This window comes from Halobaculum halobium (assembly GCF_030127145.1).
Classification (GTDB): Archaea; Halobacteriota; Halobacteria; order Halobacteriales; family Haloferacaceae; genus Halobaculum; species Halobaculum halobium.
The window spans coordinates 2,608,860-2,661,597 of sequence record NZ_CP126158.1 but is presented as its reverse complement, the minus strand read 5'-3'; the positions used below and the strand labels follow the sequence as shown (position 1 = coordinate 2,661,597).

The window sequence follows — 52,738 nt, the reverse complement described above, 5'->3', positions numbered from 1 at the left end:
GAGGGGACCGGCTTCGGGCCGATGCTCACGACGACCGGGCTCATCTTCGTCTCCTACCTCGGATTCGTCCAGATCACCTCCGTCGCAGAGGAGATCAAAGACCCCGGGAGGAACCTCCCGCGAGCCGTCATCGGCTCTGTCGTCATCGTGACCGTCATCTACGCGCTCGTGCTCATCGTGATGAGCGCCGCCGTCGAGCAGGGGTTCATCGCGAACATCCCGGACGGCCAGATCGCGGTCGTCGAGGTAGCGCGGATCGTCCTCGGCCCCGCAGGGGCGATCGCGATGCTAATCGGCGGGCTCCTCGCGACGGCCTCCTCGGCGAACGCCTCGATCCTCGCGTCCTCGCGGATCAACTTCGCGATGGGCCGGGACCGGCTCGTCTCTCCGAACCTCAACGAGATCCACCCCCGATTCGGGACGCCCTACCGCTCGATCGCCATGACGGGCGCGCTCATTCTCCTGTTCATCGTCCTCGCGGACGTGAATACGCTCGCGACGCTCGGGTCGGTGCTCCACCTCATCATCTACGCCCTCCTCAACGTCGCGCTGATCGTGTTCCGCGAGGCAGACGTCGAGGGGTACGAGCCGAGCTACACCGTCCCGCTGTATCCCGTCGTGCCGGTGCTCGGCGCGATCGTCTCGCTCGCGCTCATCGTCTTCATCGAGCCGACGGTCGTACTCATCGGCGGCGCGTTCGTCGCGTTCGCGCTGGTGTGGTACTTCGGATACGCCCGCTCGCGGACGGAAAGTGAGGGCGCGCTCGCGGAGTACGTCCGCTCGAAGTCCGAGGAGATGCCCGACGCCGCCGTCGGTGCGGCGGACGCGGTCGCTCCCGACGGCGGGGAGTACCGCGTGCTGGTGCCGCTGGCGAACCCCGCAACCGAGGGGACGCTCATCGAACTCGCGGCCAACATCGCCCGCGAGCGCGGCGGTACCGTCGAAGCGGTCCACATCGTCTCGGTGCCCGACCAGACCTCCCTGGCGCACGCCGCCGAGCACGTCCCCTCCTTCGACGACACGAACGACGAGATCCTCGAACGCGCCCGCCTCGACGCCGAGGATCTGGGCGTCCCCGTCGAGACCACGACGGTCGTCTCCCACCAGTCGTTCGCGGAAGTGTTCGACGTGGCGGACAGCCACAACGCGGACCTCGTCGTGATGGGCTGGGGGCCGGAGGGCCACGGCGCCCCCGGCCGTGTCGAGGGTCGGATGGACGAGCTCACCCAAAACCTCCCGTGTGACTTCCTCGTGCTCAAGGACCGCGGCTTCGACCCAGAGCGCGTGCTCGTCCCCACCGCTGGCGGCCCGGACTCTGACCTGTCCGCGGAGATCGCCGTCGCCCTGCGGAACTCCTTCGGTTCGGAGATCCGACTGCTTCACGTCGCCGACGACGTTGGCGACGGGAAGGAGTTCCTAGCGGGGTGGGCGAACGATCACGGCCTCGGTGACGCCGAACTCCTGGTCGAGTCGGGCGACGTCGAGGCGGCCATCGAGCACCACGCCGCCGACAGCTCGCTCGTGGTCATCGGCGCCACCGAGCGCGGCATGCTCTCGCGACTGATCAACGGGGCGCTCGCGCTCGATGTCGTCAACGACGTGGACTGCTCGGTCCTCTTGGCCGAGCGACCGACCGGCCGGAGTCTGCGCGACCGGCTGTTCGGTCGATAACGTCCGCGCGGTCACCCCGACACCCGCCACACCGTCTCGACTGTCCGGCGCCTTCGTTCACGCCCGCCGGTCCCGGCAACTCGACCGCCTAACCGCAGGTACTTGCCGCACGGCTTAGAGATCGGACCCATGTCCGAAGACGCGCCGAACGCGCGAGCGCCGCCTCCGGAGACGCCACGCAGACCGGTCGCAGACGAGCTCCACGGCGAGTCGATCACGGATCCGTACCGCTGGCTGGAGGGCGACGACGGCGAGGTCCGGGAGTGGACCGACGCACAGAACCGGTACGCGGCGGCGCTCCTCGACACTCCGCACCGCGAGGCGCTCGCCGAGCGGTTCGAGTCGCTCGGGCGCGTCGACCAGTACGGCGCGGTTACGCCCGCCGGCGATCGCCTGTTCCAAGAGGTGAAGCGCCCCGACGACGAGCAGCCAGTCCTGTACGCCTACGACGACCACGCCGCCGTCGGCACCGACGAGGGGACCGTCCTGGTCGACCCCAACGAGTGGGCCGGCGACGGAACCGTCTCCGTGGACTGGTTCGTTCCCGGCCCCGAGGGGGAGTACGTCGCGTACGGCGTCGCCGAAGGCGGCGACGAGCAGTACGACATCAGGATCGTCGACGCCGCCACCGCAGCCGTCGTCGAGACGGTCGAGGACGCCGGACGCACCCAGGCGGACGGCTTCGCGTGGGTAGCGCAGGTCGCGGACGCGGTCTCCGCTGACGCCGATCCTCGCGGCTTCTACTACGTTACGACGGGCGCCGCTGGCGGCGATGGCGATGCCGGCGGCGACGCCGACGGAGCCGCGATGGACGACGGGGCGGATGGCGACAACGCAGCCGACGGTCAACTCGACAAGACGATCCGGTACCACGAGTTCGGCTCGCACACGGCCCCCGTCGAGGATCACGTCGTCGCGACCGATATCGGCGAGACGACGTGGCCGACGCTCGCCACCGACGGCGACGCGCTCGTGGCCGGCTACGTCGAGGGGTGGGAGCGGTCGGACGTGTACGGCTACCGCGGGGACCCGACGGAGGCCGAACTGCGATCGGTTCTCACAGACTATGACGCCGTATTCGAGCCGACGGTCGACGGCGACCGCGACCGCCTGTTGCTAGCGACCGATCACGACGCCGACTATGCGCGCGTGATCGCGACACCGCTGAGCGACGCGCTCGCGGGAGATGCGGAGACCCCGGAAGCGTACGACGAACTGGTCCCGGAGACGGACGCCGTCCTCCGCGGTATCGAGCGCGCGGGGGGCCGACTGATCGCGCACTACCACCGCGACGCCAGCTCCGAACTCGCGATCCTCGACGCCGACGGCCAGCGAGAGCGGACGGTCGATCTCCCGGCGTTCCCGACGGCCGCGGGGATCCACGGCGCGAGCGACGACGCCGAGGCGTACCTCACGGTGCAGTCGTTCGCCGAGCCGCCCGCCGTCCGCCGCGTCGACCTCGACGACGGGACGACAGCGACGCTGTGCCGGCAGTCCACGGCGGTCGAGTTCGACATCGAGGTGAGCCAAGAGTGGTTCGAGTCGGCCGACGGCACCGACGTGCCGGCGTTCGTCGTCCGTCGGAGCGACGTGGATCCCGACGGCGACAACCCCGCGCTGCTCACCGGCTACGGTGGCTTCCGGGTGAACCGGACGCCGACGTTCGACCGGTTCCGGCTGCCGTTCCTCGCCGCCGGCGGCGTGTTCGTGCTCGCGACGCTCCGCGGGGGGACCGAGTACGGCGAGCCGTGGCACGAGGCCGGGCGTCGGGAGCACAAGCAGCGCGTGTTCGACGACGCGCTCGCGGTCGCCGACGGCATCGCCGAGACCGGCTGGGCCGATCCCGACCGTATCGGCGTTGTCGGCGGCTCCAACGGCGGGCTGCTGGTCGGTGCGCTGCTCACCCAGCGGCCCGAGCGGTGGGCGGTCGCGCTGTGTCACGTGCCGCTGCTCGACATGCTGCGGTTCCACCGCTTCCTGCTCGGGGCGTCGTGGACGACCGAGTACGGCCACCCCGAGGAGGACCCGGAGGCGTTCGCGTACATCCGCGAGTACTCGCCGTACCACAACGCCCCCGAGGCCGACTACCCCGCGACGATGTTCACGACGGCGCTGGGCGACACCCGCGTGCACCCGAGCCACGCGCGCAAGATGACCGCGCTCGTGCAGGAACGGAACACCGGCGGGGAGCCGGTGATCCTCCGCGTCGAGGACGACGCGGGCCACGGCGTCGGCAAGCCAACGTCGATGCAGGTGCGCGAGAACAGCGAGCGGTGGGGGTTCGTGTTCGAGCGGTTGGGGATGGACGTACCGAGATCGAATTAATCCTCGCGGTCGACTGCACCTTCGGTGAGTTCGTGGTCGATCACGTTGAGGCTCCCGTCGACGGTTACGGTCAGTTCGTCGCCCTCGAGTTCATACGTTAATTCTAAGCGCCACGGATCGTCACTCAAAACACGTTCCGTGTACTCGAACGGCTCTCCCCACGGCGGCTCTCTCCACGGGTCGTGTCCGCGGGTAGCGAGGAATGATGAGATGATGGTGTTGAACCGTGCTTTCCCGCCTATTGTCCCGTACATGAACCACGCGCAGTCGTCGCAGGCTACGTGTGAAACGATGTCTTCCTGCTGCATTCCGTTTTCAGCCCAATACCCCTCGGGCATCTCAAACGACCATGTCACGTTTCCGGTGCAGTACGGACAAACGCCGCGCACCATTGAAGACTCGTCGCGTGTTATCCGCCGAGCGGCCGCGGTGACGAGAGTATCCGGGTCCGCTACATCGAAACTTCTCGGCGAAACGGGATAATATTGGATCGACTCGTCACACTCATTGCACTCAGCATGGAACCGCCCGTTCTCGTACCACGCCTCGATGACTCCCCCACAGTGACACTCATCGGCGCTGTGGAGATCGAACGGGGCGACTTCCGTCGACGGTAGCTGTTGTTGAGCCACGATCGCCTGATACGCCCGGATCCCCGCCAGCGTCAGCGCGTACCCGTCCTCCCGGTCCTCGACGAACTCCTCGACGAGCTTCTTCAGGTGGTAGTTGAAGTGGCCGTTGTCCTCGATACCCGTCGCTTCCTGTAACTCCGAGAACGAGAGCGTCGCGTACCCGCCCTCGCCGCTGGCCTCCCCGAGCGCCGAGATGATCCCCAACCGCGTCTCGTTCGCCAACAACTCGAACGTCCGCCGCGACGACTCGTCGACACCCATCGAGCCCTACTGCCACACGGGGACAGATACGTGTTCCGTTCGTCATATCAGATCAAGTGAGTGTATTCCGATTCACCTGTTATCGGCCGCCTCACACGTAGTGAACGGATTTTCACCAAGCGGTTAAGTCGGTGTACGGTGATCGATACATTGCGTTGGGAACGGAGGGACTACAGTGCCTCTGACATGGACTCCCATCCCTCCGCACCCAGCCGTCCCGTTTTGCGACCCCATCGGTTCGCAGTCCCGCCCGGAACCAGTAAGTCGGCCGCGGGTGTAGCCGACGGTATGACCACCGATGAGTCGACGCTCGCGGGCGAACTGCGAGCCGACGGCATCGACGTCGCCGACGTGCGTGTCTCACCGGAGCGCGTCGCCGTGGCCTACACGACGACGCTGCCGGGGGAACGCCCCGCCCACGGCGAGATGGGCCGCGTCTGTAACACGATGATCGACCTCGTCGAGGCGGGCGAGATCGAGCCGCGGCGCGTGGAGGCCACCTCGCTGCGATTCGAGGGGAACGTGCAGGCGACGTGGCACGTCGAGGCGGACTGGCTCGCGGCGGTGACGAGCTACCGGATCTCCGAGGAGGAGTTCTCCGCGCGCGTACTCGACACCGTGGAGACGGATCCCGACCTCGACGCGGACGCCGACGGTCCGCACGCGTTCGCTGACGGCGACGGTACCGACGTCCCCGCCGCCGAGAACACCGACGCCGACGCCGCCGACGATGACGCCCGCAACGCCGACGGGCACGACGAGCAGGCCGAGGCGACGGGCGACGGAGGCGGGCGGTGAGCGCACCGACGGCGACCCCCGACCGGCCGCCGGCGCGGCGCGTGCGCGACGAGCGCCCCTCCCGCGAGCGGTTCGCCACCAGACGGCTCACGTTCTCGGTCGAGGGCGACGACTGCGCCGGGACGCTGTACCGCCCGCGCGACGCGGACGACCCCGAGACGGTCGTGCTCGGGCACGGCTTCGCCGCGGAGGCGGCGTTCGGGCTCGACCGGGTGGCCGAACACCTCGCGGACGCGGGGTACGCGGCGTTCACCTTCGACTACCGCGGCTTCGGCCCCTCCGAGGGCGAGCCACTGGTGCTCCCGAGTCGCCAGATCGCCGACTGGGAGGCCGCGATCGACCGCGTCCGCGGGATCGAGGACCTCGGCGACGGGATCGCGCTGTGGGGCGCCTCGCTGGCGGGCGGTCACGTCGTCAGCGTCGCCGCCGACCGCTACGACGTGGATGCGGTCGTCGCCCGCACGCCGTTCGCCGACGGGCGGTCGCTACTGCGGAGTAAATCCCTGCGGTATCTCCTGCGCGCGACCGCGGCGGGGCTGCGCGACCGCTTCGCTGGGCTCGTCGGCAGACAGCACGAGGTGAAGGTGTACGGCCGCCCGGGTGAGTTCGCGGCGCTGAACGAGCCCGGCGCGCTCGACGGCTACGCGGCGTTGATCCCGCGCGACTCGACGTGGCAAAACGGGACCCGCGCGCGGACGCTGCTGGCGCTCCCCCGCTACCGGCCGGTCGCCGACGCGTCGGCGGTGACGTGTCCGTCGCTCGTCGTCGCCGGGACGAACGACGAGGTGGTGCCGTACGGTATCGCCGAGGGACTCGCGGCCGACCTCCCGGAGTCGTCGCTGGTGGCGCTCCCGATGGGTCACTGGGACCACTACGACGAGCGGTTCGTCGAGGTGTTGGCTCACGAGGTGGCGTTCCTCGACGAGAACCTGCGGTCGCGGGGCCGGTAACGCGCGCGGCCCTATCGTGACGATAGTGCGTATTTAAGTAGTCAGTGCGCGTTATCTGAGTATGGTTAATAGAATACTCGCCCTCGCAGTCGCATCGCTCCTCGTCACGTCCGCCGCGGTCGCACCGGTCGCCGCGCAGTCGGACCGCCCGTCGTGGTCCGGCGAGGTGTTCACACAGTTAGAGACCGGCTTCGCCCTGTACAACGACGCGAGCGGCGAGCTCGACCTTGGTCCGCTCACGAGCCAGGTCGAGAACAAGCGCATCAACCTCTACGTGAGCGACGCCGGAGAAACCGCCGTCTACTCGTTCCGGATCACCGGCGACGGGGAGATCCTCGACCTCCGCGAGTCGTCACACGACGGCGCGACTCTCCGGATGGAGACCGACCGCGCGACGATCGCACACATCGCCGACGCCGACAGCGGCGACCAGGCGCTGGCCCGCTTCGAAACCGCGGCAACGAACGGTGACATCGTTCTCAAAGGCGAGCAGGGGGACGTCGTCGCTCAGGTCACCTGGTTCGTCCTGAACGCACTCAAGGGTCTGCTGTTGTGACCGGGTGATCCGCCGACCGGGCGGTTGACTCCGGCGACCGTTGGTCGCGGCCGATACCGCGCCCACGGGTAGCTTTTCACCGCGGCAGGGTAGAGGGAAGGTATGACCGTCAGCGACGTGGTCGAGCTGGAGGGCCACATCATCGACTCCGGCCTCATGGAGCGCGCGTTCACCGTCGTGATGGACCTCGGCGGCGAGTTCGACATCGAGGAGTTCGAGGTCGGAACGACCAAGACCGCCGAGTCGTACTGCCGGATGCGCGTCATCGCAGACGACGAGGCGACGCTGCACCCCATTCTTCACGAGTTGCACCAGTCGGGCGCGACGCTCGCCTCGCCGACGGACGCGACGCTGACGCCCGCGCCCGCGGACAACGTCGTTCCCGACGGCTTCTACTCGACGACGAACCACCCGACCGACGTGCGGGTCGACGGCGAGTGGGTCGGCGTCGACAACATCGAGATGGACTGCGCGGTCGTCGTGGAGGGCGTCGAGCGCAGTGACGACGGCTCCGTCGGCGTCCCCGACCGCGCCGATGTGACCGCCGAAACAAAGGTGCTTAACGGCATCGACGCGGGCGATCTCGTCGTCACCGGCGACGCCGGTATCCGGGTGAAGCCGCCCGAACGGCCCCGGGACTCCTCGGGACCGTTCGGCTTCATGCAGGGCGGCGTCTCCGCCGAGCGCCCCTCGCGGTCGCTCATTCGCGACATCGCCGAAGCGATCGCCGAGACGAAGGCCCAGGGCGGGCGCGTGCTGTGTGTCGCCGGCCCGGCGGTCATCCACTCGGGCGGCGGTCCCGGCCTCGCGCGACTCGTGCGCGAGGGGTACGTCGACGCCATCTCCGCGGGCAACGGCTTCGCCGTCCACGACATGGAGCGCTCCATGTACGGAACGAGCCTCGGGATGGACGTGGAGACGATGGAACACCCGCGAAAGGGACACAAACACCATATTTACACGATCAGCGAGGTGATCCGCGCGGGCGGCATCGAGGCCGCCGTCGAGGAGGGGCTGATCACCGAGGGCATCATGTACGAGTGCGTCACTAACGACCGCGACTTCGTGCTCGCGGGCTCGATCCGCGACGACGGACCGCTCCCGGACACGATCACCGACGCCGTCGAGGCGCAAAACGCCATCCGCGAGCAGGCGCGGGAGGCCGACCTCGTGCTCATGCTCTCTACGCTGTTGCACTCGGTGGCGGTGGGCAACTGCCTCTCGTCGACGACGCGGACCGTCTGCGTCGATATCAACCCCGCGACGGTCACGCAGTTGCTCGACCGCGGCTCCGCGCAGGCGGTCGGGATGGTCACCGACGTTGGAACGTTCGTGCCGATGCTCGCCGAGGAACTGCTGGAGTAGGCGGCGAGGAACGACCCCTCGAACCCACGCCGTGGGAACCGACAGGGGTGCTAATACATATCCGGACTGACATACGAGTATGCCTGAGGAGCAACTGTTCAAGACCGCGGGATCGCGAACGAGAGCGGAGATCGCCGAGCGACTCGTGGCCGCGGCCGAAGCGATCGAAGCGGGAACCGTTCACCTGGAGGGACCCGAGACGCAACGGGAGGTCACCATTCCAGAGAATCCGGCGTTCGAGGTCGAGCTCGAACGCCTCACGGACTCGGAGACCGGGGAACAGCGGTACGAACTCGAGTACGAGATCAGGTGGACTGTGTAGGGCCGCCGGCGTCGCTGGACCGCTCGTCTTCGAGCAGTCCGAACCGTCTGATATCGACGTATTCGCCATCGACGAACGCCTCCTCGCGGTGGCGGCCTTCCTCGGTGAAGCCGACCTTCTCCAGCACCCGCGCCGACGCGGGGTTCGTCTCGTAGACGTTCGCGTACACCTTGTGGAGCCGGCGCGTCTCGAAGGCGTGCCCGCACAGCTCGCGGGCGGCGTCGGTGGCGTAGCCGTTGCCCCAGCTGTCGGGCGCGAACTGGTAGCCGAGTTCCACGCTGCCGAACGCCTCGTCGGGCGCGTTCAACCCGGCGATGCCGACGGGGTCGCCGTCGACACACGCGAGCAGGTGAACGCCGCCGTCGTCGGCGGTCGACTCGATCCACTCCCGCTCGTCCGCCTCGCTGATCGGCGTCGTCATCGCCGTCCCCGCGCGGACCCGCGGATCGTTGACCAGGCCGGCCAGGAAGTCGGCGTCCTCCTCTTCGACCGTCCGCAACTCGACCGCCTCGCCGCGACGGAACACGGGACCGGGCATACCACGGACGTCCCCGCGGCGGCGCTTCAATCGATCGGCGGTGTGTGAAACGACGCCACGGACGACAAATCGACCCTACACGGTCTCGCGTGGGACCACGCGCAGCGGCCGGTTCGATTCGAGGAGGAGGTCCTGTGCGACGCTGCCGAACACCACTTTCGCGGTCGGGGACCGCTTCCTGATGCCGATGACGAGCTCGTCGGCGTTCACCTCCTCGGCGTACGCGAGCACGTCCGTCCCGGGGTCGTTCCCGCGCACGAACTGGTGTGTCGTCACGGTCGCGTCGGCGACGTCTTCGAACGCGTCCGCCACGGCGTCGAGCGCGCCTTCCCCGTCCCTGATCGCCTCGGAACTCGTCTGGTCGCCGCCGACGTGCGAGTTGATCGCGTGGACCTCGTCGCCGGGTGCGAGTCGGTCGCGGAGGTACTCACACAGCACCTCGCTGGTCCGAGCCGAGTTCGTCGCAAGGACGTACAACATGCGAGATGCGGCGAGCGCACGGGTCATAACCCTATCGACGAGCGCGCCACCCGGCGGGGCGCTCGCTGTGCGACGGCCAGCGAACTCCTCACTCAGCGGCGGCGACCGGGACCACTCGCATCGGCACGTCGGCGTCCGTCAGGAGGTCCTGTGCGACGCTGCCGAAGAGCACCGTCCCGATCGCCGACCGCTTCCGGATGGCGAACACCAACTCGTCGGCCTCGCGGCGGTCCACAAACCGGAGTACGTCGGTCGCCGGGTCGTTGCCGCGCACGAACTGGTGTGTCTCGACGGTCGTGACCGTCGAGAGTCGGTCGTTCACGACCGCGAGCGCGTCGCGTCCGCGGTCCAGTTCCGCACTGGTCGTGTGGTCGCCGCCGCGCTGGGAGTTGAGCGCGTGGAGGACGTCGTCGGCGTCGAGCCGAGGCCTCAGGTAGTCGCACATCGCCGCACTCCGGCCGGTCGAGTTCGTCGCGAGTACGTACAGCATACCGCCGAATTCGCCGTGTGTGGGCATACCTGTGTCCTCGATTCCGACGCGGTGAGGACCCACCAGCGTCGAGCCCTGCCGACGCGGGAGCGTCGAGACGCAGCACAAAGGGTTTACCACGGGATTGTGCAGTGCCGGTTGCATGACACGAGAACGACGGCTGACCGCGGGCGCGGTCGCCGTCCTGCTCGTCGCCCTCCTCGGGGTCGCCGTGGGTCCCGGCGTCCTCGCAGACCCGTCCGCGGACGGCCCCGTCCGTCCGGGACACGTCAGGATCGCCGAGTCGCCGGCGATCGCCCCCGGAGAGGTCGACGGCGCGACGGCGACGCTGACGCTGCACACCCGCATCGGTCACGCGGGCAATCCCACGGACAACGTCTCCGTGCGCTTTCGGGCGTACGACGCCGAGTCCGGACTGTTGACCACTGAACAGACGGTCGAGTTGGACGAACTGACCGGCGACCGGAGCGTCCCGGTGAACGCGACGATCGAGGTGCCCCGCGAGGGCGGCTACGTGATCGAGACGGTCGTCTTCCGCGAGGGACAGGTCGTCGACCGCGACCGGACGCAGGTCTCCGGGCTGGAGGCGCTTGGCACGGAGGTGCGATTCACCGAGAGCGAGGCCGTGCCGCCGCTGTCGGTGTCGGTCGCCTCAGTCGATGAGGCTGCGAACCGCACCACCCTGTCGGTCGCGGCGTCGCTGACGAACGGCGGTTCGGAGGCGAGTGACGACCTGCGCGTCGAGGTCATCGTCCGGCAGGCGGAGTCCAACCTCGTCGCCGGTCGCGAGTCGACGACCGTGGGCGACATCGCGGCCGGCCGCACCGCCGACGCGACGGCCGAGGTGACCGTGCCGAGCGACTACAACTACTACGTCGACGCCGCGGTGTACCGCGACGGCGTCCTCGTCGACACCGCCCGCTCGGTGGCGAACCTCGACCCGACCGAGACCATCTCCGCCAACGAGACCACCCGCGACGTGGAGTTCGAGGTCGGCGACTTCACCGGCGGCGACGGCGGAGCCGACGATAGAGCGACCGAGGCGGCGGCCCGAACGGAGACCTCGACGGCGACGCCCGGGTTCGGCCCGGCGCTCGCGGTCGTGGCACTGCTCGGCGCCGCGCTGTTTGCACGGAGGCGACACCGACGATGACAGAGCATACAGAGCACACCGACGAACCCGACGACGTCGATGACAGCGACCGGATGACGACCGAATCGAGCGGACGCGAGCGACAGCCGACGGCGAGCGGCGCCGCGGCCGAGCAGGCCGGCGGCGCCGCTGACGGGCGTCGCTCTCGCGACATCGTCCGCTACGTGAACTACCTCGTGCTCATCGGGCTCGTCCTGCTCGCGCTCGTCGCGGGTATCCAGTTCTACGGCGCCGTCTCGCGGACGATCAACCAGTGGGTCACCGCGGAGTACCGCTCGCTGTTCCACGGAGCGTTCAACCTCGCCGTGTTGCTGATCGCGGCGGCGGGCATCTCCTGGCAGATCCGGCGCGTCACGTCGTAACCCGGCGCCCCGGTTCGGAGTTCCGTGCCGTTCAGACGATCGCCAGCCAGCCGACGAACACCGCCAAGCCGCCGAGCGCGGTGCTCGCGACCGCGTGGACGCGGAGGCGGTCCAAGAGCGTGTGCGCGTCGCCCTCGTGGCTCAGCGACTCGTGGACCTCGCTGCCGATCTCACACTCAGGCAGGAAGTCCATCGCGACGTGGAGGAACACGCCCGTCGCGAAGCCGAAGGCGACCCCGCGGATCGCCTCCGAGGCGGGCAACGCGAGCAGCGACGAGCCGATCGCGGCGACGCCGACGCCAGACGCAGGCAAGAGGATCGCAACCCAGTCGCCGCCGCGACCGGAGAACCGACGGACCGCGGCGTAGCCGGCGGGCCCCTTGTGCGAGATGATCGACAGCCCGAGGAGGAGGCCGAGATCCGGCATGTTGCCGTAGATGATGCCGATGATGGCGCCCGCGCTCACCGCGTGGGCGGTCAGCTCCGCCAGCGACCGGTCCAGCGGCAGATCCATATGCGAAAGCCGGTGGCCGAGCGTGTGTGCGCCGTAGCCGACGAGTAACCCGAGCGCGACGCCGAATCCGCCGTACGCGGCGTGTTGACCGATCGCCTGCGGGAGGAGGAACACCGCCGCGCTGGTGATCATCGCGCCGGCCGCGAGCCCGTACCCCCAGACGAGCGTCCCGGCGTGGGTGTCGGCCGTCCGCGCGCCGACCCAGCCGGCAAGCGCCATCGCCGCGAACGCGATCCACGCGATGCTGAATAGCTTCGTCCGCCCCGTCGCGAGCGCGTACGCCGTCGCGGCCGCCAGCGCCCCCGTGCTCGCGGCGGCGATCAGGCGGGTTCGGGTCACGCGGCGTCCCCCGACGTCGCCGGCGGTCTCCTCGATCATATTACTAACTCGACTGTTGCCGTTAATAACGACACCGATCGGAGAAAGGGCCCGCGACGACGCGCCTCGAACGCCGGGACAACCGGGACGGAGGACCGATTCGACTCAGGGTCGAACCGTCCGACTGACCCATCCGGAGGCGCCGCTGGGGAACGGGTCGCGCTCGGCCGAAGGCTGGACGGTGCCGTCCGCCTCGATCGCGCGGACGATCACCTCGTGTTCCCCGGTCGCTTGGTACTCGTACCGCCATCCGCGCCAGGCGTCCGCGGCCGCGCCGCCGACGGCGTCGGGGTCCTCGGGGTCGGCGTCGGCGGGCGTCGCGCCCGGAAGGCGGTCGGTGAGGTCCGCCTCGCTCCAGGTGTCGCCGCCGTCGGTCGACACCTCGACCGCCGAGACGCCCCGGGTGCCGGCGTACGCGTGGCCGCCCACGGAAACCCCGCCGTCGTCGGTCTCGACGTGGTGGAGCTTCGCGACCGTCGACACGGGCCCGGTGCCGTGCCAGCCGCGCTCCTCCCAGTAGCCGGTGGCCTCCTCCTCGAGGATCTCGATCTCGGTGATCCACTTCACGTTGATCTCCCCCCAATGTCCCGGGATCAGCGCCCGAACCGGCGCGCCGTGGCCCCTGGGGAGCCGGCGCCCGTTCATCCGGTAGGCGAGGAAGCCGTCCTTTAGCGCCGACAGCGGGAACTCCTGGTAGTAGTCGTCAGCGGCGCGCACCATGACACAGCAGCCGTCCGGCTGGACGCCGGCCTCCTTGAGCAGGTCGGCGACGGGGATCCCCGTCCACACCGCGGTGTCGAGTTTCCGGCCGTTCAGCTTGTCGCCGACGCACCGGAGCGTGACGAAGCGGTGGGCCGCCGGCCGTGACTCGACGGCGTCGAGGTCCACCTCGACCTCCTCGTCGACGGCGCCGGTGAGACGCAGCGACCACGTCTGGGGGTTGACTCGGGGGTCGGCGGCGTTCTTGTCCACCACGTAGAACGACTCCGAGACGAGGGGTTCCGCGCCCGAAAGGTCGAACGAGCGCTCTGTTGCCGTGTCGAGCAGCCGCTCGACGAGCGGGTCCCGTTCGACCGGTTCGCGCTGCTCGCTCCCGGTCGTTCCGCCCCCGATCGCACGCGCGAGCGGTCCCGCCCCCGCCAGCCCCACCGCCGCCGCCGCGACGCCGGCCGAGCGCACCACCCCGCGCCGGACACGGTCCACGTCACCCGGCGGCGGGGGCCCCGCGAGTCCGACGACCGCGGCACCGAACGCGCCTCCGACGACGGCCGCGACCGGCGCGACCGACAGGAGGAACACCGCAAGCCCCTGAAGCGCGCCGGCGAGGAACACGACCTCCGCCCGTTGCCTGTCGCCGACCCGGCCGATCCGGTCGGCGATCGCCGCGAGACCCGCGAACAGCGCCACCGCGAGCCCCGCCGACCCCGCGACGAGCAGCGGCTGGGACGTGCTCCCGAGCCCCTGGATCCCGGCGGCCAACACCGCGTCTGGGAGCGCGAGCAGCACGGTCTGGGCGATCGCGACGACGACCCAGCGAGGGGAGAAGCCGACGACGAGGAACGTGCCCGCCGTGACCGCGACGCCCGAGGCGGTGGCGACTGCGGTCTTCCGAGCGAAACGGGCGCGCGTGGGATGCATTCGTAGATCCCAAGGCTCCCAGCGGTAAATGCGTGCGGCCCAGCGCAAGCCGGGTCGAGCGGCGGCGTCCTCACGAGCGCCTGCGACGCGCGCGAGCACCAGGTCCGAACCGCTTTGTCGCCGGGGCACGACGCCCGGGGTATGAGCGACAGCGCGGAATCGACGAAGCGGACGCGACCGTGTCCCTACTGCGGGGCGTCGATGGTCCACCGTCACTGCGAGTACGTCTGTCCCCAGCACGGCGTCGTCTTCGACTGCGCAGATCCGTTCTACGGGTGAGCGAGTCGCCTGCGGCGGGTCCGCGTGAACGACGATAACCCGCAGACCCGAACGGGCACCAACTGTTATGGTGTCGGCCGCCGTACGGATTTGCACTCAAATGCGAAGACGGGATAGTGCTACCAGCGCGCAGGCCGCGCCGGGGCGACGATGGTAGACGACGACCAGATCGCCCGCAGCAAGCGCATCCAACAGCGCACGGGGAAAACCTTCCACTTCGCGACCCGAGTGCTCCCCGAGCGCGTGCGCGAGCCGACCTACGTGCTGTACGCGTTCTTCCGCGTTGCCGACGAGGTCGTCGACGGCGCAGAGACGGCCCCGCCGGACGAACAACGCCGCGAACTCGACCACCTCCGCGAGGCAGCGCTCGGCCGCGAGGAGACGGACGACCCCGTCCTCTCGGCGTTCGCCGAGCTGTGCGAGGAACACAGCATCGCCGAGGAGGACGTCGAGACGTTCACCGAGGCGATGCGCTCGGACATCGACACCGACCGCTACGAGACGTACGAGGACCTCGAGGCGTACATGGACGGCTCGGCCTCCGCCGTCGGCCGGATGATGACGGCCGTGATGGACCCCGAGAACCCCGACGCGGCGCTCCCGCACGCGACCGCGCTGGGGGACGCGTTCCAGCTGTCGAACTTCCTGCGCGACGTGCGCGAGGACATCCTCGAGTTGGACCGCGTGTACCTCCCGCAGGAGACGCTGCGCGAGTACGACGTTACCGAGGAACAGCTGAAGCGCTTCGAGTTCGACGAGCGCGTCGAGGCGGTGATGCGCCACGAGCTTCGCCGCGCGGAGTCGCTGTACAAGGAGGGGGTCGCGGGGATCAAGTACCTCCCCGAGGACTGCCAGTTCGCCGTGTTGCTGGCGGCCGTGCTGTACGCCGAACACCACGCGCTCATCCGCGAGCGGGGGTTCGACACGCTCACCGAGACGCCGGAGCTGGGCACGCTCCGCAAGCTGAAGCTGTTCGCGAAAACGCGGTGGGCGTGGTTCCGCTGTAAGGACCCCGAGACGGTGTTTCGCCGCGTCTCCTGCGTCCCGTACGGCGACAGCGAGTCGAACCGCTCGGGCGCCGGCCACGCCGACCGCGTCCCCGCACGATAACGGCTCACGGTCGGGGACCCGACACTCGCGCCACGTCCCCGGTCTCGGTCGGCCGCCGACAGACGCTCGTCGTCACCACGCCCGCCTGAGCAGCGACGCGTCGAAGCGGTCCGCGCGCACGAGCCCCAAACCGATGGCCCCCGCGACCGCGGCGGCGACGGGGTTCCAGAACCAGAGGTTCACTCCGCCCCACAGCAGCACGAAACTCACCATGTCGTCCAGGATGAACTCGCAGTCGGCCAGGCGCGCGCGCAGCGCCGCGCGGTCGAATGCGGCGTCGAGCACGACGACGGCGACGGTCGCAGAGACGACCCAGCCGGCGTAGTTCGACGGCGGAACGCCGTAGAAGCCCGCTCCGGAAAGCACGCCGAGTGCGCCCCCGTCGGCGACGCCCTCGTACGCCCAGAAGCCGAGCGCGACGGCGCCGGGATCGAGCACCACGTCCATGACGAGCACGAGCGCGATGACCGCAAGCAGCCGCGCCGCGGTGCGCTCGGCGCGGTCGCCCAACAGGAGCAGACACAGGAGGTACGCGTTCGCCACAAGCGGGAGGAAAAACACCGGCAACCCCAGCGGAACGCCGCTCACCTCCGGCCCGAGCGCGACGAGGTACTCGAACTCGCCGTAGGGCCATCCGGTGGTAACGCCGACGTACTCGATCGCGTACGCGTACGCCGACAGCAGCCCGAGCCCGGCCAGTTCGCGCCGCCCCACCAGCGGCGCGAGCCCGACGACCAACGGCGAGCGCATCACGAGCGTCCCGAGCAGGATCATGCCACCGTTGAACGCCAGCGGGGCCAGCGGCGTGCCCGCGAACGCCCCCTCGGCGCTGGCGACGAGTAGCACCGCCCCCACGACCGGGAACACGACCGAGATGGTGAAGCGGTTCTCGCGGACGAGCGCGTCGAGGCGCGCCTCCGCCTCGCGTCGATCCGCCGGCATCGCCTCCCGCAGGTCAGCCAGAGGGCCCGGGCTGGTCTCCGGGCTCACGGGAGCACCGCCCCCGGCGGAACGATTCGGGTGAGCGCCCCCATCGTGAGCACGGCGCCGACGACCGTATTGATCGCCGGGAACCACCAGTACGCTCGGTCGATGGCGACGCCGGCCCAACTCACTGCCGCGACGAGGGCGGGATACGCGAGCAGCACCGCGCCGATCCGAAGGTCGACCGCCGCGAACGCGCCCGCTGCGGCGAGCCAGCACCCCGCGCAGTACGCGAGCGTCCGCGGCTCCCCGAGCACGGTCGCGGTCGTTCGGATCCCGGCGGCCCGATCCGGATCGATGTCGGGGATCGCGGAGAACGTGTGCATCGCCATCGCCCACAGCCACGCGCCGACCAGCGCTTCGGCCGGTGGCGCGACTCCCGCGACCAGCGCGTACGCGGCAGCGCCCGGGAGGACGTACAGCCCGTTCGAGACGGAGTCCAGCAGCGGCGTCGTCTTGAAGCGCAACGGCGGCGCCGAGTACTGCGCCCCGAGGAGGAAGAAGCCCGCGAGGAACGGCCACGCAGCCCGCGGCGTGATCGCGAACGTCCCCGCGCCCGCGAGGAGCGAGGCGACGACGACGGCGGGGACGAGGCGGTCGCCCCCGTAGCGAACTTCCCGACCGTTCTTCTTCGGGTTGTCCTCGTCGACGTCGCGGTCGAACACGTCGTTCACGCCGTAGAGGAACAGGTTCGCCGGGAGGAGGAAGTAGCCGAACAAGAGGACGTTCTCGGGGGCGAACAGCCTCGGCACGGTCGTCGCGCCGAAGGCGACCCCGACGACGATCGGCCCCGCGAGATACAGCCAGAAGCGCGGCCGTGAGAGCTTCAGGAGGTAGCGGACGCTGGCTGCGGCGCCGGCGCGATCGGTCGCATCGACGGGATCGGCAGCGGTCGGCATCGGGGCGTTCAGGGGGACTCTGCCATCGTCTCGGCCGTGAGCAGGCCGGAGATGAGACACATCGGAACGCCGATGCCGGGCGTCGTCGTCGACCCGGTGAAGTACAGCCCGTCAACCTTCGACGACTCGTGGCCCGGACGGAACGGCGCGGTCTGGCGCAGCGTGTGCGCGAGGCCGAGCGCCGAGCCCTTCATCGAGTTGTACCGCGTCGCGAAGTCGTCGACGCAGAACTCCTCCTCGAGGACGATCCGATCTCGCAGGTCGACGCCGGTGTTCTCGGCGATGTCGTCGAGAATGAGGCTGCGGTAGCGGTTCCGGAGTTCGGGCGTGTCCTCCAAGCCCGCCGCGATCGGGACCAGCACGAACAGGTTCGAGTGCCCCTCGGGCGCGACGGTGTCGTCGGTCTTCGACGGGACACAGAGGTAGTACGCCGGGTCGTCGGGCCACGCGGGATCCTCGAATATCTGCTCGAAGTGCTCGTCCCAGTCCGTCGGGAGCACGAGCGTGTGGTGGGCGAGTTCGTCCACGTCGCCCTCGACGCCCATGTACAGGAGGTACGCGGAGGGGGCGTACGTGCGCGACTCCCAGTAGTCGGCGTCGTACTGGCGCTTGCGCGGCGCGAGCAGCTCCTGCTCGGTGTGGGCGTAGTCCGCGTCGCTGACGACGAGATCCGGGAAGTAGCTCCCGCCGTCCCCCGTCGCGATCGCGACACCGGAGCCGCCGTCGGCGGCCGGCGCCGTGGCTGCGGTGTCGATGCCGTCGGCAGCGCCGTCGCCGACAGCCGTCTCCACCTTGAATCCGCCGCGCTGTCCCTTGATCGCGGTGACCGGCGCGTCCGTCACGTACTCGACGCCCAGCTCTGACCCCAACTCGACGATGCCGTCGACGACGGCGCCAAGGCCGCCGTCGGGGTAGTACACGCCGAGGTTGAAGTCCACGTGGCTCATGAGGTTGTACAGCGCCGGCGTGTTGTGCGGCGAACCGCCGAGGAACACCAGCGTGTACTGCATGATCTGCTGGAGCTTCGGGTTGTCGAAGTAGTCCTCGACGTGGTCCTGCATCGTCCCGATGAGCGACAGCCCCCACGAGTACCGCAGCACGTCGGGGTCGACGAAGTCAGCGAGGTCGTCGCGGTGTTCGTACACGAAGTGCTCCATCCCGATCTCGTAGTTGCGCTCGGACTTGCGGAGGTAGTCGTCGAAGGCGTCGCCCGCGCCCGACTCGTAGGACTCGAACGTCTCGCGGTTCGCCTGCAGGTCCGGGACCAAGTCCACTTCGTCGCCGTCCTTGAAGAAGATCCGGTAGTGCGGGTTGAGCCGCGAGAGCGAGTAGTACTCCGACGGCTCGCGGTCGAAGTGGCCGAAGAACGTCTCGAAGACGTCGGGCATCAGGTACCACGACGGTCCCATGTCGAACCGGAAGCCCTCGGCCTCCAGCACCGAGGCGCGGCCGCCGAGCTGTTCGTTCTTCTCCAAGAGGGTCACGTCGGCGCCGGCGTCCGCCAGGTAGCAGGCCGTCGAGAGCCCGCCGAAGCCGCCGCCGATCACGACCACGTCCTCGCCGGCGAGCGAGGAGCGGTCTCGAGGTGCTCGCATTAATCCGATTACGGCGGGGAGGCGTATAAATATGGGCGCACGCCCACGCCGGACGTGCAGCCCGCGGCACCCGCAGGGACCCAGCGGGCCCCCGTCGTCCGCGGGCGGCCGAGACGGGCGCCACCGCGGCCCGCAACCACTACCTCCCACCAGCCCGTGGCGATGCTATGGACGGAACCACCGCGGTCGTCACCGGCGGAACGCGCGGCGTCGGACGCGCCGTCACCGAGGCGTTTGTCGACGCCGGCGCCCACGTCGTCGTCTGCGCTCGCGACGGCGACGCCGTCGACGAGGCGGTCGGCGCGCTCGCAACCGACGGTGCTGTCTCGGGACTGCGCGCCGACGTGCGCGACGAGTTCGACCTTGAACGGCTCATGGAACGCGCCGACCGCGCCGGCGAGCGCGACGGCGTCGACGTGGTCGTCGCCAACGCCGGCGTCAACCACGGCTCCCCCGGAGCGATGCCGATCGACGACGAGCCGTACGCCCGGTTCGACGACACGCTCCGCACGAACGTCCGGGGCGTGTTCGCGACGGTTCGGGAGGCTACCCCCTATCTGAGCGACGATGCGCGGGTGCTCGTCCCCTCGGGATCGATCGCCCGCGACGCGAAGCCGGGGATGGGCGCGTACGCCGTCTCGAAGGCCGGCGCCGAGGCGGTCGTCCGCCAGGCGCACGCCGACCTCGACGCGACCGCGCTGACGCTGGACCTGGGGCTCGTGGACACCGCGCTCACGGGAAATCAGGGCGGCAGAGAGCCGGCGGACGTGGCGCCGATGTTCGTGTGGGCGGCGACCGACGCCGACCCCGACGAACACGGCGGCGGGGTCGTCGGACTCCGGGAGTGGAAGTCGGCGACGCGGTAACGAGGCGAAGAACCCCGAGGAACTCGAAGGAGTCCGCGAACGGATCGGTCGCGTCGGCTTACGACGTCGACGGCGACATCGAGATGTTGAGCCCCTTCTGGATGATCTGGGTGAACGCCATCGAGCACAGGAAGTACCAGATGATCCAGGTGGGCATGATGAACAGCGTGTCCGTCCAGCCGACCTGTCCCGCGATGGGGAGCACGACCGGCTGGAGGTTCGTCCAGACGCCCTCGGCGCCGCGGAAACCGATCCCCCAGTACATCCACAGGAACGCGGGGATGGTGAGCACCATGATCCACACCATCGGGCGGAACTGCTCTTTGAACATGCCGAGCTGGTCGCCCATCGCCTCCATCTGCTCTTCTTGGATGGCGTCCATCGCCTCGTCGTCGCCGCGCTCTTTCGCCTCCTTGCGGCGCTCCTGGATGTCTTTCATCCGTTGCTGGTAGGCGGCCATGCGGTCCATGTCCATCAGGTTCGCGCGCAGGAGCGTGGAGTACAGACCAGTGAGCGTCGCGATGATCATGATGACCGCGTACAGCGGCAGCACGTCCTGCAGCGGTCCGAACACCAGGTCGATGCTCTCGCCGACGACGTTGCGCACCGGGCCGTAGGAGTAGCCGACGAAGAACAGCAGCGTCACGACGGCCGCGCCCTTATCGTAGATGCTCCAAGAGGCGCCCTCGGAGTCGGGGAGATCGACGCTGCTACCGCCGCTCGCGGCGCCCCCGTCGTCGTCGGGCGACTCGAGTCCGGATTCGATCGCGTCGCGGTCCGCGAGCGCGAACCCCGCCTCACCGTCCGCGAGGAGCCCGCGCTCGATGAGCCGGCCCCACTGCCCGCTGGTGAGGTCCTCGCGCACGTCCACCCACTGGATCTCGCCGCCCTCCGCGCGCTCGAGGACGAGTTCGATCGCCTCGCGCATCTCGGGCTCGGCGGCGAGCTCCCGAGTGCGCTTCTCGATTCGTGCCATTAGCAGCCGCTAGGCGACAGCCACGTAAGAAGGTTGTACTCTCGGCGCGCCCCCGGCGGGGAGCCGTCGCGACCGCCGCCGCGGACGCTCGCTCGTTCAGTTCTCGACCACGTCGCGGAGGTTCTCGAACACGTCGTCGGGCGTGCCCTCGCCGGACACTTCGACGAGGCTCCCCGCCTCGCGGTAGTGCTCGACGACGGGCTCGGTGTTCTCGCGGTAGACCCGCAGGCGCTCGCGGACGGTGTCTTCGGTGTCGTCCTCGCGCTGGATCAACTCGCCGCCGCACTCGTCGCACACGCCCGCCTCCTCCGGCTGGTCGAACTCGACGTGGTAGTTCGTGCCGCAGTCGTCGCACACGCGACGGCCGGTGAGGCGTTCGACGAGCACGTCCTCGGGGACGTTCAGGAAGACGACGTGATCGAGGTCGGTCTCCTCGCTCAGGAACTCCGCCTGGTCGAGGTTGCGAGGATAGCCGTCGAGCACGAAGCCGTCGGCGTTCTCCAGGGCGGCGACGACGATCTCGTTGACCACGGGGTCGGGGACGAGCTCGCCGGCGTCCATGAACTCGCCGGGAGTTCCGTACTCCGTTTCCATGTCCTTGTTCTGGCGGAGCGCGTCGCCGGTCGTGATGTGATCGAGGTCGTACTCGTCGGTGAGTCGCTTCGCCTGCGTTCCCTTCCCGGCCCCGGGCGGACCGAGCAGCAGGATTCGGTGATCAGTCATACCGTCACGGTCCGGGGCCACGGTAAAAGGCGTGCTGAATCCGGCGCGGTTCGCGGGGACAGCGACCGCTCCCTCGCGGTCGAATTCCCGTCGCGACCGGTCCGGCGACGGCGCGGTGGCGGCGTCGGAGCGTCCGGTTTTTACCCCGGTTCGCCGTATTGTCCGACATGACCAGATTCGACGCCGACACGCCGGCGGGACGGCGGAAGCTGTTTGCTGACGCCGTCACCGCCCACCGCGAGCGCGGGAGCGCGTTCCTCACGATCGAGGTGGAGCCGCCGCGCGAGGCGATCCAGTTCGGGGAGTCGGACGGCGGGGGCGACGACGCTGGGGCCGCCGGAGATGGCCCTGGTAGCGACAGCGATGGCGACGACACCGCCGACGGCGCCGATGCCGACGACACCGACGGCGGCGCCGACGCCGAATCACCGCCGCCGTGGATCCAGTTCGCCGAGAAGACGTTCAACCTCGACTGCACCGACGAGGAGCTCGCGCGCCTGCACGACCTGCTCGACGAGTACCCGGAGTTCCGCGTCGACGAGCGGGAGGCGCCCGAGGACGCCGAGGGGACGAACGTCCGCATCTCGGCTCGGTCGGACGCGAATCGGCTCGCGGGCTTCTTGGACCAGGCGTTCGCAGACGTGTACGACCAGCCCGACGACTACCGGGCGTGGGTCGTACAGATCTGAGTCGAAGTCGACACGACTGACGGAAGCGACACGGCCGACGAGCAGGACACGGCGACCGCTCGCCGGCCGGCTCCTCTACTCGCGCTCGATGAGGACGTACAGCAGCAGCACCGCGCCGGCGCCGAACACCGAAACGAACAGGCCGGCGAGCACGGTCGCCAGCGCCCACAGCGTCTCGTCGGTGCCGCGGCGGCCCTTGGCGTCCTGATACACCCAGTACGCCATTCCGACCGGGAGCAACACCGAGAAAATCAGGAGGAAGATGAAAAACACGATCAACAACTCGATGCCGCCCGGGATCGGGCCGAACAGTGGGAGGGGGACCATACATCAGCGTTGCGACGCATCCGACAAAATCCCGTCGGTGCCGCCGGTCGCGAGTCAGTCCCGGATGACGACGAAGTAGTACACCGCGAACGCCAAGAGGAACCCGATGAGGTTCAACAGCAGCGAGGCAAGCGCCATCCCACCGGCCCACAGCTTCGGGGAGTCGGTCTTGCGGGCCTTCGCGTCCTGATACGTGAAGTAGCCCACGACCACGGCCACGATGACGTTGAGCAGGCCGAACAGGCTCGGATCGAGCAGGCCGAACTGAAGCGGACCAGTCGCCGTGGCAGTCGCGATGACGTTGAGCATTCCCCGTACATCTGGCGGCGAGCGGCAAAGCGGTTGCGCCTCAGTACAGCGAGTCGTCGGTGAGGTCGGCCGCGAGCACGAAGTCGGGCTCGTCGGACACTGGCGTGCGCGTCGCGGCCGCGTCCGACACCCATCTCACCCCTTCGGGGATCAGGATCCGCGTCGCGTCGATGCCGCGCTCTGCGGCGTCGCGGGCGATCGCGTCTGTCAGCGCGTCCAGCGCCTCGGCGTCGTCCCAGGCGGCCGCGTGGTAGACGCCCCACGTCTCCTCGACGCCGTCGTCGTTCTCCCGGTCGTACGTGTACGCCAGCGCCGACATCGCGCGGGTGCCGCCGTCGACGACGGCGAACAGGCCGTCGCGGTCGGCGGCGTCTCGGAGGTCCGCGCGTGTCAGCTCCGAACAGGCCCACGACTCCTCGTCGTCCATCGCCAGCCCGCGGAGGTGCTCGCGCGCGTCGCTGCGGCTCCAGTAGGCCCACGCGGCGTCGGGGTCGGCGATCACGTCGAGCGCGGGGTCGGCGTCCGGGTCGGGGTCGGGCTGGAGCCAGCGGAACTCCGTCGCCGGACCGAAGCCGACCGAGCGCGACTGGCCAAGGCCGGCCATGTTCCACGAGAACACCATGTTCCGACAGACGACGGCACCGCGGTCGCGCGCCCACCGGAACGCCGCCCGGGAGAGCTCCGGCGAGAGGTCCCGGCCGCGGTAGTCGGGGTTGACGCGCATCGCCTGCGCCCACGCCTCGGTGTCCGAGAGCGCGACGACCTGCAGGACGCCCGCCACGTCGTCGCCGTCGTCCACGTCGACGACCAGCGTGTGCTGGGTCGGCCCGTCGCTCGCGACCATCTCGTCGAACACGTCCGGAAGATAGTCCCCGTGCCTGTCGCCCCACGTGTCCCGCGTGAAGCGGACGACGTGCGGCACGTCCAACTCGCGGGCTTGCCGGATCGCGAACTCGTGGTCCGGGTCGTCGCGAGCGATCTCCCGCCCGGTCATACCCAGGGCTTGGACTCCTCGGTCAGCTCGCCCGCGAGATCGCGCCCCATCGCCTCGGCGGGGTCGCCGGCGTTCGCGAGCGCCCACATCAGCTTCACCTTCACGGTGCCCGGGAGCGTGTCGCCCGCCTCGACGACGCCGGCGTCGAGCAGGTCGCGCCCGGTGTCGTACACGCGGTCGCAGACGCGCCCCTCCAGACACTGGCTCGTCATCACGACGGTCGCGCCGTCGTCGACGAGTTCCTCGAAGCGCGAGATGAGGTCAGTGTGGACGTGCCCGAGGCCGGTCCCCTCGATCACCACGCCCGACTTCCCGTCGAGGTACTCCAGCGCAGCGGGGTCCATCCCGGGCGTGAACTTCACGAGTTCGACGCCTTCGGTGAGGTCGGGCGCGATAGCGAGGTCGGCGTCGCCGCGGCGGGCGGGCGCCTTCCCGTCGTGGACCCGAACGTCGATGCGGTCGTCGTGTGGGTCGTACTCGACGCGTCCGAGCGGTTCGGCGCCGACGGTCTCGAACGCGTCGCGGCGGGAGGTGTGGTTTTTGCGCACGCGCGTTCCACGGTGGAGCGCGCAGTAGTCGTCGGAGGCGGTGCCGTGCATGCAGACCATCACCTCCGCGCAGTCGGCCTTCGCCGCCTCGACGGCGCAGACGGCGTTCATCACGTTGTCCGAGGAGGGGCGGTCGGCCGACCGCTGGCTGCCGGTGAACACGACCGGAACGGGCGTGTCGAGCATGAACGACAGCGCCGAGGCGGAGTACTGCATCGTGTCCGTGCCGTGCATGACGACGACGCCGTCGGCGCCCGCCTCGATCTCCTCGTGGACCGCCTCGGCGAGGTCGGTCCAGATCTCGGGGCTCATGTTCTCCGAGAGGATGTTGGCGACGACGCGGCCGCGGTAGTTCGCGCGACCGGCGAGGTCGGGGACGGCGCGCAGCACGTCTTCGGCGTCGAACTGGGCGGTGACGGCGCCCGTGCGGTAGTCGACGGTGGAGGCGATGGTGCCGCCGGTGGAGATGAGCGCGACCGTCGGCAGGTCGTCGTCGAACGCGACCTCGGAGGCGTCTCCGCCCTCGTCCGCGTCCTCGCCAACGTCTCTGGCGCCGCCTTCGAGCACCTCGACGGCCGCGTCGGCGCGGTCCACGCCGACGTTGTACCCACCTTCCAGTTTGAGCACGAGGTGCTCCTCGTCGCTCGACGGCATCAACACGCCCTCGTCGGTGACGCCCGCGCGTTCGACGCGGACGCGGTCTCCGGGGCTCGGGGTCATACCCGCAGGTAGCGGCCGGGGCGAACTTGAACCTGCCCGTCCGCGGCTCCGGGGCCGCGCCGTGCCTCGAACTGGCGCGGGCGCTGGCCCGCCGCCGACTAGTTGCGGCCCGGGGAAATCAGCACAAGAGCCATGCCCGAGCGTCGCCCACAGCAACCTATGTCGAAGAGTCTGGAGGAGCTGCAGGAGCTCGCCGAGCGCGACGGCGCCGGCGATCCGTCCACGGACTCGCCAGCGGACTCGCCCGACGAAGACGGCGAGGCCGGCCGCGCCGACCGCGGGACCGACGACGGGAACTCGCGCGCGCTCCTCGGTCGGACGCCGTTCTCCGCGAAGGGGTTTGTCCTCACGGTCGCAGTACTCCTCGCCGGACTGATCGCCGGTTCCGCCGTGCCGCTGGTCGGCGGACTCGCGCGGTACCTGGGGCTGTTTGCGGCCGCGTTCGTCCTCGGGTTGGGTCGCTCGCGGCGGGCCTACCTCGAAACCGCCGTGGCGGGCGCGCTCGCGGCCGGCGGTGCGTTCCTCCTGGGGACGCTCACGACGGGCAGCCTGCTCGTCGGGACGAGCCTCCTCGCGGACTACGGGCTGCCGGTCGCGGGCGTCGGCGTCACCGTCGGCGTCCTCCTGTCCGTCGCAGGGGTGTACTTCGGGCGCGATCTCCGGGCGGGGCTGACCAGAGATATCGAGTGACCGGAAAGAGGCGATTGGGGAGCGGGACGGCAGAACCGCCCAGCGGGAAGTCCGTGACGTGCGGTGCGGCTACCCGGTGAGCCGCCAGCGGTCGGACTCTCTCGCGATCAGGTCCGCGTCCGCGAGCCGGCGCAACCCATCCTCGACGGCCTGCGGATCCGCGTCGACGTCCTCGACGACGGCGCGGTGGGAGCCGTCCGTCGAGGTGACGGCGGCCAATATCTTCGCGTAGAACCGGGAGTCGGCGTCGACGCCGAGGCGGTCGTTCACGCGGTCGAGGAGGTCGCTCATCCGCCCGTGGACCCACCGCTGGGCGAGCGAGAGCTCGTTCTCGAGCTCCTGTAGCTCGTCGAACTCGGCGGCCAACGCGGCCAGGTCCCCGCGGTCGGGCCCGGCGGCGCCACCGGCGGTGGCGTCGCGGTCGCCCGCATCGCCGGCGACGCCCGTATCGTCGCTTCCGGGCTCTGTCGCATCGTCGCTTCCGGGCTCCGTCGCATCGTCGCCGCCGGCGGTTGTGACGCTGCCGTCGGCGTCGCCGCCGGCCGATCGAAGCTCCAGGTCGATGTGCATGTGCGGACACCGCCCCTGGATGTCGAGGCTCGGGTTCGCGGGGTAGGCCGATTTCGTACCGAAGCCGTGGCGAGAGACGTTCACTTCCAAGCGGACGTCGCGGGCGATGTGGAAGTACTTGCGTCGCCGGTCGTCGGTGTGGTTCTCGATGAGCCCGGCGTCCTCGAGCTTCCGCAGGTGATCGATGACGGCCTTCGGCGATACGCCGAGGTACTCGCTGATCTCCGTGACGTAGCACGGCTTGTGCGAGAGCAGCCGGAGGATGCGCCGGCGGTTCTCGTTGCCCAAGAGATCAAGCAGTACCGCGGAGTCCATACACGTGAGGTAACTGCTGTGCGTATTTAAGCACCGCGTCGGCGACGCTCGCCATCGCCGGACGGGAGGACGGCTGCCGCGACCGCGACCGCGGCGGCAGTCGCCGCGAGCGAGCCCAGCGCGAGGATCCAGCCGGGGTCGTACCGAACCGGCGGGTGGTTCGCGAGCGGGAGCCCGATGAGGTAGCCGTAGTCGAAGAGGTCGTTCGCGAGCGCGAGCAGCGCGACTGCGGCCAGCGTGCGCCGCGAGGTGTGACCGACGCGCGCGATCAACAGCGCCTCCGCGAGGAATGCCGCGTGCGTGGCGAGGATCCCCCAGTAGGCCCACAACGAGTCGGCGTCGAAGCCGACGTACAGGTCCGTCGGGAGGTCGGGCCGGACGAACGGGACGTTGAGCGCGACGAACGTCCACAGCCCCGTCTTGACCAGCCAGACGACCGCGAGCGTCGACAGCACCGACAGCAGCGTCGTTCGGGGCACCGAGGACAGGCGGTAGCCGGCGAACGGAACCAGCGCAGCGAGCACGAGCGTCCCGAGCGCGACCGCGGTGGGCGAGTCGCCGTACAGTGGCCACAGGTACGTCGCAACGGCGGGCATCGTCTCGACGTAGTAGCGCACGCCGACGAGAAACGCGAGCGCGTTCACGAGGAGGAGGAGCCCGAGCGTGACCGGTGTGGTGAGATAGAACTCGGCGAGCGCCTCGGGGACGGGATTGCGTGTCGGGCGTTCGTCGGCCACGGCTGTCCCGTCGGTTGACCCGCCGACGGCTTAACGGCGGGTGGTTCGGCCTCCCCGAGAACGGAAGCCGACGGTCGAACCGCCAGTTCGGTGTCGATCATCGCCACGGCTAAGCCGGCGACCCACCACCACACGCCACACCCGAATGAGTCTCCTCGCCGATCTCACGTCCGACGACGGCCTCCCCGATCGCCCGGAGCTCCCGTGGTACGTCGCGCCGCTCCCGCGCGCGGTCGAAAACATCGGCCTCCGACTTGCGACCGTCGTCGTCGCGATAAACCTCGTCGGCACCGCCTTCGGCTTCTGGTACTACGGGGTCCACCCACTGCCGCTGTCGGACCCGCTGATCACCTGGCAGCTCGGCGGGACGCCGCCGAGCATGTGGATCTTCGTCCCGGACTCGCCGGTGGCGACGCTGTTCATCGCGCTCGCGCTCGGCCTGTGGAAACTGGGCCGTTCGAACGAGTACGTGAACGCGCTGGCCTTCTTCGGCTGCTGGAAGCTCGGACTGTGGACGCCGTTCGTCCTGCTGGCGTTCGCCGACGGCTTCACCGCCGCGAACCCGCTTCCGATGTACCTGTTCTTGCTGTTCTCGCACCTGGCGATGACCGTCGAGGGCTTTCTCCTCTACCGAATCGCTGAGTTCCCCGTCCGTGCGGTCGCCGTTGCGCTCGCGTGGTACGGCCTCAACGACGTGGTCGACTACTTCATCCCCGTCGCCGGGACGCCCCATCACACGCTCATGCCGGGACAGGTGCTACTCGACTCCGGAGTCGGCTTCACGCACCCGTCGCCGACCCACGAGATCGCCGCCGCCGGCGCGGTCGTGCTCACGCTCACAGCGACGTTCCTCGTGCTTGCGACGCGCGTAAAGCTGGTCGAAGTCGGGGCGCTCCGCTCGTGACCGGCGTCCGGACTCCGATGCGGACGCGTCCCGGTCGCGGGCAAGGCCTATTTCCACGTGGGGTGACGGATCGCCCGTGAGCACACCCACACTCTACCGCGCGATCGCCGACCTCCCGCTGACGATCGAGTCGGTGGCGCTCCGGCGTCGCTCCCGCGACACCTCCTCCGGATTCGAGCGCGTCAGCACGACGTTCCGGCTGCGCGGCGACGGGGAACTGGGCCGCGGCGAGGACGTGACCTACGACGCACCCGATCACGACGCCCTGTTCGCCGACCCCGAGCGCGACCCGCGGACCACTGTCGACGGCCTCGGCTTCGAGGCGGCGTTCGCCGGCGAGTGGACGTTCCGCGAGTTCTCCGACCGGTTGGACGACGTTGACCTCTTTCCGATGGGCGACCCCGAACGAACGACGGGCCGCCCGTACCGCCGGTGGGCCGTCGAGTCGGCCGCGATGGATCTGGCGCTCCGGCAGTCCGACACCGACCTTGCGAGCATCATGGGCCGCGACCCCACGCCGGTCACCTTCGCGGCGTCGACGCGGCTCGGTGACCCCCCGACGGCGGACCGCGTCACCGCCATCAGCGAGCGCGTCCCCGGGATCGGCTTCAAGCTCGATCCGACCGACGATTGGACCGACGAGGTGGTCGCGAGCCTCCCGACCGACAGGGTGCGCGTGCTCGATCTGAAGGGGCTGTACGAGGGGACCGACGTCGACCAAGCGCCGGACCCGGAGTTCTACGAGTGGGTGCTGGAGTCGTTCCCGAACGCGGTGATCGAAGATCCGGGGATCACCGATGAAACGCGCGGCGTGTTCGAGGGCGAGGAGCACCGCGTCTCGTGGGACTATCCGATCGACGGCGTCGAGAGCGTCGAGGCGCTGCCGTGGGAGCCGGAGTGGCTCAACGTCAAGCCCTCCCGGTTCGGGACGCTGGAGTCGCTATCGGACACGATCGAGTGGGCGCGCGAGCGCGGCGTGACGCTGTACGGCGGCGGGCAGTTCGAACTCGGCGTCGGCCGCGACCAGCTCCACGCGCTCGCGGCGGTCTTCTACCCCGACGCGCCGAACGACATCGCGCCCGGCGCGTTCAACGACCCAGCGGTCCCCGATCGATTGCCGGCGACGCCGCTGGCGCCGTCGGCCGCGCCGCGCGGCTTCGAGTTCTGAGGGACCGACGGGTCGTGACGACAGCGTCGACCGCTCGCCCGTCGCGGCCGCCGCAAAGGCGAACGGTTTAGGAATCTGGCAGGGCTCGTCGGTGACGAGATGGCAGGTGACGGACGGATCGCGCGGGCGACCGACAACGCGATCCGCTATCCGACGGCGACCTACCGCCTCCTGCTGGGTGTCTCGGTCGGCTTTTTCCTCCTGTTCGCGGGGTTCCCGCTCTACTGGCTGCTCGTCGTGGCGGTCACCCCGACCGGCGTCGCACCAGACCTGATCCCCGAGGCGGTGACGGCGTCGAACTTCCTCGTCGTGGCGGGGTCGGGCTTCCTCCGATACGTGTTCAACAGCCTCGTCATCGCCGCGAGCACGACCGTCGTCGTGGTCTCGGTCGCGAGCCTCGCGGGCTACGCCTTCGGCCGACTCGCGTTCCGCGGGAAGCGGGCGCTGTTGATCGCGACGCTGTGTGTCGCGTACTTCCCGCCGGTCGCGTTCGTGATCCCGCTGTTCAGACTGCTGTCGGGCGCGCTGTCGGTGTCGGTGTTCGGCGTGACGGCGACGTCCCCGGACCTGTTCAACACCCCCGCCGGGCCCGCGGTCCCGCTATCGGGGCTGACGATGCCGCTGGCGATATTCGTCCTGACGACGTTCTTCGAGCGGATCCCGGACACGTTAGAGGACGCTGCCCGCGTCGAGGGGACGACCCGACTCGGCGCGCTCGTCCGGGTGATCGTCCCGTTGTCGCGCCCGGGGATCGCGACGGCGGCCGTGCTCACGTTCCTCCAAGTCTACACGGAGTTCTTCTTCTCGCTGCTCATGACCAACGGCGACCCGCAGGACTGGGCGCCCATCGTCCCGGCCCTGCGCGGCCTCCGGACCGCGAACGCGTCGTTCGCGGCCGCGGCCGCCGTGACCGCGCTCGTCCCGGTCGCCCTGCTGCTGGCGCTGGCCGACGACCACGTCGTCGCGGGACTGACCGAGGGGTACCGGTGAGCCCTGGTCGCGGCCGCTCCGGGCGCGTCCCCGCCGCCCGGTCGGCCTACCACTCGTAGTCGGAGGCGTCCTCGGCGGCGTGGGCGCGGACCCACAGCTCCCCGATCCGCGAGAGGCGCGTCCGGTAGGACTTCCCGTGGGACTCGCGCTCGACGTACCCCTTCCCGCCCGGCCCGAGGCGGTCGACGTTGTAGATCACCTTCGACCGGAACGAGTCGGTGTACTCCTCGTTGAGTTCGCCGGCGAGCGCCTTCGCAAGCTCGCTGACGGACTCGAATTCGCCGGCCTCGCCCAGCTTGAACAGGATCACCTCCTCGAACGGCTTCACGTTGGAGAAGGAGGCGACCGGGAGCTCGATGATGTGGCGCCCGTCGACCTCCTTTGCGCCGATGGTGGTGCCGCGCTCGTCGAACTCGGCGAGCAGGTCGGTCGCGGTGTCGAGCCGCTCTCGCACGCGGTCGACGTCGACGCCCGCGACGGTGTCTGGCTCGCCAGCAGGCCCGCCGGCGACCCCCTCGGCGCCCTCGAGCAGGTCCCGCAGGAGGTCGCGGTCGGCGCGCAGCTCCTCGGCCAACTCGGTCTCCAGGTACTTCTCGGGGGCCGTGTAGTAGGTGTGGATGCGGTCGCGGTCGGCCTGCCGCTCGAGCGTGACGGAGTGGGCGGCGGTGGCGAACGCGAACGAGACGGGCCGGGGCATCGAGGAGACGTTCACCCACACCTCGCGGCCGGCGTCGAGCTCCTCGTTGATCAGGTCGTACGCCTGCTCGAAGGCGGCATCGTAGTCGTACACGTCGTCGACGGGGACACGCTCGGTCTCGGCGCCCAGCAGGTTCCGGAAGTCGGTCTCTAGCTTCTGCGAGAGGTTCCGCGAGTACTCGACGTTGGCCTCGCTGCCCACCGCACCCTCGAGGAGGACGACGCGGTCCACGTCGAACTGGTCGCGGACCAGCGGCGCGATGAGTCGGTCGTAGTCGAAGCCGACCGGAACGACGTGCGTCTGCATGCTGTGTGTCGATGCGGCGCCGGGCGGGAAAAGCGTGCCGTGGCGCGGGTCAGTCGGCGCCGACGCCGAACTTCTCGGCGTTCGCGGCGGGCGCGTTCGCGGTCACCGTCGACACCGCAACCGTCGCGACCAGCGACAGCAGCATGCACCACAGCGCGAAGTCCCACGTGAGGTACGTCGCCGGCAGCGGGAGGAACACGTGCGCGAGGTAGACGCCCTCGGCGGCGCCCACCCCGGATATCATCCCCAACTCGGTCGTCCCGCCCCAGTACAGCGCCAGGATCAGCGGGATCGTCAGCTGCGCGTACCCGCCGAAGGCCGTGTCGCCGAGCGTCACCAGCACGTCGAGTCCGCCCCCGCCGCCGACGGCGAGAGAGGCAAGGAACGTCGAGCCCGCGAACACGGCGACCCCGACGCGAGCGACCCGACTCTCGCGCTCGGCGCTGGCGTCCGGAGCGACGAACGGCCGGTAGATGTCGCGCGTGAGGTACGACGACCCCGACAGTAGCATCGAGTCCGAGGAGGACATCATCGCCGCCAGCGCCCCGGCGATCACCAGTGCCGCGAACCACGCCGGCGTGTACTCGTTGAGCAGCAGCGGGAGGACGTTGCTCCCGTCCGGCACCTGGATCCCCAGCCCGACCGCCCACGATCCGAGCAGGAACGCCGGCACGAACAGCAGGAGCACGAGCACCGGCCACAGGGCGAACGACCGCTTGAGCGTCTCCGCGCGATCCGCCATGAAGAACCGCTGGTTCACCTGCGGGAAGGCCGCGACGCCGAACGCGATGACGACCGCCTGCGCGATCATCCACTGGGGCGAGTACAGCCCGCCGCCGAGCGCCGCGAACTCGGGCGCGGCGTCGGTCATCCCCGCCGTCAGCGCCGAGACGCCGCCGGCAGTCGAGGCGATCCACGCGACCGCCAGCCAGATCACCCCGAGCATGAACACGCCCTGGAGCGTGTCCGTCCAGGCGACCCCCCGAAGCCCCGAGAGGCCGACGTACGCGATCATGAACACCGTGATCATCGCGGCGCCGGCCCAGTACGGTACCACCCCGTCGGTCAGCCCCACCAGCGCCTGCCCGGCGCCGATCTGCTGGAGCATCACGTACGGGAACAGCCACAGGAGGCTCACGCCGGCGACGAGCCCCCGCAGTGCCGTCGAGTCGAAGCGGTCGCCCAGCATCTCTCCGAGCGTCACGTAGCCGTGGGCCTTCCCGACGAGCCACTGCTTGTAGCCGACGGCGTACCACAGCAGCGCGAAGAGGATACCGTCCATCAGCCCCATCACGAGGATCCACTCCGGCCCAGCGGCGAACGCGAGGTTCGGACCCCCGAAGAACGTGAACGCCGACAGGAGGGTCGCGAACGTCGTGAACAACAGGACGACCGTCCCGACCGACCGCGAGGCGAGGTAGTAGTCCTCCGCCGTCCGATCGGTGAGTCTGTACGCCAGCACGCCGATCGCGAGCGCGATCACGAGGTAGCCGACGACGACGCCGAGGGAGACGGTCAGGTCAGCCACGCCGGATCACCTCCGCGTCGACGCCGCGGTCCCACGCGCCGCCGCGTGCGAACGCCGCGAACGCGACGCTCGCCAGCGCCATCCAGCCGACGTGCCACCACAGCCACAGCGGGAGTCCCGCGACGACTGTCGCGTCCCCCCAGAGGAACCACGGTACGGCGAACGCGACGAGCAGCGCGAACGCCGCGATCCACAGCGCGTCACTTCGAGTTCGCGTCATCACGCGACGGTTGTCGTTCAGACACAATTAATGTTACTTAATCGTCTGTGTGTTCGCACGTTCGAAGAAAATAGTTCTTCAACGAATCCGATCCGGGATTCCCTGCCATTCAGTTCGTCGCCGCGTCGGTCGACGGGGGCGCGCTTCGCTGTCGACCTCCGCGCTGGGAACGCAGTACGTCGATTCGCCCGGTATCCCCGGATTTATTCGCCGTGCGACCCTGCGATGAGGGGATGGAATACGTACAGGAGCGCGTCGCCACGCTCCACGCGTTCGGCGAGGGGGCGCCAGACGCGCCCGCCGACCGCGCGGCCGTCGTCGTGCCGATGACCGAGCGCGAGTACGCCGGGCTCGCGGCCGAGCGCGTCCTCTCGGAGCTGGAGTCGCTCGATCCCGCGCGGGTGGTGGTCCCCCTGCGTGCGCCCGCCGAGCGAGTCGACGCCTTCCGCGAGTGGCTCGACGGCTTCGACCTCCCCCTGGAGACGCTGTGGTGTGATGGTCCCCGCGTGGCCGAGATCCTCGCGGACGCGGGCCTCGACGGCGAGCGCGGCAAGGGGCGCGACGTGTGGCTGGCGCTCGGACGGGCGCTCTCCGAGGAGTACGTCGTCGTCCACGACGCCGACACCAAGTCGTACTCGCGGGAGTACGTCCGTCGACTACTGTTTCCGCTGGCGAACGGGTTCGACTTCTCGAAGGGCTACTACGCCCGCGTCGAGAACGGACAGCTGTACGGCCGGCTCTTCCGGCTGTTCTACACGCCGTTGGTTCGCGCGCTGCGCGATTCGGCCCCCGACTCGGAGTTCCTCGACTACATGGCGGCGTTCCGCTACGCGCTCGCCGGCGAGTTCGCCGCGACCGGCGACGTCGTCGCCGAGATGCCGGTCCAGCGCACGTGGGGGCTGGAGGTCGGCACCCTCGCGGCCGCGTACGACGAGGTCGGCGTCGACGGCGCCGCGCAGGTCGACCTCGGCAGCTACGAGCACGACCACCGGGCGGTCTCGGGGCCGACCGGGCTCTCGGACATGAGTCGGTCGGTCGGTTCGGCGCTGTTGCGCGCGACCGAGGAGCACGGCGTCGACCCCGACTACGACGCGCTGCCTGACGCGTACCGCGCGACCGCCGAGTCGTACGTCGACCGGTACGCCGCAGACGCCGCGTTCAACGGGCTCTCGTACGACCGCGGCGGCGAACGCGAGCAGGTGCGCACCTACGCGGCCTCGATCGCCGCGCCCGGCCCGGACACCCGACTGCCCCCGTGGAACGACGTCGCCCTCTCGCCGGCGGACGTAGCCGCCGCCGCCCAAGCGGACGCCCGCGACGCGGCGAACGGGGACGTGGCCGGCGACGACTGAGAACGTGTTCGGGAGGAGGCGAGTGTGGCGCCATCCGGTGACTGACGCGACCGCACGGTTGAAGCCGGACGGGCCAGCATAGGGGGTATGGACTTCGAGCGCGTTCGTCGACACACCCCCGTGGAGGTGACGGACGCCGAGCGGCGCGCCGCGGTGCTGGCGCCGGTTGTCGAGCGCGGCGGCGCGCCGCACATCCTGTTCACGAAGCGCGCCGACCACCTCGGGAGCCATCCCGGACAGATGAGCTTTCCCGGCGGCGGGGTCGAAGCACAGGACGCAGACCTGACCGCGACGGCGCTTCGGGAGGCGAACGAGGAGATCGGCCTGCGCCCCGAGGAGGTCGCAGTCGTCGGTCGCATCGACGACATCCGGACGGTCTCGGAGTACGCGGTCACACCGTTCGTCGGCACCGCGCCAGACCGCACGTACGTCCCCAGCGACGACGAGGTCGCCGAGATCGCGATCCTCCCCGTGTCGGAGTTGACCGCTCGCGAGAACTACGAGTCCGAGCGCCGCGACCACCCGCACTACGGCGAGATCCGTCTCCACTTCTTTCACGTCGACGGGTACACCGTCTGGGGCGCGACGGGGCGGATGCTCGTGCAGTTGCTGGAGCTGCTCACCGACTGGGAGATGCCCGCGAAGGTCGACCGCGTCGTCGACCCCGACGCCGACCTCCCGATGTGAGCGCGCCGGCGAGCCGGCAGCGTGCTCCTACACGTAGCTCAGGACCACGAGCGCGAGGAAGAACAGCCCCAGGACGCCGGCCAACACGAGGATAGAGGCGACGCGGCTCGACTGGACGACGCTCCGGCCGCCGTCGTCGCTGCCAACGAGGAGGTTGCTGATGTTCACAGCACCGGTAGGCGGCGAGTCGTCAAGTAGTCAGCGCTGGTGCCGCGTGAGATGGCCGGTTCCGCGCGAGGCGGCCGGTGCCGGCCGACGTGGTCGCCCCGCTCACACGTAGCTCACGACGACGAGCGCGAGAAAGAACAGCAGGAGGACGCTCGCGAGCGCGATCGAGGCCTTCACCCAGCCGTCGACGCTCCCGTACCGGTCCGTGATCGACCGCTCCCCGCTCGCGACGATCGGCCCCCGGTCGGCCCCGCCCGCGTCGGACATATCGCTCTCGTGTCCGCCCGAAGACAAGAATCCTCCGCCCGGAGCGCCGATTCTGACGAGAACACCACGCTTATTCCCGCGAACGTGTTCACCGTTGGTATGGCCGCACAGGCGATGGATCGCGTTCCGCGACCGTTCTAGTTCTCTACCGACGGCGCCGGCGACGCCGACAACCCCACCGACGCCGACAGTCGGACCCGGCCGCTCGACGACTCGACTGCACACCGATCAGCCGCTCGTCTCACCCACATGAAGCTCACCGAATCAGCCACAGCCGACAGTGTCGCCGCCCGAACGAACCTCGACGGGATCGCGCTCAAGCCGACCGAGTGCGACGTGACCGTCGCCGCCGACCTCCCGCTCGGCCTCGTGTGCCTCGACTACGAGGGACGCGAGGCCCTCCCGGACGCCGACGCGCTCGCCGGCCTCGCCGAGGCCGCTGACCTCCGGGTGACGACGCCGGTCCGCGCGGACGGCTTCGACCCGCGCGGCGACGACTCGCTCGTCGAGACGCTCCCCGACGCCGCGAGCCGCGTGCTCGTCGCGGGGCACGGCGCGTACCTCTCCGAGACCGAGCGGAAGCGAGCGGTGGCACCTCGGCTCGGCGACGCCGCGGCCGCCGTCCGCGCGGTCGGCGGCACGCCGTGGGTCGGCACCGAAGGCGTCGAGCGCCTCGCGCTCGCGGCCGGCGGCGTCCAGTACGACCTGCTCTCGCGGTCGACCGAGCGCGACGTGCGCGGGCTGCGGGCGGCCGGCTTCGACGGGGAACTCGCCCTCTACGCGCCCGTGGTCCCGACCGACGACGAGGACGACGTGCTCGACGCAGTCGGCGACTACGCCGCCCGCCGTAGACCCGTCCGCGAGGCGCTCCCGGAGGAGGCCGCGACCGACGCCGCGGCCACGGGCCGCGCCCGCGAGGTGCTCTCGAAGGCGGTCCGGGACTTCGCGCTCGTGGGCGACCCGGAGACGGTCGGCGAGCGCGTGCGCGACCTGAAGGACCACGGCGTCGACTACGTCGTCGGCTACCCGGCGACCGGCGTCGACGCGCTGCGATAGCCACCGGCGACGCGCCAGAAGCGCCCGCCACCCGAACGCCTACCTTCCCGCACGCGGACCGGCCGGTATGCGACTGCTCCACGAGGAGACGACGACGACCGCGGGCGAGGCGTTCGACGACGGCGTCGAGGTGGCGATCCTGCCGACGGGGTCGGTCGAACAGCACGGGCCCGCGCTCCCGCTGGGGACGGACTTTCTGGCCGCCGAGGCCGTCGCGCGAGGGATCGACCGCGACGACGCCGTGGTCCTGCCGACGGTCCCGGTCGGCGTCTCGGCGCACCACCGCCAGTTCGACGGAACGCTGTGGGCGGAGCCCGAGACGTTCGAGGACTACGTCGGGGAGATCGCCGCCTCCGTCGCGAGCCACGGCGTCCGAAAGGTCGTGTTCTGCAACGGGCACGGGGGGAACAGCGACGCGCTCCGGCGCGCCGCCCGACGGCTCCGCGGCGACCGGGTCGCGTACGCTGCGCCGTGGAACTGGTGGTCGAGCCTCGACGGCCTCGACGAGGACCTGTTCGACCAGTCCGGCATCGGCCACGCCGACGCGATGGAGACGAGCATGGTCGCACACCTCGCGGGCGACCTCGTGCGCGAGGCAACGCTGGCCGAGGCCGAGGCGGGCGCGGCCGATTCGTGGGGGAAATCGGTCCACGGCGCGGCCGTCGGCTTCGACACCGCCGACTTCTCGGAGTCGGGCGCGGTGGGCGAACCGACGCAGGGGACCGCCGAGAAGGGCCGGAAGCTGTACGAGCAGGCGACGAGCGAGCTCGACGCGCTCGTCGGCTGGTTGGCCGATCAGCCGTTCGACGCGCTGACGCCGGCGCCGCACCGCTGATGGCCGGGAGCGACCCGGCCGCGGGAGCCGGCTCGGCGGCAGGCGACGGCGTGCGCGTCGCGGTCGTCGGCGGCGGCGCCGTCGGCGTCACCGCGGCCCACGACCTCGCAGCCGCCGGCGCGGACGTGACGCTGTTCGAGAAGGGCGACCTCGCGTCCGGGTCCTCCGGGCGCGCCGCGGGGGTCCTCTACGACGCCTACGCAGAGGACGTGGACGCCGAACTCGGCGCTCGCGCGCTGGAGCGGTTCAGGAAGCTGTCGGGGACCGGCGAGTTCGAGTTCACCGAATGCCCGTACGTGATGCTCGCACGCGAGGGCGACGACGACCTGGCGGAGGCTGTCGCGGGCGCGGCCGAGCGGATGCGCGTCCACGACCGCGACGTGGAGACCGTCGACGGCGACGCCCTCGGCGATCGGTTCCCGAGCCTCCGGACGGACGACGTGGCCGTCGCGGCTGTCGCCCGCAACGCCGGGTGGGTAGACCCAGGGAGCTACGTCGCCGCTGTCGCCGATCTGGCCGCGTCGGCGGGGGCGGAGATCCGGACCGACAGCGCGGTCGCGGTGTCCACGACGCCGCCGGGCGTGACCGTCGCGAGCGAGGCGCCCGTGACGCGGCGCTTCGACGCCGTCGTCGTCGCCGCCGGCGCCCACACGAAACGACTGTTGGCGGACGCAGGGATCGCGGTCCCGCTCAAGCCGTACCGCGTGCAGGCGCTCGTCTCCGCCCGGGGGTACGACGGACCGATGTGGTACGACGCCTCGGCGGGCGCGTACGCCCGTCCGCATCCCGCCGGCCTGCTCGCTGGCGACGGGACCGTCCCGGTCGAGGCCGACCCGGACGAGTGGGACCTCGAGGCGGACGACTGGTTCCTCGCGGACGCCGGCGAAGTCCTCCGCGATCGGGCGGGCCACGACCCCGACGTGGAGCGCGCGTGGGCCGGCCTCTGCACCGCGACGCCTGACGGCGACCCGCTGCTGGGAGCGGTCGCCGACGGCGTCTTCGTCGCCGCCGGCTGGCAGGGCCACGGCTTCATGCGCGCGCCGGCGACCGGCGAGGTCGTCGCCCGGCAGGTGCTCGGCGAGCGCGAGGGCGTTCCGGGGTTCGATCCCGGGCGGTTCGACGGCGACGAGGCGTTCGAGATCAGCGAGGGGATGGCCGTCGAGACGGACGACGGAGCGGAGAACCGAGACTAACTCTCGGCCGGCGTCGGTTACTCCTCGTCGGCGTCGGAGTCGAGATCAGTGTCCGCGTCGGCGTTAGTGTCCGCGTCTGCCGTGTCCTCCCCGTCGTCCGCGTCCATGTCCAACTGCACCGGCTCCTCCGCTGCGTCGTCGGCGTCGGTGGATTCGTCGACCGACTCGCCCGCCTCGACGGCGACGGAGCCGCCCGCGGCCTTGGGGACGCGAACGCGGAGCGTCCCGTGCTCGGTGAGCGTCGAGGAGGCGTTCTCGGGCTCGACGTCGGCGCCCGGCGGCAGCTCTGCGCGGCTGTCGAGCGCGAGGCCGCGCCCGGGGAACCGCATCTCGAACCCCTCGTGGAAGTCGCGGAAGCGGTCGATCCGGACCTCGACGGCGCCGTCGTTGAACCGCACCTGCACGTCGCTGCGCTCGGCGCCGGGGGCGTCGAGGACGACGAGGAACGCGTCCTCGGACTCTAGCAGGTCGTACGCCAGCGGCGACTTCTCCTGGACGGTCGCGACGCCGCGACCGACGCGGTCCAACACCGTGTTCACAGCCGACTCGCCGACGTCCTTCAGTCGGTCGGCGCCGTCGGCAAACTGGTCGCGTTCGGGCATGGTTACAGTTCGATCTCCTCCAGGCAGTCAGTCCCCCCGCACAGCGGGCACGACAGGTCCGCGACCGTGTGGTCGTCGGCGATGTCGTACGTGTAGTGATTCTCGAACATGTCGAGTTCGCAGTCGGCGCTGGTGCATTTGACCTCCTTCGTGGCGGGCATGCACGCGACTTGGACCGCACGCGGCATAAGCGACGTGGGGCGGGCGGGGAGTTCCGGTATCGAGGCTCGGTCGAGCGAAGCCGAGGGCCGTCGGACGCGGTCGCCATCCGCCGACGATTTGGTCGTCGCGCCCCTCTGAAAACCTGTGTCTCGGACCACTCGCCCGGAGACGGTGTACGGCGTCGACCTCAGCGCCGCCGCCAAACGCGCCGGCGCCGACACCTGGGTCGCCCGCTGCGTCCCCGACGGCGACGGCCTCGTCGTCGCCGAGTTAGCCTCCGCCGCGGAGTTCCTGGACATCGATTCGACCGCCCGCGACGACGTGCTCCCGCTGCTCGCCGACCACCTGGGCGGCGTCGACGGCCCCGCGGCCGCGGGCGTCGACGTCCCCTTCAGCCTTCCCGCGTGGGTGCTCGGCGACCGGACCTGGCGCGAGTTCGTCGCGGCGACGCCCGACGAGTGGGGCGTCCTCGACGGCGTCGGCGACCCTCGGGACCTGTACGACGCGGTGCGGGAGGCGGCCGATCCCGAGGCCGGACGGCCCCTCCGGCGCGCGACCGACGAGGCCCACGGTGGACAGGACCCCGCCGGGTACCGGATCAAGACCCAGACGTACTACGGCATCTCCGTGCTCCTGCGGCGGCTGATCCGACGCGAGGGCGTGTGCGTCCCGCCAGCGCTGCCCCCGCTGCAGTCGCTGGCGACCGGCGTGCGTCCGAAGTCGACGCGCCCCGGCCGCCCCGCCTCGCCGTGCTGGAGACGTACCCCGCGGCCGTGTTCGACCGCCTCGACGGCGGCGACCGAACCGGCTACAAGAATCACCAACGCCGACACGTTGCGGCGCGCCGGCGGAACGTCGCGGCGCTCGTCGACGCCGGCGTTCGCTTCGCCGACGACGTCGCTCGCGACTGCGCGGTCGCGACCGATGACGCGCTCGACGCCGTCGCGGCGGCGTTCGCCGCGGCGGAGAACTACGCCGACGCGCTGGACCCCAACTCGAGCGAGAGAGACCGGAAGGAAGCCCGTATTTACGCCTGAGTCCGCGGCTGTTCGCTGATCCTTCCGATCGGCGCAACACTGAATAGCTCGGCCGCTCGACACCATGCGGGGTGAAACCAATGCGCACGAGGCGGCGCGAGCACGAACGGGAGCGACGCGCCCGGGAGGCGGCCGACCGGGAGGAACGACGGGACGCCGAGACGACGGTGGCCGACCCGCCGCAGACGGTCGACGACCTGCTCGACGTACTGGCCGACGGCGACGGAGTGACGTACGAGGAGGCTGCGCTCGTCGGCGGCATCGAGGAGGCGGCCGGGGGTTCGAGGTCGACGGCGACGCGCAGACGCGCGGTGGCTGGTGACGGCCGCCTGAGGCGGCCTCGCCCGCGGCGTCGCCGAACCGGTCGCAACCACCGGACCCGTCGGCAGCACCGCAGCCGGGGCTGCGTCGGCAGCCCCGACCCCGGACCGCACGGCTTTAGCCGTCCGGCCCGCCATTCACGGGTATGACCGCGCCGGACCCGAGCGACCTCTCGGTCACGATCGTCGACGGCTACGTAGACGAGCCGGCGCACTTCGGCGTCCCCCCGTACGTGTCGACGTACCCGCGCTTCACCGCGGGCGCGCTCGTCGACGCCGGCGTCCCGGAGGCGAACGTCACCTACCACACGATCGACGAACTCCGCGACGACCGGCAGCGGTGGGGCGACGTCGCCGACGCGGACCTCATGATCTACGTCGGCGGGATGACCGTCCCCGGGAAGTACGTCGGGGGGACCCCCGCCGAGCCCGACGAGGTGCGCGAGTTGGCTTGGACGGCCGACGGCGTCACCCTGCTGGGCGGCCCGGTTCGCTTCGGCGTCGGCGAGGAGAACGCCGGCGCCCAGGAGATGGAGCGCGATGACCTCGACTACGACTTCGTCGCGATGGGCGACGTGGAGGCGGCCGCCTTCGACATCGTGGAGAGCGGGCTGGAGGGGTTCGGGAACCGCATCCGCGACTACGACGAGGTGAGTCGCTGGTCGAGCATGGGCGCGTTCGTCGTCGAGCAGCACCCCAACCACCCCGACTACCTCATCGCGGAGCTCGAGACCTCCCGCGGGTGTGCGTACCGGTGTTCGTTCTGCACGGAGCCGCTGTACGGGGACCCCGACTTCCGCACCGCGCCGGACGTGGTATCGGAGGTCGACGCGCTTTCGGACCACGGCGTCCGGCACTTCCGGCTCGGCCGACAGGCCGACATCCTCGCGTTCGGCGGCGACGGCGAGGCGCCCAACCCCGACGCCCTCCGCCAACTGTACGGCGGCATCCGGGAGGTGGCGCCCGACCTCCGGACGCTCCACCTGGACAACATGAACCCCGTGACGATCACCGACTACCCCGAGGCGTCGCGGGAGGCCATCGAAGTGATCGCTCGGTACAACACGCCCGGCGACACCGCGGCGTTCGGGCTCGAATCCGCCGACCCGGAGGTCAGGGAGAAGAACAACCTCCTCGTCAGCGCCGAGGAGTGCCTGGAGGCGGTCCGCGTCGTCAACGAGGCCGCCGGCTGGCGTCCCGGCGAGGACCCCGCCGCCGCGCCCAGCTTCGGCGACTCGGCCCCGCGGCGACTCCCCAAGCTACTCCCCGGGATCAACCTCGTTCACGGGCTGGAAGGCGAGACGGCAGCGACCTTCGAGCACAACAAGGAGTTCCTCGATTCGGTGATGGACGAGGGGCTCATGCTCCGCCGGGTGAACGTCCGGCAGGTGATGGCGTTCGAGGGCACGGAGATGGCCGAGACGGGCGCCCGGCTCGCCCGCGAGCACAAGAAGGAGTTTCAAGCGTACAAGCGCGAGGTGCGCGAGACGGTCGATCGCCCGATGTTGGAGCGCGTGATGCCCACGGGAACCGTCCTCCCGGACGTATACTTGGAGTACCACGAAGACGGAACCACGTTCGGCCGACAGCTCGGCACCTACCCGATCCTCGTCGGCATTCCCGGCGAGCACGAGTTGGGTCGACTGACGGACGTCGCCGTCGTCGACTGGGGCTACCGGTCGGTGACGGGCGTCCCGTACCCGCTCGATCTCAACGGCGCCTCGATGAACGAACTGACCGCGATCCCCGGGATCGGGTCGGGAACCGCGGGCGACCTCGTCGTGAACCGCCCGTACGCAAACGCGGCGGAGGCGGCCGAGGTCGCCGGCGCGGACGCGGAGTTGACGCGCTTCGCCGGCGCCGGCGTCCCGGGCGTCGACGCCGACGCCGAGTACCCCGGTGCGCCGGCGCCGCGGAGCGCGGACTGATGTCCGACCGGACCGCGGGCGATCCACCGTTCGCTGCCGACACGCACGTCGACCGGTTCTCCGTCCCCGTCGACACCCGGGCGCCCGGCGGGACGACGAACGCCTACGTGGTCGGGACCGACGAGACCGTCCTCGTCGACCCGGCCGCACGGACCGACACTCTCGACACCGTCGTCCGGGAGAAAGTGGCCGACCACGTCGCCGTCACGCACGCGCACCCCGACCACGTCGGCGCTGTCGCCGACTACGCCGCCGACACGGGCGCGACCGTCTGGGCACGCCGAGGGTACGAGGACCGCTTCACGGACGCCGCGGGGGTCGCGCCCGATCGCACGTTCGTCGCCGGCGACCGCGTCGGGCCCGCGCGGGTCGTCGACCTCGCGGGCCACGCCCCCGACGGCGTCGGCTTCGAGACCGGAAACGGCGTCATCTGCGGCGACGTGGCCGTCGCAGCGGGGAGCGTGGTGGTCGCGGCGCCGGAGGGAGATATGCGGGCGTACCTGACGGCGCTGCGTCGCCTGCACGCTCGCGACCCGCCCGCGCTGTTCCCGGGGCACGGGCCGCGGATCGACGACACTCAGGGCGCGTGCGCGCGACTGATCCGTCACCGGCTCGACCGCGAGCGGACGGTGCTCGCCGCGGTTCGCTCTGGCGCCACGGGTCTCGACGAGGTACTGGACCGCGCCTACGAGAAGGACCTCACCGGCGTCCGTGACCTGGCGCGCTCGACCGTCCGGGCGCACGTCGAGAAGTTGGCCCGCGAGGGGCGCGTGCAGTGGGACCCGGCCGAGGCGTCGGTCGAGGTCGCCGACGAGTGAGCGCCGGCGGTGACGGCGTCAGCGGGCGTCCTCGAGCGAGACGAGGCAGTCGGTATTGACCGAGAGCCACGTCGTTACGAGGTCAACGTCGTCCGCGTCATCCGGATACACCGTGCACCGGTCCGGCTCGCCGTCGTGGCGAACCACCGCCGCTCGAAGGCCGGCGAGGGCCGAAAAGCGGGGGTCGGGCGTGTGCACGTCCTCTGGTGACCGGTCGGATGCGGCCGACATACTCGTGTCAATACGGCGAACATACTTAAATGTCGCTAAGACCGGTTCCGATCGGTCCCGAGGGCTCCGGAGTCGTCCCGACCGCGGGGACGTGCTCGGAGATATCCGATAGGTCGCGGCCCGACGCCGTTTAGTCCGTGAGGCTCGCAGGTTCTCCCGTGCAGTCGCTGGAAGCCGAGTTGGAGCGCGCCCGTGCCCTCGACGTGAGCGAATTGGCCGACGCCGTCGAGACGATCGGGTTCGAGTGCACCCGCTGTGGCGCCTGCTGCAAGAGCGAGGCCGACGATCCCCACACCGCGACGGTGTTCCCAGACGAAGTGCGACGATTGCAGGAGGCGGCCGCGGCCGGAGAGTCCGTGGGAGACACTCCGAGTGAGGGCGACGCCCAGGACAGTGTTATCGGCGAGGACGACACCCGAGACTGGCGCGACGTAGCCCGTCCGATGCCGTACGGCCTGGTCGACGGCGACGAGGGGCCGGAGGGCGAGACGTTCGAGTGGGCGCTCCAGACCGACGCCTGTGGCGACTGCGCCTTCTACCGGGAGGACGACAGCGGAGTGGGTGCCTGCAGCGTCCACGCGGACCGGCCGCTCATCTGTGAGACGTATCCGTTCTCGGTCGATGTGGGCGGCACGAGCCAGCCGATGGGCGAAGCCGTCGATGCCGAGGGCATCGTCCGCGCCCACGAGTGCGAGGGACTCGGCCGCGACATCGACCGCGCTGACGCCGAGTCGCTCGCGGCCGCGCTGAAGGAGCGCGCGGTTCGGGAGGTCGAAGAGGCGATCGGCGTCCGCGACGCGTACGATCCGGTCTCCACCGATCCGGGGGAGGTCGTCGTTCACGACTCGGAGGGAGCCAAGCGTCCGGACGGCAGCCGGACCGACGACTAACGGGGCGGCGAAGCCGGCGAATCATCCCGGAGCGAGCCGGTGCGGGTCGCTCCGGTACGGCGGTAGGTATATGTCACATCGGCCAAACGTGCCGGTGGAGGGATATATCCGTGGAAATCTCCGACGAACTCATCTGTCTGTTCAGCGCCGACGTCCGCGAGAACGGCGACCGATACACGATCGAGATCCCGAAGCGCGAGGTCGACACCGGGTCCGTGACGCCCGGCGACGTGTATCGCGTCGCGCTCATCGAGCGCGATGCAACTGAAGCCGCCGGCGACGCCGCCGGGGCGACGGGATCGACCGCGACCACCGACGGGCCGCAGCCGCCTGTCGAGCGCGGCGAGGTCCGCTACGTCGAGATCGAGGACCTCGGGAAGCAAGGTGACGGGATCGCCCGCGTCGAGCGCGGATACGTGATCATCGTCCCCGACACCGAGGTCGGCGAGCGCGTAAAAATCGAGATTAGCGAAGTGAAGTCCAACTTCGCCGTCGGCGAGGTCATCGACGAGGAGGTCTGACCCCGCCGTCGGCCGGTGCTTCGAGCCCGTCGACGAGCGCTAGCGTCGCCGGTGTGACCGCGTGCAGTGGTCACCGACTATCGCGCGTCCGTCCACCGGTAGCCGTCGTCACCGGTGTCACCGGCGCCGGTAGCCGATCACGCCGATGACCGCCAGCGACCCGACGAGTGCGGCGAGCGCGTACTCGGGCGTGTCGATGCCGCCGCCGAGTCCCTGGCGCTCGACGGTGACGCGCATCGGCGCTGAAGCGTCGTACTGGTGCGCGTAGCCGTCGCCGTACACGATCGCCTGTATCCCGTGCTCCCCGGGCGTGCTCGCGTCGATCGACTGCGTGACAGACAGCGTCTCGCCGGGCGCGAGCGACTGCGTGCGCAGCTCGTAGGAGTTCGTCTCGTTGTCGGGGCTCGCGACGTTGAGGACGAGGATCGCCGTCGCGCGCTCCTCGCCGGTGTTTTCCACGGTCAGCGATAACTCCGCGGATTCCCCGGCCACCAGCGTCTCCGCGTCGAGGTTCGCCTCCGTGAGACACACCTGCTGGCTCCCGTTCGACTGGCACGACGCCGCCTGCGCGCCGGCCGTTCCCCCGACGGCCGGCCCGACCAGCAGCGCCGCAAGTATCAGTACGACCCCGCCGCGAACGACCGCGCTCCGCGCTCCCATATCCCCATCGGGCGCTGCGCCGGCCCTAAATCCTCGCCCCCGGGTATCGAAGTTGAAAACCCGCGCGGCGGGTTACCGGACGACCGTCACGGGAACCGAGGAGTTGCGGACGACCGCCTCCGCAACGCTGCCGAGGACGACCCGCGTGATGCCGCTGCGGCCGTGGCTCCCCACGACGATGTGATCGACGTCGTGATCCTCGGCGTACGTCACGATAGCTGCGGCCGGTTTGCCGACCGCGGTGTCAGTTTCGACCGAGCCGGTGACCGCCAAGGACTCGGCGACTTCCGAGAGCCGCGACTCCGCCTCCGACTTCCGACGCTCGTACCACTGTTCTGCGCCGCTGGGGATGCCTGCGCCCGGTTCCTTCCCCGCCTCCGCGGGGTCGATGACGGTCACCAACAGCAGGTCGGCGTCGCCCCACTCGTCGGCCGCGAACGAGAGCGCGGCGCTTGCCTGTTCGGAGTCGTCCACACCGACCAGGACGCGTTTGGTCATGAGTGACGGATCTGCCGCAGCCGAGAAAAAGACCGGGTCGCCGCGTTCGACGACCCGACGCGGTCACCTCCCGGGGCGACACTCCGCGTGGGGTCACTCACCGTGCCGGGTGACACACACGGGAAGCCCCTTCACCTCGACGGGCTCGGAGTTGTCCGGGGAGTAGACGACCTGCTGGCCCTTCTGCATGTACGGCACTTTCTTCGCGAGCGCCGGGGGGATGTTCACCGACTTGATCGCCTCCTCGTCGCCGAGGTTGAGTACGAGCCGGGTGTTCACCTGCTTGAACACGGGATCGGCGATGTCCTGTGGGTCCTGCGTCACGAGGAACAGCCCGAGGCGCTCCTTGCGTCCCTGTTTGGCCGCCTCGGTGAACTTGTGGACGACCTTCTGGGCCTGGACGTTGTCGGCGCCCGAGAGGAAGTTGTGCGCCTCGTCCATCCCGAGCACGAGCGGCGTCTCGTCGATGCGGTCGCTTCGCGGGGCGTTCGAGAGCTTGTCGTCGACGAGCATCGCCGACACCGCGAGCACGAACATCTCCTTGGCCCGCGCCGACGAGAGGTGGTAGGTGGGGACGACCGTCAGTCCGCCGGGGCGAACGAGCGTCGTGTCCAGCTCCGTGATCGGCTTGGCGTCCTGGTCGAACACGCCGGAGGGGACGCTCCGCACGCGGCGCTTCACCGCGTCGAACGTCGCCTCGTGGACGCGGCCCGTCTCGTCGAGCTCCTCTTTCAGCGCCGGGTCGTCGAGGAAGTCCAAGAACTGCTGGTAGGTGCCGCCCGAGTAGTTTCGGAAGAACCGGTTGATGAGGGTCAACAGCGCGGGGTACTGATTCTCGTTGAGCGACGCACCGGCGACGAGCCACGGCATGTCGTACTCGTTCACGACCGAGAACGGGATCGTGAACTCCACCTGCTCGGCGCGGTGGCCCCGGCCGGGGTAGCTGACGCCGGCCTCCTTCGGCACGAGTGCGACGGTGTCGTCGTGGCCGCCGTGGGCGACGTTCTCGCGCTCCAACCGTCGCGCCCACTCGTCGTCGAGCGCCGGGTTGTCGTCGTGCATCTGGGCGTACTCGTCTTGCGGGTCGAACATGACGACGGCCGCGCGCGCGTCGCGACCGTCGTCCGTCTCGTAGGTGCGGTCGAGATACTGCCGGAGGACGTTCTTCGCGCCGTGAGTCTTCCCGGAGCCCGTACCGCCGGCGACGAGCGTGTGTCGGAATACGAGCGGGTCGCCGTCGGCGTAGTCGTCCTTCAGGCGGTAGTCGACCGTCGGCGGCTCCGCGGCGGTGCGCACCGTCTCCCCACCGACAGAGAGGTGTCCGAGGAAGACCCCGTCCTCGGGGATCGCGAGGCCCGTCTTGATCTGCTCGGCGTCGCCCGCCTGGCGGACGAGCGCGCCCGGCTTGGGAACTCGGTCGACCATCCGTCGCTTGAGGTCGCCCCCTTCGGAGTACAGCACCGCAACCGGCGACAGCTCGGCGATGTACTTGTAATCGGCCTCGGTGAAGTCGCCGCGACCCGTCTGCATCCGTCGTCGCGCGGTGAGCTCGGTCGCGTCGTCGGTGCGGAACTCCTGATCGTACTCGAGCGCAGTGATCCGGCAGAATAGCTGCTCTCCGTCGGGGTAGGGGACGACGAGGTACTTCCCGATCCGCACGTCGTCGCGGTTGCCGACGGTGACGAACGCCTTGAGACTCGTCTCGTCGTCGTCCTCGGCGACCCGGAGCCCCTGCGCGACGGAGACCGTGCCGATGGCGTCGGCGGTCGCCGCCTCCGCGGCGTCCATGGCGTACTGCGCGAACCCGGAGTCCGCGTCGGCGTCGCTGTCGGCATTCGCGTCAGCTTCGCCGTCACGTTCGGCTCCGTCGCCGTCGCGTTCGGCCCCGCCGCCGCCGGCGGTCGCGTCGCCGCCGGACGGGTCAGCGAATTGTCCGGTGTCATCGAAATCGCCGAGGTTCGGCTCTCCGGCGTCGGTCATGTCACGCCCTGTGGCGCGCGGGGTGAAAACCGTATCCGTCGCCGACGTGACCGCCCCGTGTCCGCGGTCGCCCCTCGCGGCGTCCGATGCGACCGCTTTTCCGACTCGGACGGCAACTGACGGGCATGTTACTGGTTCGTGGGAGCGGCGGCGGCACGACGCTCACCGGAACGATCTACGAGCGGGGTGAGGAAGCGCCGTCGTTCAAGGGCGCGCCCGACGAGGGCGCGCCGTACGTGTGGGTGTGCGACGCGTTCTACGAGGTCGAGTCCGGCGGCTCCGAACTCGTCGTCGACGGCGAGCCGATCCGCGTCGCCTTCGAGTCGCCGGCCCCGCGGGGCTTCGACACCCGCGATCAGGCGGTCTCGGCCGCCGAGGAGCACGTCCGCACCCAGTTCGCCCGCGTCGGCGTCCCCGAGGCCGACGTGGAAGTCGAGGTCGTGAAGCGCGACCCGGAGTGACTCCGACGGTCACTCCGTCTCCTGCCACCGAACGTCATCGTACGTCCGCAGCTGGTCCGCGCCGAACCGGTCCTCGAACTTCCGCCGCAGCGCCGTCGTCTCGCCGACGCCGATCCGGGCCAGTTCGTCGGCCTTCGCGACCGGCGTCGGCGGGCCGGCCTCGGCGGCGACCTCCGAGACGATCTGCCGGGTGAGACGGTCGCGCGTCTCGGGGTCGACCGTGAACGCGGCCGGCGCCTCCACTTTGAACAGCACGTCTTCCCGGGGCTCGTACAGGTGCATGTACGTCACCTCGTACCGCTCGGGATCGGCGGCGCGCTCGACCCCGAGCGCGTCGCCGTCGCTGGCGAGGGGGCGTCCGAGCCGCCGCGCGAGCGCACCCACGACGTGAACGTGATCGCGTCGTCCGCGCGCTCGCCGTCCGGGCGGCGCTCCAGCAGTCGGGTGAACAGCGCGGCGTCGTCGGCCCACGGCGCCTCGACGCCCTTCCGATCGAGCGTCCGCGTGAGGTAGCCCGACGTGGGGTTCTTCACGAACCCGACCACCGGGACGTCGCGCTCGATGGCGGACTCGACGAGCCGGACGTACGTCGTCACCGCCTCCCTGACTGTCTCGCCGTGGGCGACCTCGCGAAGCTCGCTGTCTCGCGTCGCCCAGTTGAGCAGCCGTTTGGGGTACAGCGGCCCGTCGAGCACGAGGAGGTCCGACACCTCGCCGTGTTCGAGGTGCTTCCGGGCGTGGTGTGACTCCGCAAGCGACAGCGCGAGCTCGTGCACCATCTCGTCGGCGAACCGGCGACTCCGCGGCACCTTCAACACCCGACGGTCGGAGTTGCCCTCGTCGTAGGACATCCAGCCGTCGGCCACGTCCGGGAAGAACACCGTCGCGTCGTTGGCGTGGACCGTGACGACGATCGACCGCGCGCGGTGGAGGTCGAGGTCCGTCGGCTCGGCGCCCATCGCCGCCTGCGCCACGTCGATCACGAGTCCGTTCTTGAACGACGTGGGATTCAGCGTTCCAGAGTCGACGCCGTGGCTCGTCTCGAACGGTCGGTCGGCGAGGGCGGCGTCCTCGACGGGCGTCCGTCGAAGTTCGTGGTCGCCGAGCGACTCCAGGACGACCCGGCCGTCGTCGTGGAGGGGGTCGAGCCACTCCGCCCACGCCGTGCCCGCGAGGTCGTCGTGATCGGCGTCGTCGACCCCGTCGGCGATGGCCGAGGCGAGGTACGCGATGGTGTCGACGTGTACGGGGTCCAGCGTCACGGCCGAACGCGGGCGCCGACGCCGCAAAAACGGTGCGGTCCCCGCCGCTGTCTTCATACCGTCGCGGACCGTCTCCCCGCTCGTGATACGCGCGGTCGGCTTCGACCTCGACGACACGCTCGCCGTCCCGGAGCACTCACGGGTCCGACTGCTCGCGGACGCGCTCGACGCCGGCGGCGCCCCGGAACTGACCGGCGCCGTCGACCGCGCGGCGTACCTCGACGCCCACGCCAACCACCGCACGGCCGACAGCAGGGTGCCCGTCTTCGAGGAGCTACTGGCCCCTCACGACGTCGAGGCGGACCCCGTCGACCTCGCCGACGCCTACCGCGACGCGGTGACCACCGCGCTCGTCCCGGTCACCGGCGCCCGCGAACTCGTTTCTGCGCTCCGTGAGACGTACCGAGTCGGCCTGCTCACCAACGGCCCGGTCCGCGCGCAGTCGGCGAAGCTCGACTACCTCGGGTGGTGGGACGCGTTCGACACGACCCACATCTCCGGCGACCTCCCGGCGGGCAAGCCCGACGAGCGCGCCTTCGCGGCGCTGCTCGATGGACTCGAGAGCGACCCGGACGCGACGGCGTTCGTCGGCGACCACCCCGAGGAGGACATCCGCGGCGCCGCCGCGGCGGGACTGCGGACCGTCCACGTGCTCGACGAGGGCGGCGAACCCGCGCCCGAGGCGGACGCCTCGGTCGCGCGCGACCAGCTCGCCGCGGATCTCCCCGAGATCCTCCGCGGTCTGTGACCGCGCACGCCGCTCACGCCCGCACCGGGTTACGCGGCGTTGCCGTCCGCGGCGGCCCGAACCGCCGAGAGCACCCGCTTCACCTGCGCGCCGTCCTCCACGAAGACGACCGTCCGCGGCGGCGTGACCGCCTTCGGCCGCACGCGGAGCCCGGCGTCCTTGGCCGCGGACGCAGCGGCGTCGGGGGCGACGACGAACTCGACGCGCGCGCGGTCGGGGTGGACGTACACCTCCGCGAGGAGGCGGTCGCCGTCGCGTCCGGCGTCGCTGGCGTCGCCGCCGTCGATCCGAACTTGGTACGCACGCGCGCCCTGCGTCGTCGGCTCCGTGTCCGGGTCGGCGTCGCTCACGCGGACGTCCGCGAGCGCGTCGCCGTCGCCAGTGAGCTCCGAGGCGAGCAGCTGCGCGATGCGGACGCCGTCGGTGGTTCGGTCGGCGACCATCACGCGCCCCCGCAGCGGCGTCGCTGTCGGGATCGCGCTCTCGCTCGGCCTCGGTCTCCTCGGTCTCCGCGCCGCGGGCGGCTCCGTCCGCGAGCAGTTCGTCGCGCGCCTCGTCCGCGATGTCGGCCACGCCGAGGCCGCGCTCGCGGGCGACCAGCACCGCCGCTGTTTCGAGGGTTACCCCCGCCTCGCGCTGGCGGCGGTTCGCCGCGGCGACCGCCTCGCGCTTTTCCATCCCGTCGGCGACGACAGCGTCGACGGCCTTCTCGAAGGTCGACTGCTCGCGGAGGATCGACTCGTCGGGGACGAAGTCGGCGGGGACGTGCACCTCCGCGGGGTCGAACTGCGCGACGAGCTCGCCGCCCGACTCGGCGAGCAGCCCCCGCCCGGTCGCGATATCGACGAGCCGTTTCGCCTGATCGGGGGAGAACCAGTCGCGATCGAGCGAGAGAGCGACGACGAACGCTCCCTCGCCCATCCGATCGGTTCCAGCGCCGCGGAACGGCGCGGCGACGGCGGCCTCCAGGGTCATACCCGTCCGGTTCGTCGCCTGCAGTAAAAGCCGCTCGTTGGGCGCACGCGGAGGGCGCCTATGCGAAGGCGAGCGAGTCGTCCGCGTTGGTCTCCTCGGCCTGCGAGGTCTTCTCCCAGGCGGTCTCGAAGTCCGTCATCGTGATCTCCGTGCGGTCTTCGCGGATCGCGAACATGCCGGCCTCGGTGCAGACCGCCTTCACGTCCGCCCCCGAGGCGCCCTCGGTGAGCTCGGCCAGTACCGCGAAGTCCACGTCATCGGCGACGTTCATGTCCCGGGTGTGGATCTTGAAGATCAGCTCGCGGCCCTCGGCCTCCGGCTTGGGCACCTCGATGAGTCTGTCGAAGCGGCCGGGCCGGAGTATCGCTGGGTCGAGCATGTCGAATCGGTTCGTCGCCGCGATGATACGGATCTCCCCGCGCTCGTCGAACCCGTCCATCTCCGCGAGCAGTTGCATCATCGTGCGCTGGACCTCGGCGTCGCCGGAGGTCTTCGAGTCCGTGCGCTTGG

The 52,738-nt window shown here is 70.3% G+C and carries 60 protein-coding genes and 2 pseudogenes (2 of these 62 only partly in view); 30 read left to right on the top strand and 32 right to left on the bottom strand.

What is annotated here, in order from left to right; genetic code table 11:
• Both P0Y41_RS13920 and P0Y41_RS13915 read left to right on the top strand, forming a co-directional pair.
• A protein-coding gene (locus P0Y41_RS13920; protein ID WP_284061910.1) for an amino acid permease crosses the window boundary here: on the top strand, positions 1-1,671 show its 3' portion. Its footprint begins 567 nt before the window's first position; only the last 1,671 of its 2,238 coding nucleotides appear in the window; its start codon lies off the left edge, out of view; it ends in the stop codon at positions 1,669-1,671.
• A gap of 129 nt (positions 1,672-1,800) precedes the next feature.
• On the top strand, positions 1,801-3,996 hold the full coding sequence (locus P0Y41_RS13915) for a prolyl oligopeptidase family serine peptidase (protein WP_284061909.1): 2,196 nt from the start codon (positions 1,801-1,803) through the stop codon (positions 3,994-3,996).
• Here P0Y41_RS13915 and P0Y41_RS13910 read toward each other — a convergent pair.
• Positions 3,993-4,832, bottom strand: coding sequence for a DUF7351 domain-containing protein (locus P0Y41_RS13910; RefSeq protein ID WP_284061908.1), 840 nt, complete (start codon positions 4,830-4,832; stop codon positions 3,993-3,995). The genes P0Y41_RS13915 and P0Y41_RS13910 overlap by 4 nt on opposite strands.
• Before the next feature lie 345 nt (positions 4,833-5,177).
• On the opposite strand from P0Y41_RS13910, the gene P0Y41_RS13905 reads away from it, so the two are divergent.
• From P0Y41_RS13905 to P0Y41_RS13885, 5 genes are all read left to right on the top strand, one after another.
• Positions 5,178-5,687, top strand: coding sequence for a DUF8159 domain-containing protein (locus P0Y41_RS13905; RefSeq protein WP_284061907.1), 510 nt, complete (start codon positions 5,178-5,180; stop codon positions 5,685-5,687).
• Entirely contained in the window at positions 5,684-6,637 is a 954-nt protein-coding gene (locus tag P0Y41_RS13900; RefSeq protein WP_284061906.1) for an alpha/beta hydrolase, read from the top strand. Before P0Y41_RS13905 ends, P0Y41_RS13900 begins: the two co-directional genes overlap by 4 nt.
• Positions 6,638-6,698: 61 nt before the next feature.
• Entirely contained in the window at positions 6,699-7,193 is a 495-nt protein-coding gene (locus P0Y41_RS13895; protein ID WP_284061905.1) for a hypothetical protein, read from the top strand.
• A 102-nt stretch (positions 7,194-7,295) separates the two neighbouring features.
• On the top strand, positions 7,296-8,558 hold the full coding sequence (locus P0Y41_RS13890) for an ornithine cyclodeaminase, nickel-pincer nucleotide-dependent (protein ID WP_284061904.1): 1,263 nt from the start codon (positions 7,296-7,298) through the stop codon (positions 8,556-8,558).
• A 79-nt stretch (positions 8,559-8,637) separates the two neighbouring features.
• The gene (locus P0Y41_RS13885; RefSeq protein ID WP_284061903.1) at positions 8,638-8,880 is read left to right on the top strand and encodes an amphi-Trp domain-containing protein; all 243 of its coding nucleotides are present in this window, start codon (positions 8,638-8,640) and stop codon (positions 8,878-8,880) included.
• On the opposite strand, the gene P0Y41_RS13880 is transcribed toward P0Y41_RS13885, so the two are convergent.
• The 3 genes from P0Y41_RS13880 to P0Y41_RS13870 form a co-directional block, all read right to left on the bottom strand.
• Entirely contained in the window at positions 8,864-9,418 is a 555-nt protein-coding gene (locus tag P0Y41_RS13880; RefSeq protein WP_284061902.1) for a GNAT family N-acetyltransferase, read from the bottom strand. The two genes, P0Y41_RS13885 and P0Y41_RS13880, sit on opposite strands and share 17 nt — an antisense overlap.
• A 75-nt stretch (positions 9,419-9,493) precedes the next feature.
• Positions 9,494-9,898 (bottom strand): universal stress protein, encoded by a 405-nt coding sequence (locus P0Y41_RS13875; RefSeq protein WP_284061901.1) that lies wholly within the window; start codon positions 9,896-9,898, stop codon positions 9,494-9,496.
• Positions 9,899-9,986: 88 nt separating this feature from the next.
• The gene (locus P0Y41_RS13870) at positions 9,987-10,415 is read right to left on the bottom strand and encodes a universal stress protein (protein WP_284061900.1); all 429 of its coding nucleotides are present in this window, start codon (positions 10,413-10,415) and stop codon (positions 9,987-9,989) included.
• 115 nt (positions 10,416-10,530) lie between these two features.
• Between P0Y41_RS13870 and P0Y41_RS13865 the strand changes: the two genes are divergently transcribed.
• Positions 10,531-11,541 (top strand): DUF7490 domain-containing protein, encoded by a 1,011-nt coding sequence (locus tag P0Y41_RS13865; protein WP_284061899.1) that lies wholly within the window; start codon positions 10,531-10,533, stop codon positions 11,539-11,541.
• On the top strand, positions 11,538-11,903 hold the full coding sequence (locus P0Y41_RS13860; protein WP_284061898.1) for a DUF8060 family membrane protein: 366 nt from the start codon (positions 11,538-11,540) through the stop codon (positions 11,901-11,903). The genes P0Y41_RS13865 and P0Y41_RS13860 overlap by 4 nt, the downstream gene beginning before the upstream one ends.
• Before the next feature lie 31 nt (positions 11,904-11,934).
• Here the strand turns inward: P0Y41_RS13860 and P0Y41_RS13855 are convergent, their stop codons facing one another.
• Together P0Y41_RS13855 and P0Y41_RS13850 are read right to left on the bottom strand one after the other, a co-directional pair.
• Entirely contained in the window at positions 11,935-12,795 is an 861-nt protein-coding gene (locus P0Y41_RS13855; RefSeq protein WP_284061897.1) for a ZIP family metal transporter, read from the bottom strand.
• Between the two features lie 105 nt (positions 12,796-12,900).
• The gene (locus P0Y41_RS13850; protein WP_284061896.1) at positions 12,901-14,433 is read right to left on the bottom strand and encodes a molybdopterin-dependent oxidoreductase; all 1,533 of its coding nucleotides are present in this window, start codon (positions 14,431-14,433) and stop codon (positions 12,901-12,903) included.
• 141 nt (positions 14,434-14,574) lie between these two features.
• On the opposite strand from P0Y41_RS13850, the gene P0Y41_RS13845 reads away from it, so the two are divergent.
• Entirely contained in the window at positions 14,575-14,712 is a 138-nt protein-coding gene (locus P0Y41_RS13845; protein WP_284061895.1) for an HVO_2523 family zinc finger protein, read from the top strand.
• A gap of 150 nt (positions 14,713-14,862) precedes the next feature.
• On the top strand, positions 14,863-15,822 hold the full coding sequence (locus P0Y41_RS13840) for a phytoene/squalene synthase family protein (RefSeq protein ID WP_284061894.1): 960 nt from the start codon (positions 14,863-14,865) through the stop codon (positions 15,820-15,822).
• Positions 15,823-15,894: 72 nt separating this feature from the next.
• Here the strand turns inward: P0Y41_RS13840 and cruF are convergent, their stop codons facing one another.
• The 3 genes from cruF to P0Y41_RS13825 are packed head-to-tail and all read right to left on the bottom strand — an operon-like array spanning position 15,895 to position 19,300.
• The gene (cruF, locus tag P0Y41_RS13835) at positions 15,895-16,764 is read right to left on the bottom strand and encodes a bisanhydrobacterioruberin hydratase (RefSeq protein ID WP_284063423.1); all 870 of its coding nucleotides are present in this window, start codon (positions 16,762-16,764) and stop codon (positions 15,895-15,897) included.
• A 44-nt stretch (positions 16,765-16,808) separates the two neighbouring features.
• Entirely contained in the window at positions 16,809-17,705 is an 897-nt protein-coding gene (locus tag P0Y41_RS13830) for a prenyltransferase (protein WP_284061893.1), read from the bottom strand.
• Between the two features lie 8 nt (positions 17,706-17,713).
• A complete protein-coding gene (locus P0Y41_RS13825; protein ID WP_284061892.1) occupies positions 17,714-19,300 on the bottom strand; it encodes a phytoene desaturase family protein in 1,587 nt (528 codons plus the stop codon).
• Between the two features lie 167 nt (positions 19,301-19,467).
• Here P0Y41_RS13825 and P0Y41_RS13820 point away from each other — a divergent pair, with 167 nt between their 5' ends.
• The gene (locus tag P0Y41_RS13820; protein ID WP_284061891.1) at positions 19,468-20,166 is read left to right on the top strand and encodes an SDR family oxidoreductase; all 699 of its coding nucleotides are present in this window, start codon (positions 19,468-19,470) and stop codon (positions 20,164-20,166) included.
• Between the two features lie 58 nt (positions 20,167-20,224).
• On the opposite strand, the gene P0Y41_RS13815 is transcribed toward P0Y41_RS13820, so the two are convergent.
• Positions 20,225-21,142, bottom strand: a complete 918-nt coding sequence (locus P0Y41_RS13815; protein WP_284061890.1) for a DUF106 domain-containing protein — start codon at positions 21,140-21,142, stop codon at positions 20,225-20,227.
• A gap of 96 nt (positions 21,143-21,238) precedes the next feature.
• The gene (locus tag P0Y41_RS13810; protein ID WP_284061889.1) at positions 21,239-21,865 is read right to left on the bottom strand and encodes an adenylate kinase; all 627 of its coding nucleotides are present in this window, start codon (positions 21,863-21,865) and stop codon (positions 21,239-21,241) included.
• A gap of 167 nt (positions 21,866-22,032) precedes the next feature.
• Between P0Y41_RS13810 and P0Y41_RS13805 the strand changes: the two genes are divergently transcribed.
• Positions 22,033-22,554 (top strand): DUF7975 family protein, encoded by a 522-nt coding sequence (locus P0Y41_RS13805; protein WP_284061888.1) that lies wholly within the window; start codon positions 22,033-22,035, stop codon positions 22,552-22,554.
• 75 nt (positions 22,555-22,629) lie between these two features.
• Here P0Y41_RS13805 and P0Y41_RS13800 read toward each other — a convergent pair whose 3' ends face one another.
• The 4 genes from P0Y41_RS13800 to gatD are packed head-to-tail and all read right to left on the bottom strand — an operon-like array spanning position 22,630 to position 25,452.
• Positions 22,630-22,881, bottom strand: coding sequence for a hypothetical protein (locus P0Y41_RS13800; RefSeq protein WP_284061887.1), 252 nt, complete (start codon positions 22,879-22,881; stop codon positions 22,630-22,632).
• A gap of 54 nt (positions 22,882-22,935) precedes the next feature.
• Positions 22,936-23,190 carry a hypothetical protein gene (locus P0Y41_RS13795; RefSeq protein ID WP_284061886.1) on the bottom strand — a complete coding sequence of 85 codons (255 nt, stop codon included), beginning with the start codon at positions 23,188-23,190 and terminating at the stop codon, positions 22,936-22,938.
• 40 nt (positions 23,191-23,230) lie between these two features.
• Positions 23,231-24,184, bottom strand: a complete 954-nt coding sequence (locus P0Y41_RS13790; protein WP_284061885.1) for a GNAT family N-acetyltransferase — start codon at positions 24,182-24,184, stop codon at positions 23,231-23,233.
• On the bottom strand, positions 24,181-25,452 hold the full coding sequence (gene gatD / locus P0Y41_RS13785; RefSeq protein WP_284061884.1) for a Glu-tRNA(Gln) amidotransferase subunit GatD: 1,272 nt from the start codon (positions 25,450-25,452) through the stop codon (positions 24,181-24,183). Before gatD ends, P0Y41_RS13790 begins: the two co-directional genes overlap by 4 nt.
• 159 nt (positions 25,453-25,611) lie before the next feature.
• Between gatD and P0Y41_RS13780 the strand changes: the two genes are divergently transcribed.
• Entirely contained in the window at positions 25,612-26,142 is a 531-nt protein-coding gene (locus P0Y41_RS13780; protein WP_284061883.1) for a DUF8526 domain-containing protein, read from the top strand.
• 69 nt (positions 26,143-26,211) lie between these two features.
• On the opposite strand, the gene P0Y41_RS18030 is transcribed toward P0Y41_RS13780, so the two are convergent.
• A complete protein-coding gene (locus P0Y41_RS18030) occupies positions 26,212-27,027 on the bottom strand; it encodes an ArsR/SmtB family transcription factor (protein WP_284061882.1) in 816 nt (271 codons plus the stop codon).
• 26 nt (positions 27,028-27,053) lie between these two features.
• Positions 27,054-27,764, bottom strand: a complete 711-nt coding sequence (locus P0Y41_RS13770; protein WP_284061881.1) for a DUF1405 domain-containing protein — start codon at positions 27,762-27,764, stop codon at positions 27,054-27,056.
• A gap of 145 nt (positions 27,765-27,909) precedes the next feature.
• Between P0Y41_RS13770 and P0Y41_RS13765 the strand changes: the two genes are divergently transcribed.
• From P0Y41_RS13765 to P0Y41_RS13755, 3 genes are all read left to right on the top strand, one after another.
• Positions 27,910-28,668, top strand: a complete 759-nt coding sequence (locus P0Y41_RS13765) for a DUF1405 domain-containing protein (RefSeq protein WP_284061880.1) — start codon at positions 27,910-27,912, stop codon at positions 28,666-28,668.
• Between the two features lie 76 nt (positions 28,669-28,744).
• A complete protein-coding gene (locus P0Y41_RS13760) occupies positions 28,745-29,836 on the top strand; it encodes an enolase-like domain-containing protein (protein ID WP_284061879.1) in 1,092 nt (363 codons plus the stop codon).
• Positions 29,837-29,935: 99 nt separating this feature from the next.
• Positions 29,936-30,826: a carbohydrate ABC transporter permease gene (locus P0Y41_RS13755; protein WP_284061878.1), complete on the top strand. Its 891-nt coding sequence runs from the start codon at positions 29,936-29,938 to the stop codon at positions 30,824-30,826.
• Positions 30,827-30,872: 46 nt separating this feature from the next.
• Here P0Y41_RS13755 and P0Y41_RS13750 read toward each other — a convergent pair whose 3' ends face one another.
• Genes P0Y41_RS13750 through P0Y41_RS13740 form a run of 3 tightly spaced genes read right to left on the bottom strand, consistent with a single transcriptional unit; the run spans position 30,873 to position 33,577 of the window.
• The gene (locus P0Y41_RS13750; protein ID WP_284061877.1) at positions 30,873-31,829 is read right to left on the bottom strand and encodes an HFX_2341 family transcriptional regulator; all 957 of its coding nucleotides are present in this window, start codon (positions 31,827-31,829) and stop codon (positions 30,873-30,875) included.
• A gap of 49 nt (positions 31,830-31,878) precedes the next feature.
• Complete coding sequence (locus tag P0Y41_RS13745; RefSeq protein WP_284061876.1) at positions 31,879-33,357, bottom strand: sodium:solute symporter family protein; 1,479 nt, start codon at positions 33,355-33,357, stop codon at positions 31,879-31,881.
• On the bottom strand, positions 33,350-33,577 hold the full coding sequence (locus P0Y41_RS13740) for a DUF3311 domain-containing protein (RefSeq protein ID WP_284061875.1): 228 nt from the start codon (positions 33,575-33,577) through the stop codon (positions 33,350-33,352). The genes P0Y41_RS13745 and P0Y41_RS13740 overlap by 8 nt, the downstream gene beginning before the upstream one ends.
• Positions 33,578-33,810: 233 nt before the next feature.
• On the opposite strand from P0Y41_RS13740, the gene P0Y41_RS13735 reads away from it, so the two are divergent.
• Together P0Y41_RS13735 and P0Y41_RS13730 are read left to right on the top strand one after the other, a co-directional pair.
• Positions 33,811-34,929, top strand: coding sequence for a glycosyltransferase family protein (locus P0Y41_RS13735; protein ID WP_284061874.1), 1,119 nt, complete (start codon positions 33,811-33,813; stop codon positions 34,927-34,929).
• Positions 34,930-35,016: 87 nt separating this feature from the next.
• Positions 35,017-35,616, top strand: a complete 600-nt coding sequence (locus P0Y41_RS13730; protein WP_284061873.1) for an NUDIX hydrolase — start codon at positions 35,017-35,019, stop codon at positions 35,614-35,616.
• 27 nt (positions 35,617-35,643) lie between these two features.
• Here P0Y41_RS13730 and P0Y41_RS13725 read toward each other — a convergent pair whose 3' ends face one another.
• Positions 35,644-35,784, bottom strand: coding sequence for a hypothetical protein (locus P0Y41_RS13725; RefSeq protein WP_284061872.1), 141 nt, complete (start codon positions 35,782-35,784; stop codon positions 35,644-35,646).
• A gap of 102 nt (positions 35,785-35,886) precedes the next feature.
• Positions 35,887-36,051, bottom strand: coding sequence for a hypothetical protein (locus tag P0Y41_RS13720; RefSeq protein ID WP_284061871.1), 165 nt, complete (start codon positions 36,049-36,051; stop codon positions 35,887-35,889).
• A 249-nt stretch (positions 36,052-36,300) separates the two neighbouring features.
• Here P0Y41_RS13720 and P0Y41_RS13715 point away from each other — a divergent pair, with 249 nt between their 5' ends.
• The 3 genes from P0Y41_RS13715 (at position 36,301) to P0Y41_RS13705 (ending at position 39,135) form a co-directional block, all read left to right on the top strand.
• Positions 36,301-37,107 (top strand): DUF7388 family protein, encoded by an 807-nt coding sequence (locus tag P0Y41_RS13715; protein ID WP_284061870.1) that lies wholly within the window; start codon positions 36,301-36,303, stop codon positions 37,105-37,107.
• A 67-nt stretch (positions 37,108-37,174) separates the two neighbouring features.
• Positions 37,175-37,942 carry a creatininase family protein gene (locus P0Y41_RS13710; RefSeq protein WP_284061869.1) on the top strand — a complete coding sequence of 256 codons (768 nt, stop codon included), beginning with the start codon at positions 37,175-37,177 and terminating at the stop codon, positions 37,940-37,942.
• Positions 37,942-39,135 (top strand): NAD(P)/FAD-dependent oxidoreductase, encoded by a 1,194-nt coding sequence (locus P0Y41_RS13705; RefSeq protein ID WP_284061868.1) that lies wholly within the window; start codon positions 37,942-37,944, stop codon positions 39,133-39,135. Before P0Y41_RS13710 ends, P0Y41_RS13705 begins: the two co-directional genes overlap by 1 nt.
• A gap of 17 nt (positions 39,136-39,152) precedes the next feature.
• Here P0Y41_RS13705 and P0Y41_RS13700 read toward each other — a convergent pair whose 3' ends face one another.
• Both P0Y41_RS13700 and P0Y41_RS13695 read right to left on the bottom strand, forming a co-directional pair.
• On the bottom strand, positions 39,153-39,737 hold the full coding sequence (locus tag P0Y41_RS13700; RefSeq protein ID WP_284061867.1) for an Hsp20/alpha crystallin family protein: 585 nt from the start codon (positions 39,735-39,737) through the stop codon (positions 39,153-39,155).
• A gap of 2 nt (positions 39,738-39,739) precedes the next feature.
• Positions 39,740-39,898, bottom strand: coding sequence for a DUF7559 family protein (locus P0Y41_RS13695; RefSeq protein WP_284061866.1), 159 nt, complete (start codon positions 39,896-39,898; stop codon positions 39,740-39,742).
• Between P0Y41_RS13695 and P0Y41_RS13690 the strand changes: the two genes are divergently transcribed.
• From P0Y41_RS13690 to P0Y41_RS13675, 4 genes are all read left to right on the top strand, one after another.
• The gene (locus P0Y41_RS13690) at positions 39,833-40,936 is read left to right on the top strand and encodes a DUF429 domain-containing protein (protein ID WP_390215450.1); all 1,104 of its coding nucleotides are present in this window, start codon (positions 39,833-39,835) and stop codon (positions 40,934-40,936) included. The two genes, P0Y41_RS13695 and P0Y41_RS13690, sit on opposite strands and share 66 nt — an antisense overlap.
• Positions 40,937-41,016: 80 nt before the next feature.
• A complete protein-coding gene (locus P0Y41_RS13685; protein WP_284061864.1) occupies positions 41,017-41,406 on the top strand; it encodes a hypothetical protein in 390 nt (129 codons plus the stop codon).
• Positions 41,403-43,184: a radical SAM protein gene (locus P0Y41_RS13680; protein WP_284061863.1), complete on the top strand. Its 1,782-nt coding sequence runs from the start codon at positions 41,403-41,405 to the stop codon at positions 43,182-43,184. The genes P0Y41_RS13685 and P0Y41_RS13680 overlap by 4 nt, the downstream gene beginning before the upstream one ends.
• Positions 43,184-44,002: an MBL fold metallo-hydrolase gene (locus tag P0Y41_RS13675; protein ID WP_284061862.1), complete on the top strand. Its 819-nt coding sequence runs from the start codon at positions 43,184-43,186 to the stop codon at positions 44,000-44,002. The genes P0Y41_RS13680 and P0Y41_RS13675 overlap by 1 nt, the downstream gene beginning before the upstream one ends.
• A gap of 18 nt (positions 44,003-44,020) precedes the next feature.
• Here the strand turns inward: P0Y41_RS13675 and P0Y41_RS13670 are convergent, their stop codons facing one another.
• Positions 44,021-44,233, bottom strand: a complete 213-nt coding sequence (locus P0Y41_RS13670; protein ID WP_284061861.1) for a DUF7511 domain-containing protein — start codon at positions 44,231-44,233, stop codon at positions 44,021-44,023.
• A gap of 158 nt (positions 44,234-44,391) precedes the next feature.
• On the opposite strand from P0Y41_RS13670, the gene P0Y41_RS13665 reads away from it, so the two are divergent.
• Both P0Y41_RS13665 and P0Y41_RS13660 read left to right on the top strand, forming a co-directional pair.
• Entirely contained in the window at positions 44,392-45,123 is a 732-nt protein-coding gene (locus P0Y41_RS13665) for a YkgJ family cysteine cluster protein (RefSeq protein WP_284061860.1), read from the top strand.
• 110 nt (positions 45,124-45,233) lie between these two features.
• Complete coding sequence (locus P0Y41_RS13660) at positions 45,234-45,644, top strand: TRAM domain-containing protein (protein ID WP_284061859.1); 411 nt, start codon at positions 45,234-45,236, stop codon at positions 45,642-45,644.
• A 117-nt stretch (positions 45,645-45,761) separates the two neighbouring features.
• On the opposite strand, the gene P0Y41_RS13655 is transcribed toward P0Y41_RS13660, so the two are convergent.
• The 3 genes from P0Y41_RS13655 to P0Y41_RS13645 form a co-directional block, all read right to left on the bottom strand.
• Positions 45,762-46,304 carry a CARDB domain-containing protein gene (locus P0Y41_RS13655; protein ID WP_284061858.1) on the bottom strand — a complete coding sequence of 181 codons (543 nt, stop codon included), beginning with the start codon at positions 46,302-46,304 and terminating at the stop codon, positions 45,762-45,764.
• Between the two features lie 72 nt (positions 46,305-46,376).
• Positions 46,377-46,802, bottom strand: coding sequence for a universal stress protein (locus P0Y41_RS13650; protein ID WP_284061857.1), 426 nt, complete (start codon positions 46,800-46,802; stop codon positions 46,377-46,379).
• Between the two features lie 93 nt (positions 46,803-46,895).
• The gene (locus tag P0Y41_RS13645; RefSeq protein WP_284061856.1) at positions 46,896-48,782 is read right to left on the bottom strand and encodes an ATP-binding protein; all 1,887 of its coding nucleotides are present in this window, start codon (positions 48,780-48,782) and stop codon (positions 46,896-46,898) included.
• Between the two features lie 125 nt (positions 48,783-48,907).
• Between P0Y41_RS13645 and P0Y41_RS13640 the strand changes: the two genes are divergently transcribed.
• Positions 48,908-49,243, top strand: a complete 336-nt coding sequence (locus P0Y41_RS13640) for a DUF7113 family protein (RefSeq protein WP_284061855.1) — start codon at positions 48,908-48,910, stop codon at positions 49,241-49,243.
• Between the two features lie 9 nt (positions 49,244-49,252).
• On the opposite strand, the pseudogene P0Y41_RS13635 reads toward P0Y41_RS13640, so the two are convergent.
• A pseudogene (locus P0Y41_RS13635) lies at positions 49,253-50,505 on the bottom strand (DNA double-strand break repair nuclease NurA).
• An 82-nt stretch (positions 50,506-50,587) separates the two neighbouring features.
• Between P0Y41_RS13635 and P0Y41_RS13630 the strand changes: the two are divergent.
• Positions 50,588-51,253, top strand: a complete 666-nt coding sequence (locus P0Y41_RS13630) for an HAD family hydrolase (protein ID WP_284061854.1) — start codon at positions 50,588-50,590, stop codon at positions 51,251-51,253.
• 29 nt (positions 51,254-51,282) lie between these two features.
• On the opposite strand, the gene P0Y41_RS13625 is transcribed toward P0Y41_RS13630, so the two are convergent.
• From P0Y41_RS13625 to pan1, 3 genes and pseudogenes are all read right to left on the bottom strand, one after another.
• Positions 51,283-51,696 (bottom strand): DUF7993 family protein, encoded by a 414-nt coding sequence (locus P0Y41_RS13625; protein WP_284061853.1) that lies wholly within the window; start codon positions 51,694-51,696, stop codon positions 51,283-51,285.
• Positions 51,697-51,748: 52 nt separating this feature from the next.
• Positions 51,749-52,228, bottom strand: a pseudogene (locus P0Y41_RS13620) (DUF2240 family protein); the annotation flags it as partial.
• A 58-nt stretch (positions 52,229-52,286) separates the two neighbouring features.
• A protein-coding gene (gene pan1, locus P0Y41_RS13615) for a proteasome-activating nucleotidase Pan1 (protein WP_284061852.1) crosses the window boundary here: on the bottom strand, positions 52,287-52,738 show its 3' end. The gene runs 763 nt beyond the window's last position; 452 of the gene's 1,215 nt are visible here — the last part of the coding sequence; its start codon lies beyond the right edge, outside the window — the gene reads right to left on this strand; it ends in the stop codon at positions 52,287-52,289.

What these genes read in the sequence shown, in the direction of transcription:
- P0Y41_RS13915 (WP_284061909.1), top strand. Translation starts at nt 1,801, where the DNA reads ATGTCCGAAGACGCGCCGAACGCGCGAGCGCCGCCTCCGGAGACGCCA.
- P0Y41_RS13905 (WP_284061907.1), top strand. Translation starts at nt 5,178, where the DNA reads ATGACCACCGATGAGTCGACGCTCGCGGGCGAACTGCGAGCCGACGGC.
- P0Y41_RS13895 (WP_284061905.1), top strand. Translation starts at nt 6,699, where the DNA reads ATGGTTAATAGAATACTCGCCCTCGCAGTCGCATCGCTCCTCGTCACG.
- P0Y41_RS13890 (WP_284061904.1), top strand. Translation starts at nt 7,296, where the DNA reads ATGACCGTCAGCGACGTGGTCGAGCTGGAGGGCCACATCATCGACTCC.
- P0Y41_RS13885 (WP_284061903.1), top strand. Translation starts at nt 8,638, where the DNA reads ATGCCTGAGGAGCAACTGTTCAAGACCGCGGGATCGCGAACGAGAGCG.
- P0Y41_RS13880 (WP_284061902.1), bottom strand. Translation starts at nt 9,418, where the DNA reads ATGCCCGGTCCCGTGTTCCGTCGCGGCGAGGCGGTCGAGTTGCGGACG.
- P0Y41_RS13875 (WP_284061901.1), bottom strand. Translation starts at nt 9,898, where the DNA reads ATGTTGTACGTCCTTGCGACGAACTCGGCTCGGACCAGCGAGGTGCTG.
- P0Y41_RS13870 (WP_284061900.1), bottom strand. Translation starts at nt 10,415, where the DNA reads ATGCCCACACACGGCGAATTCGGCGGTATGCTGTACGTACTCGCGACG.
- P0Y41_RS13865 (WP_284061899.1), top strand. Translation starts at nt 10,531, where the DNA reads ATGACACGAGAACGACGGCTGACCGCGGGCGCGGTCGCCGTCCTGCTC.
- P0Y41_RS13860 (WP_284061898.1), top strand. Translation starts at nt 11,538, where the DNA reads ATGACAGAGCATACAGAGCACACCGACGAACCCGACGACGTCGATGAC.
- P0Y41_RS13855 (WP_284061897.1), bottom strand. Translation starts at nt 12,795, where the DNA reads ATGATCGAGGAGACCGCCGGCGACGTCGGGGGACGCCGCGTGACCCGA.
- P0Y41_RS13850 (WP_284061896.1), bottom strand. Translation starts at nt 14,433, where the DNA reads ATGCATCCCACGCGCGCCCGTTTCGCTCGGAAGACCGCAGTCGCCACC.
- P0Y41_RS13845 (WP_284061895.1), top strand. Translation starts at nt 14,575, where the DNA reads ATGAGCGACAGCGCGGAATCGACGAAGCGGACGCGACCGTGTCCCTAC.
- P0Y41_RS13840 (WP_284061894.1), top strand. Translation starts at nt 14,863, where the DNA reads ATGGTAGACGACGACCAGATCGCCCGCAGCAAGCGCATCCAACAGCGC.
- cruF (WP_284063423.1), bottom strand. Translation starts at nt 16,764, where the DNA reads ATGCCGGCGGATCGACGCGAGGCGGAGGCGCGCCTCGACGCGCTCGTC.
- P0Y41_RS13830 (WP_284061893.1), bottom strand. Translation starts at nt 17,705, where the DNA reads ATGCCGACCGCTGCCGATCCCGTCGATGCGACCGATCGCGCCGGCGCC.
- P0Y41_RS13825 (WP_284061892.1), bottom strand. Translation starts at nt 19,300, where the DNA reads ATGCGAGCACCTCGAGACCGCTCCTCGCTCGCCGGCGAGGACGTGGTC.
- P0Y41_RS13820 (WP_284061891.1), top strand. Translation starts at nt 19,468, where the DNA reads ATGGACGGAACCACCGCGGTCGTCACCGGCGGAACGCGCGGCGTCGGA.
- P0Y41_RS13815 (WP_284061890.1), bottom strand. Translation starts at nt 21,142, where the DNA reads ATGGCACGAATCGAGAAGCGCACTCGGGAGCTCGCCGCCGAGCCCGAG.
- P0Y41_RS13810 (WP_284061889.1), bottom strand. Translation starts at nt 21,865, where the DNA reads ATGACTGATCACCGAATCCTGCTGCTCGGTCCGCCCGGGGCCGGGAAG.
- P0Y41_RS13805 (WP_284061888.1), top strand. Translation starts at nt 22,033, where the DNA reads ATGACCAGATTCGACGCCGACACGCCGGCGGGACGGCGGAAGCTGTTT.
- P0Y41_RS13800 (WP_284061887.1), bottom strand. Translation starts at nt 22,881, where the DNA reads ATGGTCCCCCTCCCACTGTTCGGCCCGATCCCGGGCGGCATCGAGTTG.
- P0Y41_RS13795 (WP_284061886.1), bottom strand. Translation starts at nt 23,190, where the DNA reads ATGCTCAACGTCATCGCGACTGCCACGGCGACTGGTCCGCTTCAGTTC.
- P0Y41_RS13790 (WP_284061885.1), bottom strand. Translation starts at nt 24,184, where the DNA reads ATGACCGGGCGGGAGATCGCTCGCGACGACCCGGACCACGAGTTCGCG.
- gatD (WP_284061884.1), bottom strand. Translation starts at nt 25,452, where the DNA reads ATGACCCCGAGCCCCGGAGACCGCGTCCGCGTCGAACGCGCGGGCGTC.
- P0Y41_RS13780 (WP_284061883.1), top strand. Translation starts at nt 25,612, where the DNA reads ATGTCGAAGAGTCTGGAGGAGCTGCAGGAGCTCGCCGAGCGCGACGGC.
- P0Y41_RS18030 (WP_284061882.1), bottom strand. Translation starts at nt 27,027, where the DNA reads ATGGACTCCGCGGTACTGCTTGATCTCTTGGGCAACGAGAACCGCCGG.
- P0Y41_RS13765 (WP_284061880.1), top strand. Translation starts at nt 27,910, where the DNA reads ATGAGTCTCCTCGCCGATCTCACGTCCGACGACGGCCTCCCCGATCGC.
- P0Y41_RS13755 (WP_284061878.1), top strand. Translation starts at nt 29,936, where the DNA reads ATGGCAGGTGACGGACGGATCGCGCGGGCGACCGACAACGCGATCCGC.
- P0Y41_RS13750 (WP_284061877.1), bottom strand. Translation starts at nt 31,829, where the DNA reads ATGCAGACGCACGTCGTTCCGGTCGGCTTCGACTACGACCGACTCATC.
- P0Y41_RS13740 (WP_284061875.1), bottom strand. Translation starts at nt 33,577, where the DNA reads ATGACGCGAACTCGAAGTGACGCGCTGTGGATCGCGGCGTTCGCGCTG.
- P0Y41_RS13735 (WP_284061874.1), top strand. Translation starts at nt 33,811, where the DNA reads ATGGAATACGTACAGGAGCGCGTCGCCACGCTCCACGCGTTCGGCGAG.
- P0Y41_RS13730 (WP_284061873.1), top strand. Translation starts at nt 35,017, where the DNA reads ATGGACTTCGAGCGCGTTCGTCGACACACCCCCGTGGAGGTGACGGAC.
- P0Y41_RS13720 (WP_284061871.1), bottom strand. Translation starts at nt 36,051, where the DNA reads ATGTCCGACGCGGGCGGGGCCGACCGGGGGCCGATCGTCGCGAGCGGG.
- P0Y41_RS13715 (WP_284061870.1), top strand. Translation starts at nt 36,301, where the DNA reads ATGAAGCTCACCGAATCAGCCACAGCCGACAGTGTCGCCGCCCGAACG.
- P0Y41_RS13710 (WP_284061869.1), top strand. Translation starts at nt 37,175, where the DNA reads ATGCGACTGCTCCACGAGGAGACGACGACGACCGCGGGCGAGGCGTTC.
- P0Y41_RS13705 (WP_284061868.1), top strand. Translation starts at nt 37,942, where the DNA reads ATGGCCGGGAGCGACCCGGCCGCGGGAGCCGGCTCGGCGGCAGGCGAC.
- P0Y41_RS13700 (WP_284061867.1), bottom strand. Translation starts at nt 39,737, where the DNA reads ATGCCCGAACGCGACCAGTTTGCCGACGGCGCCGACCGACTGAAGGAC.
- P0Y41_RS13695 (WP_284061866.1), bottom strand. Translation starts at nt 39,898, where the DNA reads ATGCCCGCCACGAAGGAGGTCAAATGCACCAGCGCCGACTGCGAACTC.
- P0Y41_RS13685 (WP_284061864.1), top strand. Translation starts at nt 41,017, where the DNA reads ATGCGCACGAGGCGGCGCGAGCACGAACGGGAGCGACGCGCCCGGGAG.
- P0Y41_RS13680 (WP_284061863.1), top strand. Translation starts at nt 41,403, where the DNA reads ATGACCGCGCCGGACCCGAGCGACCTCTCGGTCACGATCGTCGACGGC.
- P0Y41_RS13675 (WP_284061862.1), top strand. Translation starts at nt 43,184, where the DNA reads ATGTCCGACCGGACCGCGGGCGATCCACCGTTCGCTGCCGACACGCAC.
- P0Y41_RS13670 (WP_284061861.1), bottom strand. Translation starts at nt 44,233, where the DNA reads ATGTCGGCCGCATCCGACCGGTCACCAGAGGACGTGCACACGCCCGAC.
- P0Y41_RS13655 (WP_284061858.1), bottom strand. Translation starts at nt 46,304, where the DNA reads ATGGGAGCGCGGAGCGCGGTCGTTCGCGGCGGGGTCGTACTGATACTT.
- P0Y41_RS13650 (WP_284061857.1), bottom strand. Translation starts at nt 46,802, where the DNA reads ATGACCAAACGCGTCCTGGTCGGTGTGGACGACTCCGAACAGGCAAGC.
- P0Y41_RS13645 (WP_284061856.1), bottom strand. Translation starts at nt 48,782, where the DNA reads ATGACCGACGCCGGAGAGCCGAACCTCGGCGATTTCGATGACACCGGA.
- P0Y41_RS13640 (WP_284061855.1), top strand. Translation starts at nt 48,908, where the DNA reads ATGTTACTGGTTCGTGGGAGCGGCGGCGGCACGACGCTCACCGGAACG.
- P0Y41_RS13625 (WP_284061853.1), bottom strand. Translation starts at nt 51,696, where the DNA reads ATGGTCGCCGACCGAACCACCGACGGCGTCCGCATCGCGCAGCTGCTC.